The sequence below is a fragment of the Acinetobacter sp. ANC_7634 genome (assembly GCF_056779875.1).
The window spans coordinates 460,833-518,503 of the sequence record NZ_JBWYIT010000001.1 but is presented as its reverse complement, the minus strand read 5'-3'; the positions used below and the strand labels follow the sequence as shown (position 1 = coordinate 518,503).

General features: G+C 39.4%; 50 protein-coding genes, 1 tRNA gene, 3 pseudogenes and 1 riboswitch (2 of these 55 cut by a window edge). Of the genes and pseudogenes, 9 read left to right on the top strand and 45 right to left on the bottom strand.

Annotation, left to right across the window (positions count from 1 at the left end; all coding sequences use genetic code 11):
- Window positions 1–338: the end of an LLM class flavin-dependent oxidoreductase gene (locus AC1M9A_RS02475; protein WP_092766409.1), read on the top strand. It extends 1,078 nt beyond the left edge of the window; the window shows 338 of its 1,416 coding nt (coding positions 1,079–1,416); its start codon lies beyond the left edge, outside the window; it ends in the stop codon at window positions 336–338.
- A gap of 49 nt (window positions 339–387) precedes the next feature.
- Here the strand turns inward: AC1M9A_RS02475 and AC1M9A_RS02470 are convergent, their stop codons facing one another.
- From AC1M9A_RS02470 to AC1M9A_RS02450, 5 genes are all read right to left on the bottom strand, one after another.
- A complete protein-coding gene (locus AC1M9A_RS02470; RefSeq protein WP_481609552.1) occupies window positions 388–1,293 on the bottom strand; it encodes a cation diffusion facilitator family transporter in 906 nt (301 codons plus the stop codon).
- Window positions 1,294–1,369: 76 nt separating this feature from the next.
- Entirely contained in the window at window positions 1,370–4,513 is a 3,144-nt protein-coding gene (locus tag AC1M9A_RS02465) for an efflux RND transporter permease subunit (RefSeq protein ID WP_481609551.1), read from the bottom strand.
- Window positions 4,503–5,720 (bottom strand): efflux RND transporter periplasmic adaptor subunit, encoded by a 1,218-nt coding sequence (locus AC1M9A_RS02460; protein WP_481609550.1) that lies wholly within the window; start codon window positions 5,718–5,720, stop codon window positions 4,503–4,505. The genes AC1M9A_RS02465 and AC1M9A_RS02460 overlap by 11 nt, the downstream gene beginning before the upstream one ends.
- Before the next feature lies 1 nt (window position 5,721).
- Window positions 5,722–7,041 carry a TolC family protein gene (locus AC1M9A_RS02455; protein WP_481609549.1) on the bottom strand — a complete coding sequence of 440 codons (1,320 nt, stop codon included), beginning with the start codon at window positions 7,039–7,041 and terminating at the stop codon, window positions 5,722–5,724.
- 46 nt (window positions 7,042–7,087) lie between these two features.
- Window positions 7,088–7,525 (bottom strand): cation efflux protein, CzcI-like, encoded by a 438-nt coding sequence (locus AC1M9A_RS02450; protein ID WP_481609548.1) that lies wholly within the window; start codon window positions 7,523–7,525, stop codon window positions 7,088–7,090.
- 240 nt (window positions 7,526–7,765) lie between these two features.
- Here AC1M9A_RS02450 and AC1M9A_RS02445 point away from each other — a divergent pair, with 240 nt between their 5' ends.
- Together AC1M9A_RS02445 and AC1M9A_RS02440 are read left to right on the top strand one after the other, a co-directional pair.
- The gene (locus AC1M9A_RS02445) at window positions 7,766–8,710 is read left to right on the top strand and encodes an ABC transporter permease (protein ID WP_481595390.1); all 945 of its coding nucleotides are present in this window, start codon (window positions 7,766–7,768) and stop codon (window positions 8,708–8,710) included.
- Complete coding sequence (locus AC1M9A_RS02440; protein WP_035263830.1) at window positions 8,710–9,603, top strand: ABC transporter ATP-binding protein; 894 nt, start codon at window positions 8,710–8,712, stop codon at window positions 9,601–9,603. The genes AC1M9A_RS02445 and AC1M9A_RS02440 overlap by 1 nt, the downstream gene beginning before the upstream one ends.
- A gap of 91 nt (window positions 9,604–9,694) precedes the next feature.
- Here AC1M9A_RS02440 and AC1M9A_RS02435 read toward each other — a convergent pair whose 3' ends face one another.
- The 10 genes from AC1M9A_RS02435 to AC1M9A_RS02390 form a co-directional block, all read right to left on the bottom strand.
- A complete protein-coding gene (locus AC1M9A_RS02435) occupies window positions 9,695–10,399 on the bottom strand; it encodes an ABC transporter ATP-binding protein (RefSeq protein WP_481595391.1) in 705 nt (234 codons plus the stop codon).
- Window positions 10,392–11,603 (bottom strand): ABC transporter permease, encoded by a 1,212-nt coding sequence (locus AC1M9A_RS02430; RefSeq protein ID WP_481609547.1) that lies wholly within the window; start codon window positions 11,601–11,603, stop codon window positions 10,392–10,394. Before AC1M9A_RS02430 ends, AC1M9A_RS02435 begins: the two co-directional genes overlap by 8 nt.
- 2 nt (window positions 11,604–11,605) lie before the next feature.
- Entirely contained in the window at window positions 11,606–12,775 is a 1,170-nt protein-coding gene (locus tag AC1M9A_RS02425) for an efflux RND transporter periplasmic adaptor subunit (RefSeq protein ID WP_481609546.1), read from the bottom strand.
- 20 nt (window positions 12,776–12,795) lie between these two features.
- Complete coding sequence (locus tag AC1M9A_RS02420) at window positions 12,796–13,044, bottom strand: TIGR03643 family protein (protein WP_035263835.1); 249 nt, start codon at window positions 13,042–13,044, stop codon at window positions 12,796–12,798.
- 271 nt (window positions 13,045–13,315) lie between these two features.
- The gene (locus AC1M9A_RS02415; RefSeq protein WP_481609545.1) at window positions 13,316–14,332 is read right to left on the bottom strand and encodes an ABC transporter substrate-binding protein; all 1,017 of its coding nucleotides are present in this window, start codon (window positions 14,330–14,332) and stop codon (window positions 13,316–13,318) included.
- On the bottom strand, window positions 14,329–16,137 hold the full coding sequence (gene atzF / locus AC1M9A_RS02410) for an allophanate hydrolase (protein ID WP_481609544.1): 1,809 nt from the start codon (window positions 16,135–16,137) through the stop codon (window positions 14,329–14,331). The genes AC1M9A_RS02415 and atzF overlap by 4 nt, the downstream gene beginning before the upstream one ends.
- An 11-nt stretch (window positions 16,138–16,148) precedes the next feature.
- Window positions 16,149–16,592, bottom strand: coding sequence for a CopG family ribbon-helix-helix protein (locus AC1M9A_RS02405; RefSeq protein WP_035263841.1), 444 nt, complete (start codon window positions 16,590–16,592; stop codon window positions 16,149–16,151).
- The gene (locus AC1M9A_RS02400; RefSeq protein WP_257219874.1) at window positions 16,585–16,710 is read right to left on the bottom strand and encodes a hypothetical protein; all 126 of its coding nucleotides are present in this window, start codon (window positions 16,708–16,710) and stop codon (window positions 16,585–16,587) included. The genes AC1M9A_RS02405 and AC1M9A_RS02400 overlap by 8 nt, the downstream gene beginning before the upstream one ends.
- A 254-nt stretch (window positions 16,711–16,964) precedes the next feature.
- A complete protein-coding gene (locus AC1M9A_RS02395; RefSeq protein WP_035263843.1) occupies window positions 16,965–17,597 on the bottom strand; it encodes an NAD(P)H-dependent oxidoreductase in 633 nt (210 codons plus the stop codon).
- Between the two features lie 41 nt (window positions 17,598–17,638).
- Entirely contained in the window at window positions 17,639–18,496 is an 858-nt protein-coding gene (locus tag AC1M9A_RS02390) for an SDR family oxidoreductase (RefSeq protein WP_481609543.1), read from the bottom strand.
- Window positions 18,497–18,624: 128 nt separating this feature from the next.
- Between AC1M9A_RS02390 and AC1M9A_RS02385 the strand changes: the two genes are divergently transcribed.
- Window positions 18,625–19,002 (top strand): winged helix-turn-helix transcriptional regulator, encoded by a 378-nt coding sequence (locus tag AC1M9A_RS02385; protein ID WP_481609542.1) that lies wholly within the window; start codon window positions 18,625–18,627, stop codon window positions 19,000–19,002.
- Here AC1M9A_RS02385 and AC1M9A_RS02380 read toward each other — a convergent pair.
- From AC1M9A_RS02380 to AC1M9A_RS02330, 11 genes and pseudogenes are all read right to left on the bottom strand, one after another.
- Window positions 19,003–19,149, bottom strand: a pseudogene (locus AC1M9A_RS02380) (type II toxin-antitoxin system RelE family toxin); the annotation flags it as partial.
- A 102-nt stretch (window positions 19,150–19,251) separates the two neighbouring features.
- Window positions 19,252–20,712: a hypothetical protein gene (locus AC1M9A_RS02375; RefSeq protein WP_481609541.1), complete on the bottom strand. Its 1,461-nt coding sequence runs from the start codon at window positions 20,710–20,712 to the stop codon at window positions 19,252–19,254.
- 117 nt (window positions 20,713–20,829) lie between these two features.
- Window positions 20,830–24,450, bottom strand: coding sequence for an urea carboxylase (uca, locus tag AC1M9A_RS02370; RefSeq protein ID WP_481609540.1), 3,621 nt, complete (start codon window positions 24,448–24,450; stop codon window positions 20,830–20,832).
- Window positions 24,451–24,452: 2 nt separating this feature from the next.
- The gene (locus tag AC1M9A_RS02365) at window positions 24,453–25,106 is read right to left on the bottom strand and encodes an urea amidolyase associated protein UAAP2 (RefSeq protein ID WP_481609539.1); all 654 of its coding nucleotides are present in this window, start codon (window positions 25,104–25,106) and stop codon (window positions 24,453–24,455) included.
- A 15-nt stretch (window positions 25,107–25,121) separates the two neighbouring features.
- Window positions 25,122–25,859 carry an urea amidolyase associated protein UAAP1 gene (locus AC1M9A_RS02360; RefSeq protein ID WP_481609538.1) on the bottom strand — a complete coding sequence of 246 codons (738 nt, stop codon included), beginning with the start codon at window positions 25,857–25,859 and terminating at the stop codon, window positions 25,122–25,124.
- A gap of 28 nt (window positions 25,860–25,887) precedes the next feature.
- Window positions 25,888–25,999: riboswitch (guanidine-I (ykkC/yxkD leader) on the bottom strand.
- A 232-nt stretch (window positions 26,000–26,231) separates the two neighbouring features.
- On the bottom strand, window positions 26,232–26,894 hold the full coding sequence (locus AC1M9A_RS02355; RefSeq protein WP_481609537.1) for a hypothetical protein: 663 nt from the start codon (window positions 26,892–26,894) through the stop codon (window positions 26,232–26,234).
- Window positions 26,895–27,196: 302 nt separating this feature from the next.
- Window positions 27,197–28,114, bottom strand: a complete 918-nt coding sequence (locus AC1M9A_RS02350; protein ID WP_092766426.1) for a LysR family transcriptional regulator — start codon at window positions 28,112–28,114, stop codon at window positions 27,197–27,199.
- 103 nt (window positions 28,115–28,217) lie between these two features.
- Complete coding sequence (locus AC1M9A_RS02345) at window positions 28,218–29,018, bottom strand: sulfite exporter TauE/SafE family protein (protein WP_481609536.1); 801 nt, start codon at window positions 29,016–29,018, stop codon at window positions 28,218–28,220.
- 43 nt (window positions 29,019–29,061) lie between these two features.
- On the bottom strand, window positions 29,062–29,556 hold the full coding sequence (locus tag AC1M9A_RS02340) for a flavin reductase (RefSeq protein ID WP_481608635.1): 495 nt from the start codon (window positions 29,554–29,556) through the stop codon (window positions 29,062–29,064).
- Window positions 29,557–29,652: 96 nt separating this feature from the next.
- Window positions 29,653–30,696 (bottom strand): methionine synthase, encoded by a 1,044-nt coding sequence (locus AC1M9A_RS02335; protein ID WP_481608431.1) that lies wholly within the window; start codon window positions 30,694–30,696, stop codon window positions 29,653–29,655.
- Window positions 30,697–30,746: 50 nt separating this feature from the next.
- Window positions 30,747–31,730 (bottom strand): putative oxygenase MesX, encoded by a 984-nt coding sequence (locus AC1M9A_RS02330; RefSeq protein WP_481609535.1) that lies wholly within the window; start codon window positions 31,728–31,730, stop codon window positions 30,747–30,749.
- Window positions 31,731–32,066: 336 nt separating this feature from the next.
- Between AC1M9A_RS02330 and AC1M9A_RS02325 the strand changes: the two genes are divergently transcribed.
- Window positions 32,067–32,735, top strand: coding sequence for an epoxyqueuosine reductase QueH (locus AC1M9A_RS02325; RefSeq protein ID WP_092766431.1), 669 nt, complete (start codon window positions 32,067–32,069; stop codon window positions 32,733–32,735).
- Between the two features lie 54 nt (window positions 32,736–32,789).
- Here AC1M9A_RS02325 and AC1M9A_RS02320 read toward each other — a convergent pair whose 3' ends face one another.
- The 7 genes and pseudogenes from AC1M9A_RS02320 to AC1M9A_RS02290 all read right to left on the bottom strand — a co-directional run.
- Window positions 32,790–33,293, bottom strand: coding sequence for a GNAT family N-acetyltransferase (locus tag AC1M9A_RS02320; RefSeq protein ID WP_481589882.1), 504 nt, complete (start codon window positions 33,291–33,293; stop codon window positions 32,790–32,792).
- A 1-nt stretch (window position 33,294) separates the two neighbouring features.
- Entirely contained in the window at window positions 33,295–34,059 is a 765-nt protein-coding gene (locus tag AC1M9A_RS02315; protein WP_481595409.1) for an ABC transporter ATP-binding protein, read from the bottom strand.
- Complete coding sequence (locus tag AC1M9A_RS02310) at window positions 34,056–35,072, bottom strand: FecCD family ABC transporter permease (protein ID WP_481609534.1); 1,017 nt, start codon at window positions 35,070–35,072, stop codon at window positions 34,056–34,058. The genes AC1M9A_RS02315 and AC1M9A_RS02310 overlap by 4 nt, the downstream gene beginning before the upstream one ends.
- Window positions 35,069–36,085, bottom strand: a complete 1,017-nt coding sequence (locus AC1M9A_RS02305; RefSeq protein ID WP_481587079.1) for an ABC transporter substrate-binding protein — start codon at window positions 36,083–36,085, stop codon at window positions 35,069–35,071. Before AC1M9A_RS02305 ends, AC1M9A_RS02310 begins: the two co-directional genes overlap by 4 nt.
- Entirely contained in the window at window positions 36,085–38,178 is a 2,094-nt protein-coding gene (locus AC1M9A_RS02300) for a TonB-dependent receptor (protein WP_481609533.1), read from the bottom strand. The genes AC1M9A_RS02305 and AC1M9A_RS02300 overlap by 1 nt, the downstream gene beginning before the upstream one ends.
- Before the next feature lie 214 nt (window positions 38,179–38,392).
- Window positions 38,393–39,073 (bottom strand): GntR family transcriptional regulator, encoded by a 681-nt coding sequence (locus AC1M9A_RS02295; RefSeq protein WP_481609532.1) that lies wholly within the window; start codon window positions 39,071–39,073, stop codon window positions 38,393–38,395.
- A 207-nt stretch (window positions 39,074–39,280) separates the two neighbouring features.
- A pseudogene (locus tag AC1M9A_RS02290) lies at window positions 39,281–39,910 on the bottom strand (methylenetetrahydrofolate reductase C-terminal domain-containing protein); the annotation flags it as partial.
- Between AC1M9A_RS02290 and AC1M9A_RS02285 the strand changes: the two are divergent.
- The gene (locus tag AC1M9A_RS02285) at window positions 39,900–40,148 is read left to right on the top strand and encodes a transposase family protein (protein WP_481609531.1); all 249 of its coding nucleotides are present in this window, start codon (window positions 39,900–39,902) and stop codon (window positions 40,146–40,148) included. The pseudogene AC1M9A_RS02290 and the gene AC1M9A_RS02285 overlap by 11 nt on opposite strands.
- A 1-nt stretch (window position 40,149) precedes the next feature.
- Here AC1M9A_RS02285 and AC1M9A_RS02280 read toward each other — a convergent pair whose 3' ends face one another.
- The 11 genes from AC1M9A_RS02280 to AC1M9A_RS02230 all read right to left on the bottom strand — a co-directional run bounded on the left by AC1M9A_RS02280 (window position 40,150) and on the right by AC1M9A_RS02230 (window position 54,555).
- Entirely contained in the window at window positions 40,150–40,482 is a 333-nt protein-coding gene (locus AC1M9A_RS02280; protein ID WP_481595413.1) for an Imm42 family immunity protein, read from the bottom strand.
- A 214-nt stretch (window positions 40,483–40,696) separates the two neighbouring features.
- A complete protein-coding gene (locus AC1M9A_RS02275; protein WP_481609530.1) occupies window positions 40,697–40,948 on the bottom strand; it encodes a hypothetical protein in 252 nt (83 codons plus the stop codon).
- 66 nt (window positions 40,949–41,014) lie between these two features.
- Window positions 41,015–41,260, bottom strand: coding sequence for a hypothetical protein (locus AC1M9A_RS02270; RefSeq protein ID WP_481609529.1), 246 nt, complete (start codon window positions 41,258–41,260; stop codon window positions 41,015–41,017).
- A gap of 204 nt (window positions 41,261–41,464) precedes the next feature.
- A complete protein-coding gene (locus AC1M9A_RS02265; RefSeq protein ID WP_481609528.1) occupies window positions 41,465–41,785 on the bottom strand; it encodes a VENN motif pre-toxin domain-containing protein in 321 nt (106 codons plus the stop codon).
- 21 nt (window positions 41,786–41,806) lie between these two features.
- A complete protein-coding gene (locus AC1M9A_RS02260) occupies window positions 41,807–41,953 on the bottom strand; it encodes a hypothetical protein (RefSeq protein WP_481609527.1) in 147 nt (48 codons plus the stop codon).
- A gap of 295 nt (window positions 41,954–42,248) precedes the next feature.
- The gene (locus tag AC1M9A_RS02255; protein ID WP_481609526.1) at window positions 42,249–42,521 is read right to left on the bottom strand and encodes a DUF6966 domain-containing protein; all 273 of its coding nucleotides are present in this window, start codon (window positions 42,519–42,521) and stop codon (window positions 42,249–42,251) included.
- 125 nt (window positions 42,522–42,646) lie between these two features.
- Window positions 42,647–43,843 (bottom strand): VENN motif pre-toxin domain-containing protein, encoded by a 1,197-nt coding sequence (locus tag AC1M9A_RS02250; protein WP_481609525.1) that lies wholly within the window; start codon window positions 43,841–43,843, stop codon window positions 42,647–42,649.
- Between the two features lie 137 nt (window positions 43,844–43,980).
- Entirely contained in the window at window positions 43,981–44,367 is a 387-nt protein-coding gene (locus AC1M9A_RS02245) for a hypothetical protein (RefSeq protein WP_481609524.1), read from the bottom strand.
- Complete coding sequence (locus AC1M9A_RS02240) at window positions 44,364–52,235, bottom strand: two-partner secretion domain-containing protein (RefSeq protein WP_481609523.1); 7,872 nt, start codon at window positions 52,233–52,235, stop codon at window positions 44,364–44,366. Before AC1M9A_RS02240 ends, AC1M9A_RS02245 begins: the two co-directional genes overlap by 4 nt.
- A gap of 35 nt (window positions 52,236–52,270) precedes the next feature.
- A complete protein-coding gene (locus tag AC1M9A_RS02235) occupies window positions 52,271–52,786 on the bottom strand; it encodes a toxin-activating lysine-acyltransferase (RefSeq protein WP_481596953.1) in 516 nt (171 codons plus the stop codon).
- Between the two features lie 11 nt (window positions 52,787–52,797).
- Complete coding sequence (locus AC1M9A_RS02230; RefSeq protein WP_481609522.1) at window positions 52,798–54,555, bottom strand: ShlB/FhaC/HecB family hemolysin secretion/activation protein; 1,758 nt, start codon at window positions 54,553–54,555, stop codon at window positions 52,798–52,800.
- 230 nt (window positions 54,556–54,785) lie between these two features.
- Between AC1M9A_RS02230 and AC1M9A_RS02225 the strand changes: the two are divergent.
- Window positions 54,786–55,717: pseudogene (locus tag AC1M9A_RS02225) on the top strand (IS5 family transposase).
- Window positions 55,718–55,906: 189 nt separating this feature from the next.
- Here AC1M9A_RS02225 and AC1M9A_RS02220 read toward each other — a convergent pair.
- Window positions 55,907–55,983 (bottom strand) — tRNA-Ile (locus AC1M9A_RS02220).
- A 328-nt stretch (window positions 55,984–56,311) separates the two neighbouring features.
- Between AC1M9A_RS02220 and AC1M9A_RS02215 the strand changes: the two genes are divergently transcribed.
- Complete coding sequence (locus tag AC1M9A_RS02215; RefSeq protein ID WP_171076734.1) at window positions 56,312–56,878, top strand: 1-acyl-sn-glycerol-3-phosphate acyltransferase; 567 nt, start codon at window positions 56,312–56,314, stop codon at window positions 56,876–56,878.
- Window positions 56,879–56,985: 107 nt separating this feature from the next.
- A protein-coding gene (locus tag AC1M9A_RS02210) for a YebC/PmpR family DNA-binding transcriptional regulator (protein ID WP_035264495.1) crosses the window boundary here: on the top strand, window positions 56,986–57,671 show its 5' portion. The gene runs 64 nt beyond the window's last position; the window shows 686 of its 750 coding nt (coding positions 1–686); the start codon lies at window positions 56,986–56,988; its stop codon lies off the right edge, out of view.

Here is a 57,671-nt window from a genome sequence, read left to right as displayed (position 1 = left end):
AATGGACCAGTGTAGGTGGAAACGGCCCCGTGATTGTCGGCTCACCAAGCACAGTAGCCGATCGTCTTCAAGAATGGGTGGATGAAACTGGCATTGATGGATTCAATTTGGCTTATATTTTGGCACATCAATCTTTTGAAGACGTGGTCGAATACGTCGTTCCTGAGTTACAACGTCGCGGTGTTTACCCTACAGAATATACCAAGGGGACACTGAGAGAAAAGTTGTTTGGTCATGGACCATTACTTCCAGATGATCATCGTGGTGCTCAATACCGTAAGTCATCAACGAATGGGCTGCACACTTCAACCCAAACCGCAACACTTGAATCTGTGTAGATCAATTTAAATTCTCTATATGTAAAAAAGCGCTTTTCGGGGGCTTTTTTTAATGCTGATGTTCTAGTTCATGGTGATATGCATCATCTTCTATCTGCAAGGTTATTTCAGTAATATGGTGATCATGACTTAACATTTCAAAAGCTTGTTGATGTAAACGTTTAGGATCGACATTCGGTGCAACCAAATGAACTGTGAGCATGACTTTTTTGGATGTGATCGCCCAAACTTTGAGTTGGTGAATGTCCTTAACTCCTTCAAGCGATAATAAATCTGTACGGAGCTTTTCAATATCAATCTCATCAGGTACACCTTCAAGTAGGATATTTACACTTTGCTTGGCGAGAATCCAAGCACGTGGTAAGACCCAAAATCCGATCAGGACTGCGATAATCGTGTCAATAAGTACCCAGCCTGTAAAATAAATAATCACAGCACCGATGATCACACCTACAGAACCAAGTGCATCACTTAATACTTCTAGATATGCACCTTTGACATTGAGGCTATCTTTACTACTCGAAAAAAGAATCTTCATCGAAATTAAATTAATGATTAAGCCAATGACGGCGACTATCATCATTCCAACACTCTGAATTTCAGGAGGATTACTTAATCGATGAATCGCTTCTATCAAAATATAAATTGCAACGATAAATAACATCACCGCATTAAATAGAGCTGCCAAAATTTCAAATCGCTGGTAACCAAAAGTTCGCTTATTGTCTGCAGGCTTTTGACCAATCTTAATTGCAACCAACGCGATGGCTAGAGCAGCAGCATCAGTAAACATATGTGCAGCATCTGACAGCAAAGCTAAACTTTGAGTAATAAATGCAGCAACAACTTCAATAATTAAAAATGTCGTGGTTAAGGCTAAAGCAAAAGTTAGTTTCTTTGCATTGTCTTTACTGACTTCCACATGACTGTGATCATGATTATGCGAACTACCCATTTTATACTCCTCATCAGAAGCCTCACTTAAAATAAAGTGAGGCTTCTGATTCATATACATAATGTTATTGTTTAATTTATTGTTCTGCTTTTGCTTGATTCATCCACCTATACAATACAGGTAAAAGTAGTAGCGTCAGTATGGTGGATGAAATAATTCCACCGATAACCACTGTCGCAAGCGGTCGCTGTACTTCAGCACCCGTACCCGTAGCAAGCGCCATTGGAACAAATCCTAAAGACGCCACAAAAGCAGTCATCAGCACAGGACGTAATCGCAACATTGCACCTTGCCAAATGGCATCTTTTAAACTGTATTCACTTCTTAGCTCCTTAATAAAGGTCAACATAACCAGTCCATTCAGAACAGCGACACCTGATAAAGCGATAAAACCAATACCCGCAGACATTGAGATGGGAATATCACGTAACCATAAAAATAAGACTCCCCCCGTGAGAGCAAAGGGTACGCCCGTGAATACCAATAAACTTTCTCTTATATTTTTGAATACAGCCATCAGCAGGATAAAAATCGTAATCAAAGCCAATGGAATCACGATAGTCATTCTAGCTTTGGCAGATGCCAAATTCTCAAACTGTCCACCATACTCAATCCAATAGCCACTCGGTAATGCATATGTCGTGAGGCTAGATTGCAACTCTTGGACAAATGAACCCAGATCTCGCCCTTCAACATTTGCCGTCACAATAATCCTACGCTTGCCATTTTCACGACTCACCTGATTCATACCATCAATATTTGAAACTGTAGCCACATCTGCCAGTCTTACTGTCCCACCATTGGGGAGTTGTATGGGTAATTGTGCAATCCCCATGACTGTCCGATCTTGATCAGTAAGTCGAATAACAAAATCAAAACGGCGGTCGCCTTGTAGAATTTCACCGACTTGTTGACCACCGATACTTGAAGCGACTAAATTTTGTATCTCACGAACCGAAAGACCATATTGCGCTGCTAAAGAACGATTTACGTCTATATTTAATAAGGGTAAACCTGAAGTCTGTTCTACTTTGACTGCTGTACTGCCACTGATTTTTTGCACAATCTTGGCAATTTTGGCAGCTTCATCGTTTAACACCTGCATATCATCGCCAAAAATTTTTATACCTATGTCACTGCGGACTCCAGAAATGAGCTCATTAAAACGCAATTCAATGGGTTGAGAAAATTCACTATTGTTGCCAGGCAAAGTCTCCAAAAAAGTTTCAATACGTGACCTTAAATCATCTAAGCTTTCTTTGGGATTCGGCCACTCTTGACGAGGTTTCAACATAATGAATCCATCTGAGATATTGGGTGGCATCACATCTGTCGCCACTTCAGCAGTACCCGTTCGTGCGAAAACATTTTTAATTTCTGGAAAATTTTGAAGCAAAAGTTTCTCAGTCATTTCCTGCATTCTTAATGATTCTTCTAAGCTGGTACTGGGTGAACGCATTTGTTGAATAGCAAAATCACCTTCGCTTAATTGCGGTGCGAATTCACTTCCTAGACGTGTCGCCATCAACCCTGTTAAAACCAAAATACTAACTGCGAGCGTTAACATGACCGTTCGATATAAATAAGTCATATCTAATGCTTTTAGATATTTTTTCTTTAACCATAACATCCATCTACTTTCAGTTTCTTTGACTTCACCTGTTACAAATAAAGCCACTGCAGCAGGAACAAAAGTAATGGATAAAATGATCGCAGCAATAAGAGCTAATACTACGGTGAGTGCCATAGGGTGAAACATTTTTGCTTCAACACCACTTAAAGCAAATATGGGCAAGTACACCACTAAAATAATCGTTTGACCAAAAATTAAAGGACGGCGCGCTTGACGAGCGGCAAGGAATACTTCTTTAAATCTCTCTGAACGTGTTAAAGGTCGTCTTAACTGTTCTTGGGCATGAGCTAATCGGCGAATACAGTTTTCGACAATTACCACTGCCCCATCTACAATAATTCCGAAATCTAGCGCACCTAAACTCATAAGGTTGGCACTAATCTTTTGCTGTGCCATACCTGATAATGTAAATAACATCGAAAGTGGAATCACGCATGCTGTAATTAAAGCTGCTCGAATATTTCCCAAGAAAATGAATAAAATCACAATCACCAAAATCGCCCCTTCGACTAAGTTCTTTTGAACTGTCTTAATGGCTTTCTCGACTAAGGTGGTACGATCGTAAACAGTTTCAATTTTTACGCCTTCGGGCAGTGTGGTTTGAATTTCTTGAATTTTTTGATCAACAGCTTGTGCAACACTACGGCTGTTTTCACCCATCATCATCATGGCGATGCCGAGTACGGTTTCTTCTCCGTTATAGGTCGCTCCGCCTGTTCTAAGATCATGTCCAATCGACACTGAAGCAATATCTGAAACACGGACAGGATTTCCATTTAAGGTAACCACCGTTGTATTTTCAATATCCTGTATCGTATTCAGTGTTCCAGGAACTCGTACTGTCAGTTGTTGACCTCCATCTTCAATAAATCCTGCTCCACGATTTTCATTGTTCTCAGTAAGAACTTGTTGAAGTTGCGTCAAACTGACTTGTAGTTGTTGCATACGATTCAAGTCTGGCGAAACAACATATGTTTTATTGAATCCTCCAATACTATTCACCTCAGCAACGCCTTTTACGCGTTGCAATTGTGGACGCACGATCCAATCTTGAATTTCGCGTAAATCCATTGCTGTGTATGAAGAACCATCAGGTTTTTTAGCCTTTGGCTCAGCTTTTAGTACCCATTGATAAATTTCACCCAGCCCCGTAGATACTGGAGACATGGTAGGTGCGATATCATCAGGTAATTCGGATTGAACCTCTTGCACACGCTGATTGATTTGTTGACGTGCCCAGTAAATATCTGTGCCATCTTTGAAGATAATGGTGACCTGAGATAAACCATACCTAGAGATCGAACGTGTTAATTCAAGATCTGGTATCCCCGCCATGGCATTTTCAATTGGATAAGTAATGCGTTGCTCAACTTCGAGCGCAGTAAATCCATTGGCTTGGGTATTAATTTGAACCTGTGTATTGGTAATGTCTGGAACTGCATCAATTGGCAATTTTTGATAACTATAAACTCCAACAGCAATCCAAGCACAGGCAAACAGCATGATCCAAATCGCATGTTGAATTGAAAACTGAATAATTCGCTCAAATAGCCCTTCAGCCTTCGGCATGTCATGATTAGTGCCCATGGTCAGCTTCTCCTTTTTCTAACTCCGATTTCAGTAAGAAGCTGCCTTGATTGACATATTTTTGCCCCGTTTGAAGACCAGACTTAATTTCTGCCCATTGACCATCTGAAGACATTTCACCTACTTCAATGGGTTGTGCTTTAAAGTGGAGTTTTCCATTTTTTTGTTCTGTAACAATAAATATTGCTGATTTACCTTCGATTTGTTGCACTGCATTTTTTGCAACGCGTAATACATTGGATGCATCGGGACTTTGAAGTTCAACATTTACCATCAAATTTGGTCTTAACTCACTTGCCTTTCCTTGAACTTTAGCGCGAACAATCAAACGACCAGTCTGCGCATCTGCTTGCGACGTTAACGATTGCACAACTGCTGTATACGTCTGACCTGATTGTAAAGATTTGAATTGAATATTTTGTTGTGCACGAATTTGATTACTCGCATCTGCAGGTAGCACAAATTCGAGCCATAAATCTTTTAATTGTTCGATGATGAAAATCTGATCTGCAAGTTGCACATTTTCACCCACTACAATGTCTTTTTGGCTGATCACGCCCGAGATTGGCGAACGAATGGTAAAACGACCATTCGAACCTGCTGAGGCACCCAAAGCTTGTAAACGTGCATTGGCACTTTGCACTGTGATTTGTGCTTGACGATATGTATTTTCAGCACGTTGCAAATCCTGTTTTGCAGAGATCCCCTGCGACCACATCCGTTGTTCACGTTGCAAATCTTGGCGTGCCAAATCTAAATTGGATTGTTCCATTCTTAAATTTGCTTGTTGGTCAATGAGCTCTGGGACACTTAATACTGCAAGTATTTGACCTTTACCTACTTCTTGTCCCAGTGCTACATTCACTTGTTCAACATGACCAGCAAAATTAGGGGAAATATGCGCTTGTTGATCTGTATTTACCATCAATTTTGCAGGCAAGTTTGTGTATCGCGGAATTGCACCTAATTGAGCTGATTCTATTTTTATACTATGTTCGACTAGCTGTTTAGATGTCAGTTCAATCTCACCTTCTTCTGCATGATCAGCTTCTGCGCCATTCGACGTTTCAGCTTGCTCTTCACTCTCAACAATTGCTGTTTTCTTATTATCTTTGAAAAAAATCCAAATCCCGATAACTACCGTCACCCCAATAATCAGGGCGATGAGGAATGCTTGGTTTATTTTTCCTTGTTGTATAGATCTCATTTTATTCTGCCCCTATATTGATGAAATTTTCTGACTGTGACACAGCCTCTTTGAGTAATTGGGTATAGGCATCCGAACGACTAATTTGTTCATAACTGGTACCAATACTTAATGCCTCAGCAGCAAGTGCGGTTTGCCATGCCTCTCTTAAGAGCTGAATTTGACTGAGCCGAATATTTTGTAATTGTGTCGTTGCTTGTTGCACCTCAGTGATTGAAAGTTTTCCATTTTTAAAACCGAGCAAAGAGCGCGTCTGTACTTTTTCAGACAAGCCTTTTTGTCTCAGTACAGCGTCATACTGTAGTTTTAAGCCACGCACCTGATGAAATGAGTTTGCAATCTCTAAAATTTGTTGTTTGAGTTCTCTTTGTTGTTGACGCTCAAGTAGAGATTGCTGACGTTGGGCAAGCGGAATTTGGTATTGCTGACGATTAAAAATATTGAACGGAATATCGACACCCACAGATAAACTAGTATCGTTTGTCTCATTGGGCGCTTTTGTTCGCGTCATCCCTACATTCAAATTTGGATTTGGTTTTGCTTTTACTTTAAGTTGCTCAATTCGTTGATTAGCCTGAACAACATTGAGTGCATAAAGCTTTTCTAAATAACCTGCAGAAATATAATTTTGAACATTCTGTTCAACTTGGTCAGGCCAATAAATCCGATTTGAATCAACCTTCACCTCTGCTTCAGTTTCTCCCCAGAGATTAGAAAGATTACGTTTTGCAATTTCCTTATTTAAAATGGCTTGCTGATAATTGCGTTCATTTTCTGCCGCTTCAATCTGCGCTCGTTCATACTCAACTAAGGCTATGCTTCCTGCCTGATATCGTTTTTTAGCGCTGTCTAAAGTTTCACGACTGACTTGCAGTTGAGACTTTTGAATTTGCGCTTCAGATTGCGAAATTAAAAACTGTGACCAAGCATACTTCACGATTAATTGGCTTTGTGCTTCCCACAACTTTTCTCGCAATTCATTTTGTTGCCCAACCAAACGCGCTATATTTTTTTGAATCCGTCTTTGACCAAAAATGTCGATCGGCTGACTAATACCTAGACTTAACTCTTGATCTTGATTCGAGCCAAAGCCATCTCGAGAGAGATTGATAGTCGGGTTTTGCCAAAGTCCACTTTGCTTGACTGCAAGTTCTGACATTTCTTGTCGTTGCTGCCAAATCTGTTCTGATTGTTGATATTGAGACACTTGAACCAGTGCTTGTTCAAGCGAATTGACTGTCATTGCTTGAGCATTTGCACCCAAACTAAGCGAACCTAAAACCAGCCATAATCGAATGGAATGTTTTAATTTAAAAGACATGTGAATTTCCCACTAATTTAAAAATAAGTGGTGGGAAATTTTTAGGCTACCCCACCAATAGCGGGGTTAATTCAGGAGGCGGAGGGATTTTACCTAAATGAGGCGATTGATAGGCATTAATCCAAAGAAAGTGATTTTGGTAAATCTTTTCGATGAGTTGTGACGAAGGCAAATTCTCGTTTACAGCAAGAATAAACTGAGACATTGACGGCAGATGATCTTGATGATCCAAAACATCGATTTGCGCTTTTTCTTCTAGCGTCACGCTTTGATCATCACCAAGCACGAAGCCTTTTTCAATTTGGGACTTCGGACTTTTATTTGAAAGATCGGCTTGGCAAAGTACAGGTTGATGATGACCAAAGTGAAAACTTTGTGTCGATGTTGAGTCGCTTTCATGAACACAAAAAGCCGCCGCCACATTCCAAAGGCTTTGGAACATGAACATACATGCTAAGAATGTCACAAATTTAGCCGATCTCATTTAAGCAGGCTCTCATCTTTTCTATCTGCATTTAAAACGTGATAGTGATCACCATCAAGTGAAGAGTTGTAATTCTCCATCATATTTTGATGATCGAAACCTTGATATTGAAAGAATGTACATAAGAAAAATGAATGAAAACTTAAAAATTTAGCGCTTTTAAAGCACGCTTCGAAAATGGCATCGATTTTGCAACCTAATCATACGAATTTTATTTTTTGTATTACTGAGGTGGCAACGATGAGCTATGTTGCACGAGAATTGAGTCAAAAGCATAAATTTTTGCTTGGTTTTGGATCGTTTTTAATTCCAATTTTAATCTGGTGTGCAGTGAGTTATTTGCCTTTTATTTGGCATCCCCAAGTTCAAATCACAGATTCTGGTAGCACAACATTTTTACAATTCGATAGCCGTGTCAGTAGAGAAGTTTATTATGCTGAAGCGCAATTGGCAGTCGATCAAGGACTGCCACCACCTCGGGGAATTTTGGTCAATCCCATTTACCTACCCGCACCAGATGAAGTCGCTACAGCCTTAGTGACCGCATTTACAACGCCACCCGCTCAAGCAAATGCACCATGGTTTCATGAAAGTTTATGGCACAGCATTAAACTGGTGTTTACCGCATTTTTTATTTCTTCTTTGATCGGGATTCCTTTGGGTATTCTTTGCGGTTTTTCTCATAAAATTTCTCAGTTAACTGAACCTTTTGTAGAGTTCTTTCGCTATCTGCCTGCACCAGCCTTTGGCGCTCTTGCTGTTGCGATTTTGGGCATTAATGATGCACCTAAAATTGCGATTATTGTGATTGGTACCTTGTTCCAACAAATTCTGATTATTGCCAATACCACCCGTCTGGTCGACCGCAGTCTTATTGAAGCTGGATTCACCTTAGGAACTAATAAAATCAAAAGTTTATTTTATGTGGTCATCCCTGCTGCACTCCCAGAAATTTATCGAAACCTTCGTGTACTTTTAGGTTGGGCTTGGACCTATTTAATCGTTGCAGAACTCATAGGAAGTACATCCGGTATCACGTGGTTCATCACTCAACAAGCTCGCTATCAAAACTTTGACAATGTTTTCGCCGCAATTTTGATTATCGGGATGATTGGTCTGATTTGCGACGTGATTTTAATGAAACTTGGACAGCACTTATTTAAATGGAAAACGGGAGCTCGCTAATGTCTTCACTAATTCAACCCTCAGATTTTGATGCCCGCGCTTACTTTGACAAAATTTACGCTCGTCCCGTCATTTTAGAAGCGAAAAATCTCACCCAGAAATTTAGCCACGGAAAAACTGAGCGCACCATTTTAAATGCTTTAGATTTAAAAATTCATAAACGTGAATTTATCTGTGTTATTGGTCCTTCAGGATGCGGTAAGTCTACCTTTAGCCGTATTGTGGCAGGTCTTGATCCATATACCAGTGGTGAATTACTGGTAGACGGTGAAACCATCACAGGACCGAGTCCAGAGCGTGGCATGGTTTTCCAAGGCTACACACTGTTTCCATGGAAAACGGTAAAAGAAAATGTCATGTTTGGTCCACTCATGCGAGGTGCCAGCAATGCTACAGCTGAGGCGCAAGCCCGCGAATGGATCAACATTATCGGACTTGAAAAATTTGAGCAGCAATACCCTCATGAACTTTCTGGAGGGATGAAACAACGCGTTGCCATCGCTCGCGCGCTCGTGAATCAGCCAAAAATTCTCTTAATGGATGAACCCTTTGGGGCTTTAGATCCTCATACGCGTCAAAAAATGCAAAAGCATCTGATCGATCTTTGGGCCAATATTGATATCACGATTATTTTTGTGACACACGATATGGACGAGGCGATTTTACTGGCCGATCGGATTGTGGCATTGAAGGCCAATCCTGGCGAAATTAAGGAAATCATTGAGGTTGATCTACCAAGACCACGTCAGCATGAATTGATGCTCACTGAAAAGTTTAAATCTTTAAGACAACGTGTAGATGCTTTGGTACATGCTGAAGAAGATGAACTTGATCCAGCTCTCGCAGACTTACCTAAAATTCCAAGAATGACCAAGGTCAGTCATTCTAAATAAGGCGCTATATCCTGATCACACAAACGGTCAGGATAAAGCATGCAACATCAATCCTTTTGACCACACCATTTTAAATGCAGCCTTGGATTAATCACGACTTCATTTCATCACGCTCAATTCGCCCATCTACCAATTGAATGGTTCGATCACATGTAGCGGATAATCGTGGATCATGGGTCACTAACAATACCGCACAATTTTGTTGCTCATTTACTTCACGAAACAGCTCAAAGACTTCGCTCGCTGTTTGACTGTCCAAATTACCTGTAGGTTCATCAGCGAGGAGTAAAGCAGGCTGAGTGATTAAAGCTCTGGCGATTGCGACACGTTGTTGTTGCCCACCAGAAAGTTGACTGGCTTTTCGTTGTGCAAATTGACTCAATCCTACCGCTTTTAACAAATCATGTGCCCGATCCAAAGCTTGCTGATTGGGTTTGCCATGCGCCAACATTAGAGGCATCAAAACATTCTCAATAACGGTGAACGCTTGAATCAAATGATGAAACTGAAACACAAATCCAATGCTCTTTCCACGCAATTCCGTTCTTTGTTGATCTTCCATTTGACTGGTTGGTTGACCAAGTAAATAAATTTCACCACTGGTGGGTTGATCAAGTAAACCTAAAATATTTAATAACGTACTTTTACCTGAACCTGAGGGTCCAATTAACGCAGCAAAATCTTGACGATGTATCGCAAAATCAATCCCATGCAGCACTTCAATTTCATTGGGTTGTCCAATGTTATAAGACTTTTTCAAAGCCTCTAAACGTAGTACTTCATCATGATTAGACATGACGGATTGCCTCCACAGGATCTAAACGCGCTGCACGACGGGCAGGAATCGCCGCTGCAATTAAACCGCTCAATGTTGCAAGTAATAAAGCGGATCCAATCAAATAAGGTGAAATTGGAATGTAGAATAACCCTGGGCCAAATTCATTAAATGACCAAACCAATGCATAACTGGTCAGGATTCCAACAATAGAACCAAGTAAGCCGAAAATCGCACCTTGAATGAGAAAGATCATCAAAATTTGTTCTCGGCTCGCACCTGTCGCACGCAAGATTCCGATCTCACTTGTACGCTGTACCACTGTAATGGAGAGTACGCTGGCGATCGCAAATGCAACAGATATTCCAACAAATATAATAATCATATTGGTTGAAAGACTTTGCGCTGAAATCGCATTCATCAATTGCGCATTACTTTCAATCCAACTTTCAGCTTTTAATCCAGTGAGACGATGAATTTGAGTCGCGACCTGATCTGCAGAGAAAATATCAGAAACACGAAGATCAATAATGGTAACCCCACCCGGCAAACCCAATAAAGACTGTGCCCGCTTTAGATCGATATACATATAGCGTGAGTCTAGTTCTTTGACCCCGAGTTCAAAAATACCCGTTACATTCATGACGGCGTTAATATCTTGACCGTTATCAACGCGAATTTTACTGCCTACGCGCACACCAAGGTCTTTGGCCAACTCACTTCCGATGAGTACATCATCTGCTTTTAAACGAAGCTGACCAGTTTTTAGATACTCTTGCAAAGGTACAATACGTTGATAACGTGGTAAATCAATCCCCATAATCGCAACTGACTGAATCGCTTCCCCCCGTTTTACCAGTGCAGGTCCTGAAACCATGGGAGAAACGGCATTGAGCGTCTTGATATTGTCTAGATTTTCAAGAACTTCTTGCCAGTTATTGATCGACTTGAGTCTTTGAGCCCTTTGATCTTCATGGATGATGTGTGCTACGCCCTCCGGCACTTTAACGACGCGATTGACCTCATCTGGTGCATGTAAACTAATATGTGCCTGAGTGCCCAACGTACGCTCAATCAAATTGGACTGAAGCCCCTGAATTAATGCACTAATAAAGACAATAACGGCAACACCAATAGCAACACCACCAATAATCATCAGTGTTTGACTGCGACCCTCGCGTAAAAACCCAATAGCGATGAGCCAATTGGTCCATAAACGCTTCATCTTCAAAGTGCTTGTACCTGCTTAGTTCTGACACGCTGATCCGCTTTTACTTGATCAGGCTTTATAACGACCTGATCATTGTGATCCAACCCTGATAAAACTTCAGTCATGGTGGTTCCACGCAACCCTAATTTTACAGATTGACGTTGAACCTTACCCTCTCTTATCACCATAACTTCAGCTTGCGTGGTTGAAGGGTCAATAAGCGCATCATTGGCTATTACTTTGGTTTTATTTCGACGTGCTGTTTCGACATTCACTGAGACTGTCATATCTTGCTTCAAAAAATTGGGTACAGAGTTCACCGCCAATTTGACTTCAACCGTACCACGTTGAGGATCAATATTAGGTGCAATAAAGTTAACTTCAGCTGGAAATGCTTGCTCTGGATAAGCATCTGCAATCACTTCCGCTTTTTGACCCAATTTCAGATAAGGTAAATTTTGCTCATCCACCGCCACTTTAATTTGCGTTGGACTATCAACTGCGACTGTAAAGAGCACCTTTCCAGGTTGAATCGCATCCCCTTTTTCGACTTCACGCGTCAAGATCGTACCCGATACTTGTGCCCGAATTTCACTTTTTGCCAATTGGGCACGTAGTGCATTTAATCTTTCACTTAAGGTTTTTTCTTCCACTTGACCTGGAGCAAGGCTTTGCACCTTCAGTTTTGCCGCAGATAATTGATTTCTCGCTAAGCGTTCAGCTTCTAAGGCTTGTTCTTTTTCCTCTACAGAAAGCACTCCCGGTTCCGTTTGCTGACGACGTCTTGCTTCGCGACTGGCTTGTTGTAATTGGAATTCTGCCGTTTTCAATTCAACCTGCGCTTGTGGATAGCGAATTTTCCGCAATTCCTCTAGCGCAACTTCTGCTTCACGGACTTGTGCTTTTAAATCATCAGATTGAATAATTAACAGTACATCTCCTGCTGCTATTCGTTGACCTTCTTGCACGCGTCGCTCAATCACCACACCCGAAATTTCACTTCCAATTTCACTACGTGCTACATTTTCAGCACGACCTGAAGCGACCACTGTTTGAATCAGTGGTTTTTCTTCGATTAGGTAAGTTTCGACTACAGGACCTTGCCACCAACGGAAAATGAAATATATCCCACCCATCGAAATGAGCAGAATGAGAATCCACCATTTTCGTTGTTTTAAAATACGCAAAGCTTTATCTCCCAATAGGCCTACTTCGGTTTATATTGTCGAGTACAGTAAGCTCTTAAAATATCTGGTGAGCGCTTGTGAAGATGCTTGGTATTCCGCCCCGCAACACGTTTACGCCACATTTCAAAACTACTTTTTTTTAATTGTTGTCGCATCAATCGAATGACTGCACTTTCGTTTAATCCGTATTCCAGCAGAATGGCTTCGAAGGGTGTCCGATCTTCCCATGCCATTTCAATGATTCTAGAAATATCAGCTGTTGTATACAACGCACATGATCCTTTTTTATACGCATTAAACCTCGATGTTAATTGTTCATTCGTGAAAAATATGTGATTTTTTGTTGATTTATAGACACTTCATACACGCTAACGCATTCATTGTATAAAACGATTGATTTTATGATTTTAATCCGTTTCCTAGTTTTTCCATTTTTATCTATTCTTAATACATACAAGGTAGGCAACTCTGTTGCTCTACCGACCAATCATTCAGTCCAACTTTGTGCCCAGTGCAAGCCCCTCTGCACTGGGCTTTTTTTTATTTAAATGATTCAACCAATTTTGGATAAATCAGCCCATCAATATCTAGTTTTACCGTATAAACTCCATTTTCAAGATTAAACTTATTGACATGATAAGTTGATCCATAAATAGAATCTAAAGTTGAAGAGCGTTTAAATACCTTTTGATTTGCCTCAAGATCCAACAAATGTGTGCCTTGAATAAATTGTTCATATTGCTCAGGTTCAACACCAACACGCTTAGACATAATCATCAAAGCATCGTTTCTCGTCTCAGGGTCTTGAATAAATTTGACGGTTCGATCCCATACTTGAAGCACTTTTTTCCACTCTGCTTGATGCCTAGATAAATGCGTCATATTTACCGTCAACGTATCATAGATCAATCCTGGTTTATCTTGAGAACTATAGATGATTTTGGACCCAGCTACGCTTTTTAAAGCTTGATTTGCTACAGGTTGCCATACAGCGATGGCATCCACATCAGGGCTGCTAAACACTTGGGGTAATTCGTTGGTTGCTGCATTAATCAGTTTGATTTCATTGGCTGATATATTTTGATCTGAAAGTGCGGTATTCAATAAATTATGATCGACCAGCCCTTTTTCGACTGCAATCGTTTTACCCTTAAGATCTGCCACACTATGAATGCCCTCTTTTGCAAGAATGACATCATTCCCTGATGAATAATCAGTTGCTAAAATCATAATGCCCCGCGTTCCACCTGAGGCAATGACCAAATTATCCCCATGAGAAACAGAAACCGCATCCAATTGGTTTGCTGCAAAAGCATTCATAGAGGCTGAATAATCAAACCATTTAAACTCTACGTTTAATCCAGCTTCTTTAAACCACCCTTTCTCAATAGCAACTTGCCATGCCACCCATCCTGGCCAATCACTGTAACCAATACGAATCGGTTGCATTGATTTTTCGGCTTGAGCATGTTGACTTGGTTCTGGAATTTTTGCGGTTTTATCACAACCCACGAATAACAGTGCAGTTCCAATGACTCCCCAGACCATCGTTTTCATTGCACCACCTCACCAATGCTCGTGCACTTAAATTTAGTATTGGTAAAATTTGAGGCTTGAATATAATCACGCCATCCACCAAAGTGACTGATATCAAGTGCATCTGCTAAAGCATGGTTTTCACATATAAAGCCTTTCACCCATGTTCCATCAATGAGTTGGACATTGCCAATACCAAGTGGTGCTGGGACTTCAGCAACAATGTCACCGAACAATGCTCTTGGTACATCCCACACTTCCACTTCAATAGAATGACCTGATGTATCTCGTTGTAGCCCCGGCTTAGGTGGCTGAGTATTTTTTAAAGCAAATAGTTTGTAATACGGCGCAGTACGCGTTTTTTTAACCAAGGTGGCTTGTCTGCTCGTTAACTGAAAATTCAGCGGCATGCCTGTAAGATGTGCTCCCACCACTGCTAATTTAACGGTGTGCTCAGATCCTATTGATTTATGAATTTGATAGCCTTGCTTTGACGTTGCTAAATTTAATCCTGAAGTCGCTTGCCATTGCTGACCGAAGTGTGCCAAAGCTTGATCCATCCAAGCGCCAGCAACTAAAGTGATACCACTTGGCAAACCATCATCACGGATGACATTTGGGAGTGCCAATGCTGATAAATCAGCAAAATTAACAAAATTGGTATAAGCCCCCATATGCGAATTCTTTTGGATCGGATCTGCTTCAACATCTGCAATGCGATAAATCGTAGGAGCTGTTGGCACCATCAACGCATCATAATTTTCTAATTGAAGATTAATCTGTCTAGCCCATTCTGCACGCTGATACTCATCTTGCATCACGTCTACAGCATTGAATTGATCAGCTTGATCAATAATTTGCTTAATTAACGGATGACATTGCTCACGTCGAACTTTGTGTTCGACGGCATGCGTACGCTCCGCAACCCATGAGCGGTTATACAATGCGGCAGCCAATTGATTAAATACTGTGAAATCAATCTCTTCAACATGAAATCCGAGCGATTTCATTCGAGTAATGGCTGTTTGAAATGCTTGCTCACTTTGAGTATCACCATAAAATTCTAAGTGATCTGGGATTGCAATCTTGCCCTTCGAAAATTGTGTCGGAACTGTTCTCCGATGCTGTCTTGAATAAGCATCGGTCGCATCATAACCTTGCATCAATTGCGCTACCGTCCAAGCATCATCCACTTGAGTTGCAAAAATTGAGATCACATCAATACTTCGACATGCAGGGATTAAACCCGTGGCTGAAAACCAGCCTTTGGTTGGTTTGAGTCCGACAATATTATTGAAACCCGCAGGAACTCTGCCAGAACCTGCTGTATCAGTACCGAGGGCGAATGGTACATATCCATTTGCTACTGCAACCGCTGAGCCAGAGCTTGATCCACCGCTAATATAATCCGGATTGAAACTGTTTTTTACAGCCCCATAGGGTGAACGCACGCCAACCAATCCCGTGGCAAATTGATCTAGATTGGTCTTGCCCACCACGATTGCACCAGCAGATTTAAGCTTAGCCACGACGGTTGCATCTTGCATTGCTAAATAAGCAGCATCTGGACACGCCGCAGTGGTATAGAATCCAGCAACATCAATATTGTCTTTGACAGCAAATGGCACGCCATATAAAGGAAGATCAGCAATATCCTGATGGGCCAATGCATCAATCTGCGCCTGTATTTGCTCAGCACTGGCTATTGAAATCCAAGCGTGATCATCATTGGAGAATTCAGCAACATAACGCTTTAAGTCATTCAGCTGAATAGTTTGATTTGCATAAGCCTGTTGCCAATCTTGTATAGTCCATAATGTTTGCACGGCGGTGCTCCTTATACGTGTTCCGAATTTTGAGGAATAGGTGGCATGACTGCATCCATCAGCTCTAAATGCCCCTTAATTACCCCTTTTAATGCTTTAAATTGCTCACTTATGGCTTTTAGGTCACTGCTGACCCCTTGCATCAACATCACCTGCATGACTTTGTCATCATCTAATTGGATATGTAGTGAACTAATCACCTGAGTCAAAAACTGTTGCTGTAAATCTATAAGCTGTGTTCTTAATGGCTTTAAACTGACGTCATACAATAAGGTTAAAGTACCGACCATGACTTCATTTCGGCTGACGAGGTCATTGATCAAATGGTGGTTAATCATGTCGACAATGGCTTGAGATCGGCTTTCATAATGTTGATCTACAATTTTTTGATCCATAGCCTGCAATGTATTTTCAGGTAAAGTGATGCTGATCCGCGCCAGCTTCTGTTTAGGCACGTTTGAGCTCCTTAGGTTTTTGAGATTGTTGTAGGTGTAAACCCGCACGGACACTCATCAGTTCAATGAAGAATTGAAGGATGGGATGCTTCGATTGTTTGGATTGATTTGTCGTCATCTACATCACCTCTAGGTATTACAAAAAAAAGGATTGGTAATACTTGGTAAATGCAGAAAACGTGCCAAAACTTTTCTTGATATATATAAAAGAGATCTATGAAAAAAGTCGTCGGAAAGATTCAAAAATGTGCATGAATCAAATTTGTGCACTTGATTTGTTCAATGTTCAGAAATGTAAAAAGACCGCCTTTCTGGAGATAGACGGTCAACTCGAATGGTTATTATTTTGTCTTCTTGTTCTAATGAAATACTTTACTGGATATCAGTGACGAACTCCTCACGCGGAATACGGAATTTCTTCAATCCAATTAACCAATCTTTTTCTGGATTACGGCGACCTAGTGCCAATAGCACCACCGACTTTAAGCCTTTTTCTTTTAAACCTAATAATTCATCCAGACCGTCTTTATCAAAACCTTCCATTGGCGTTGCATCTACACCTAACTCAGCTGCTGCCGCAATTGCCATACCAAAACCAATATGAGCTTGTTTTGCAGTATGGTGGTATTGCTGCTCTTCAGTAAACGTCGAGAACAGGTTCTTTAAGTTTTGCACCACATCCATGGTCGTATCTAAAGGTAAATGACGCTCACGATTCATTGCGTTATAGCGTTCATCGATACGCTCGTCTGGAATCGTATCCCAAGCCGTAAATACCAAAAGATGCGATGACTGGGTAATTTGCGGTTGATTCAATGCAACTGGTGAAATTTTCTCTTTAAGTTCTTGGTTGCTGATCGAGATAATATGGAACGGTTGTAAGCCCGCTGAGGTCGGTGCTAAACGCGCTGCTTCAAGAATTTGATCGACTAATTCTTGCGGTAGTTTTTCACCAGTCATTTGTTTGGTTGCATAACGCCACTGTAAAGCTTCTAATAATTTCATGTATTTACCTATAATGTTTAAATGTGAATATTTTTAATTCTTTAAGCGTATAAAATCGCCAACATTGATTTGAGTGATTGGCTTGGACGACCTAAGAGTTGTTCTAAATCTTGGCTTTGAACTTCATACTGCTGATGTTTAATATCTACAACTGTGCCATGTGTGAGATAGATCATAAATTCGGGCAAACCGATTCTTTTTAACAACTGTTGATAGGCTTCTTCAGTGAGATCGTGATATTCCACTGGTATTGTTTTAATTTGACTCAGCTCATCAGCAATATCTTGATAACTATAAGCTTGGCTGCCGACTAACTCATAGACCTTGTTCTCATGATCATTTTGAATTAAGGCATTTGCTATTGCTTCTCCTAACTCTGCCCTTAACACATAAGGCACTTTTCCCGCACCTCCAGAGAGCTGAATGCCTGTATCGATGACCCTTTCCCCAATAATTTGTGGAATCGCTTCTGCATACATGGTGTTGCGTAGGAGTGTATAATTCAGTCCGCTTGCTTTGAGATAATCTTCAGTTTGAAAATGACTGATCATCAAATCCTTCACCGCTGAATTTTCAATATTTTGAATGGATAAACCTGTGTAATACACATGCTGAACACCTGCTTCACGCGCAGCATCGATAACATTCTTATGTTGTTCAAAGCGATTCATTTCCATCGTTGAAATAAGAAGTAGCTTGTCGACACCCTGAAAGGCTTTGATCAAACTTTCAGGTTGATTGAAATCTCCTTCACGCACTTCAATATGTTCGTTGACATAAGGTTTGGCTTTTTCTAAGTTTCTCGCCAATACAGCAAATTCATTGTTTTGTAGCTGTTGCTTTAATTGTTGCACTACACTTCGCCCTAAATGGCCAGTAGCACCGGTAACTAAAATCATTTAATAACCTTGGATTATTTTTGCAATGATGTAATTTATAGGCGAGTTAAAAAACGAGATCACTATACTGTTGTATAGTGAATTTAGGATTTCATTTGATTAAATTTTATGACGAGATGGGAGGATAGATGGCTGATTTTATGAAAGAGAATGCTGAAACATTAAGCGAAGATGACCAATGTAATTTGATGTTTATTGTGGCGCTTAAAAATGCCATGAACGTCATTAATGGCAAATGGAAACTTGCGATTGTTGCAACCATGATTAAACAGCCACGCCGTTTTAATGAGATTGAACGTCTGCTGCAAGGCATTACACCCAGAATGATTTCTAAAGAGCTCAAAGAACTTGAATTGAACAATGTTGTTGAAAAAATTGAGTCTCTTGATGAAACCACGGGTAAAACAACTGCAATGTATGATCTGACGCCATCAGGTCGTGGCCTAGAAAAGTTGATGGTGCAAATGGCGGTTTGGGGACAAGAGCATAAAGAGAGTTTGAAATAATTATAATTTTTTATAGATCGCATCAAGGCTGTCTATATCTAAAATCAATACCACTATTTTTGAATCAATCACTTGATAGACCAAGCGATACCCTGCCGATCTCAATTTCGCTTTGTACAAATCGACCGATCCACTGAGTTTGTTTTCTATTAAAAGTGAATAATAAATATTGAGGATATTTTTAGATAAATCAATACTTAAATTCTAACTATTATATACTTAAAATTTCATAACCTACCAAACAAAGTTTTAATTTACCAAATAATTAAATTTTTTTCTTAGTAATGGATATTGAAATTTTATTTGCCCACCATTATAAGGAGAACTATTTCTATAATCTTCGATAATCTGTATTATTTCTTCATCTGTTAAAGAAATCATATAACCGCGCTTATCGTTTGCAGTATCCTTACAACGTTGATCTAATAATTTTTGATTTTCACAATCTCGAATCAACAAAAACCCAATTTGACCTCTATTTGGTGAAAATCTTCCTGCAAGTTGGTCGATTTCTGGATTCGAAATTTCATTAGTATAATTTTTACATTCTACAAATATGTAACTACAATGATAATGTAGTGTTAACCAATAGAAAAATCCATTTTTTGCTTCGTTAGTATATTGAATATCAACTCTTTTTCGCCCTTCATGAAGGATTGATTGTTTTTTGGGATAATTTAAACTCGGATAGAATAAAGCTGATAAAATTTTTTCTATAACTTTTTCATACTTGTCAGCGTCATTTCTACCCTTAGGAACACTTTTTAATTCTAATATTAATCCATCCCAATCAATAGACGGTTGATTCTGAATTTCAAGAAAATCTTCGTTAGAAATTGGAGGTTTAGGATTTTGATCTTTATCAGATTTATATTGATGCCAAATATCTTCGCGTCCAAATGTAAGTTCAATTGCTGATGTTTTATTATTACCATAAATATTTATGAGGTCTGTTTTATTGACTTTCATCGAGTCTGTTTTTTTTACGTAATATGCTAAAGGCGACCCTTTTTGAATATATTCTTTTTGTAGTGCTGGAAGAATATAGTGTCTGTAATATTGACTTACTTCATAAGATATCTTTCTTCTAACTATATTCTTAGGAATAAGTAAGAATGTTTCTCCATCATCAGTTACTGGTAATGGTACTTGTGCTTCTTCCCATATTTTCGTCTGCGGATTCCAAATTTTTCCCGAGTTTACGCCAGGTGTTAAAGCAATTCCATAAAAATTACACATATCTTGTGTGTATTCAATTAGCATTGGACGAATAATATTGCAAATTGCATCTGAAATCATATCATCTGCAATTCCATTTATCGTTAGACAAGCATCCTCTATATCTCTTAATAACCCTGTTGTAGCCGCTTTACTTTCACATAGTGCATTCCACAATAGTGTAGAGGATTGTGGTCCAAATCCTGAACCTCTTGATTTTCCCTTTGAATGCCCAATATGAAATTCATTTCTTTCATTTAGATTACTCAATAATTCTTTTGCACGATCGTGATTACCTAAATGTATTTCATCCAAGACTGTTTGAAAAAATTGTTGAACTTGACTTGCGCATTTATGTCCCCAAATCGAGTCAAGATTTTTTAATGCTGTTGGATCGACAAATACTTTAAGATCAGTGCTCAAATCTATGTCGACAAAATCCAAATATGCTTGTGTTAATCCTAAATCATATATTTCTGATATTTTTTTCATGATTAGATATATAGGTTGTTAGTTTAAAAATAATACCATAAGAATTTGATCTTAAATATAATACCGCCAATTTAGGGCGGTATTATAGGCTATACATTAAAAATTAATACTCACTTCCTAAGCCACTGGCGCTAACGTAAACAACACCTGTCCCGTTTTCACCGTTTGCCCTTTTTCAATGGTAATCGCATCTACACGCATACGCTCAGGCGCAATAATTGGAATCTCAATCTTCATCGCCTCAATCACAGCCAAAGTTGCACCTTCTTCCACAATATCACCCGACTGACATTCAATCTTCCAAATAGAACCCGGCATATGCGACTCCACCGCACAGCCACCATCTGGAATTTCAACGCCTTCACCATTATCCAGAAGATCTATGCTTTCAGACACATATTCAGCAAGTCCTGCTTCATGCCAACGACGACGTTCTGCATCAAAGTTGGCTTGTTGCACCGACTTAAATGCCGAAATGGATGCTTGGTTTTCAGTTAAAAAGTCGTTGTACTCTTTTAAGTTCAATACACCTTCTTCAATACGAAGTTTTAGGCGCCCAGCTTTAAAGTCCTCACGCATCTGCATGAGTTCTTCTTCAGACACTTCGTAAAACTTAATTTGGTCAAAGAAGCGTAATAACCACGGTTTACCTTGCTCAAAGTCAGCATTTTTACGGTAGCGTGACCACATTTGTGTAGTACGACCGACAAATTGATAGCCCCCCGGACCTTCCATGCCATAGACACACATATAGGCACCACCAATACCGACAGCATTTTCGGGTGTCCAAGTTCGTGCAGGGTTATATTTGGTGGTGACTAAACGCTGACGTGGATCAAGTGGTGTTGCGACAGGTGCACCAAGGTACACATCGCCCAAGCCCATGACCAAATAACTTGCATCATATACCACGTCTTTCACTGCTTGTTTGTCTTTTAAGCCATTAATACGACGGATAAATTCGATATTGTCTGGACACCACGGTGCATCTGGACGAACGGTTTGCATATAGCGTTCGGTGGCAAGTTGCGTTTGTGAATCTTCCCAAGCCAGTGGTAAATATACAGTCCGTGATGGGACTTGCATCTCGGTCACATCAGGCAATTCAGCTTCAGCCACTTGTAATAAACGCAGTAAATCAAGTTGATCGATTTTTAATGAGTCAAAGTGAATTTGTAGTGAACGAATGCCCGGTGTCAGGTCAATGATGCCGGCAATATTTTGCTTTTGTACCCATTGCATCAAAGCATGAATACGGAAACGTAAGTTTAGATCCAGCACCAATTCGCCATATTCCACCAACATGTAGTTGTTGCCGGCAGGACGATACACCACATCAGGCGCACCATTTTCACCTTTTAAGGTATCGAGAACCGCATTTTTTAGAGTTGCGAGTTCAGGATAGAACGACTCATCAAATGCCACCGCTTCTGTATCTGAAGCTTCTAATTGCGCATGATATTTTTCATTTAAAAGTTTGGCTTGGTGATAGCTTACAGGGACAAATTTCACTTTGTCACCGGCTTTAAGCTGACCGAGTTTCCATAGTTCAGAATGAATCACCACTGCAGGACAAACGAAACCACCGAGACTTGGACCATCTGGACCCAAGATAATTGGCATGTCACCGGTAAAGTCGATGGCACCAATGGCATAGGCATTATCATGAATATTGGATGGATGTAGACCCGCTTCACCACCATCTTCACGTGCCCATTCTGGTTTTGGACCAATCAAGCGGATACCGGTACGGCTCGAGTTAAAGTGAATCTCAAAGGTATTGGCAAAGAAGGTATCAATATCATTTTTGGTGAAGAAATCAGGCGCACCATGTGGGCCGTACATCACCGCAATTTCCCATTCATGGCTAAATGAAGGCACTTGTTCAGGTGCAAGAGCTTTAATTTCATCGCTTGTGAATGCTGTAATTGGGAGCATATCGCCAATCAGTAAGTTACGCCCGGCATGACCACCAAACTGACCCAAGGTAAAGGTTGATTGTGAACCTAAATATTCAGGTACATTTAGCCCGCCTTTGATGCCGATATAGGTGCGGCAACCTGTTGTAATTTTGCCACATTTTAAAATCTGACCTTTACGCACATTCACGGTTTGCCACATCGGAACTTGAGCACCATCTAGTGTTGATGGCATATCGCCACCGGCAAGCACAATTTGACTGTCACAATGGAATTTTAACGTTGGACCTTGTAGCGTACATTCTAAGCCTGCAGTGTTATACGCATTGCCAAGCAATTGGTTCGCAACATTGAGTGATAATGGATCAATCGCACCTGATGGTGGCACACCAACATCCCAGTAGCCCAAACGTCCTGTAACATCTTGCACAGCGGTTTGAATGCCGGCTTGCAAGACTTCAATTTTTTGGGTTTTCCATTCAAAGGTATTGAGGAAGCGTGTAGTTTGTGTGCCGGCTTTAAATACATCACAGTCGATAATGTTTTGTAAATATTCAAGATTGGTTTCAATCCCTGCAACTGAAGTTTTCGCCAAAGTATCCGTCATGGCTTGAATCGCAGAAGCACGATCGTCTGCTGTGACAATGATTTTAGCAATCATCGGGTCATAAAATGATGATACATTCGAGCCTGTTTCCACCCATGTTTCATTTCGGGCATTAGCATCAAACTCCACATGTGTCAGTAAACCGGCACTGGGTTGGAAGTTTTTAATTGGATCTTCAGCGTATAAACGTACTTGAATCGAGTGACCTTTGGATTCCAACTTTTCAGTTGGTGCAGTCCAATCACCGCTTGCAAGTGTCACCATCCATTCCACCAAGTCCACACCAAAGACTTGCTCGGTTACGCCATGTTCCACTTGTAGACGAGTGTTGACTTCCAAGAAATAGAATTCTTGGGTGTCGGTATCCATCACAAATTCAACCGTACCGGCAGAACGGTAGTTCACCGATTGCATCAGTTGGATGGCAACATTTTGGATATAGGCACGTTGCTCATCATTGATATGCGGTGCAGGCGTTTCCTCAATTACTTTTTGGTTACGACGCTGTACTGAACAATCACGCTCACCGAGTGCAATCACTTGACCTTGACCATCACCAAAAATTTGCACTTCAATATGACGAGCATTTTGCACGAATTTTTCCAGATACAAACCGGCATCTTTAAAGTTGGCTTGAGCTAAATAGGATACGGTTGCATAGGCATCTTTCAGTTCAGCTTCGTTCCAGACCAAGCGCATGCCGATCCCACCGCCACCGGCCGTACTTTTCAGCATCACAGGATAACCAATACGATTCGCTTCCGTTAAGGCTTCAGCTTCATCTGCAAGTAATTGACTACCCGGTAATAATGGCACATTGGCTTGAATCGCAAGCTCACGCGCCGTGTGTTTCAGACCAAAGGCACGCATCTGCGCAGAATTTGGTCCAATAAAAGCAATACCCTGTGATTCACATAGGTCGCAGAATTCAGCATTTTCAGACAAGAAGCCATAACCCGGATGAATGGCTTGTGCTCCGGTTTGTTTAGCAACCTCTAAGATTTTTTCAACGTTTAAGTAGCTTTGGCTGGCTGGTGCTTCACCGATATACACCGCTTCATCCGCTAAAGTCACATGCAGTGAATCACGATCGGCCTCTGAATAGACTGCAACTGATTGGATACCGAGTTTTTTAAGGGTACGAATGACACGACACGCAATTGCACCACGGTTGGCGATCAAAACTTTATTCAATCCATATTTTTTAGTCATGGTTATGCGTCCTCGCCTTCACGGATGATCAATTGAATTTTGGTTGGGTTATAGGCATTACAAGGATTATTCAGTTGTGGGCAGTTGGAGATCAGCACGATTAAATCCATTTCCGCTTTAATTTCCACATATTTACCCGGTGCAGAAATACCATCATCAAACTTTAGATGCCCCTCAGAGGTCACGGGCACATTCATAAAGAAGTTAATATTTGGACCGATGTGACGCACGTTTAAGCCGTGTTTTTTCGCAATTGGATGCTGAGACAGCGCAATCATGAAATTGTTACGGCAACTGTGCATTGGGTATTTGTCATGAGCATAACGAACCGTGTTACTTTCACATGAACAAGCACCGCCTAAAGTGTCATGGCGACCGCAGTTATCATCATGAATGGTGGCAATTTTGTTGCCAAAGTTGGTGTATAAAGCTGTACCTTTTTCTAAATAGATTTGTTTATTAATCGCTAAGGTATCAGTTGCGCTATAACGCTCTTCAGGGTTTGAAGCCGAGATAAACAGCGTATCCACCGCTTGGTTGCCTTCTAAATCCACAATACGGAAATATTGCCCTTTTTTGACTTCGCACATCCATGCTTCACCGGCAGGACAAACTTCGCTTAAAACTGATTTTTCTAATTTTACGAGTGCAGTCATGTTGTATTCTCCCAATTAAGCACTGAGTGCGTAGTAACGATTGTTGTTTTGAAATGCACGCTGATTTTGCGGACATGAATCACGACATACATCGCTGTCGCTTAAAGGAAGTGCTTTGTATAAAGACAATTGAACATCGGCAGGAGAATATTCAGCGCTGTAATCTAAAGCATGCGGTGCGGATGATAAGAACACCAAGCAATCCATTTCAATGCGGAGTTCAATCACTTGATTCGTATTGTCAGATGCTACATAGCTAAGATTGCCATGGTCGTCCGGTTGAACTTTAGAAAACAGATTTAACGTACTGCTCAGGTCTGTTGCAGATAAGCCAAATTTGGTCATTTCAAGCAGTAAAGAATCTTTGCCGTTACGGTACATGTCGTTTCGTGCATCTTGGAAGGTTTTTGAACCAAATTGTTGTTCAATTTGTTGTGCAGTACTTGGTGCACAAAATGCATCATTCCAACCGTGGTCATCTTTGACAATGGAAATCATCGCGCGACCAAGATCAGATGCAAGGATATGCCCAGTGCTTAAAAATGCCGTATGTTGCCCTTTTAAGCTGTCTGGCATGTTATACCGTTCGAGCTTGTCTTCGCTATTGACGCAGTACAGTGCCACATTGGCATTTTTACCTAAGGCTTTGAGTTGTAATACTGCGCCACGCTGAATGCGTGCTGACCAGTGGTGTCCACCCGGTAAACGTTCTGTCCAAAGGACTTGATCTTCGTGATAATTTATTGTGCTCATATGCATCCATCCCAATCTTTTACGGTTTACCTCCCGGGCTTTTATCCCTCCGTGTAGCTTGAGCTTGCAACTTAAGCCGTGAACTCTCGGTCGCAGACCTACATGAAACTTCATGTATCGGAACCCTAGATCACTTTATGATTGAATAGATAGATGCAAAGGCTGTGCCAAAGTAATACTCTTTTGTGTTTTAGTATTACTGTCGCTTGATATATAACATTTCTCTTAGAGCTGATTGTATTGAACGGAACTTTATTGAAGTAAACCTGTTGAATCAGTCGGAGTAAAGAATACTCGGTAAGCACCGAAATTAACCTGCGTGCAATTTTCTTGTGCAAAGAAAAAAGCTAACACATGATTCTATTTTGTTTTTTATGAGCGGTTATTTTCTGATTGCTTAAGTAGGTTTAGACTCTGGTTGATATCACGCACAGTGATTAACTTAAAAATCATAACTAAGCTTCCAAGTGCTACGAACAAAAGAAATACAAGTAAAATGATTAAAGTCATCCCTGTGTTTAATGTGCTATCTGAGGTATAACGAGCTAAAAACCAAGTAAAATTTGAAAATATAAAAAAAGCTAAAGAACCGGTGACAGTATATAAGGCACCATACGCTAACCCTTTAAAGACTAATTCCCGTTCTGAATAAATACATTGGATTTCTCCATCTTCAACTTTAAAAAATTTCCATGTAGTGCGAAGGGACTTCACTAAGTAAAAATAGTAATCTGCATATTTGCGTATAAGTATATCGGTTAAAAATGAAGGAATCTCGACACCGCCATTGAGTTGATCACTGGCAATTTTCTTCAAAAAAGGATCTATTGTTTTATTCGGGCTTACAGAGATAAATTCTCGAATGTAAAAAGATGCAGCCTCATATAAATTTTTATTTTCATTAAAACTTTTCAGACTCACAAAATACGTTTTTCGACCGTAAAAGACAGCGACGATACCTATAAGCGTCGTACAAATAATCGAAAATAAGCTGAGATAGTCTGAAACTGAAAATGAAGGTATGAGTTGTATCATGGATATAATCTTAAATTTATAATGAATTGAGTTTTATAATTAAAAAAAAAACACTTAGATAAATGACCAAAATGGTGGACAATGGGCTGAGATCAAATCGTTTACTGTCTACAAACAGATGATGAGTCCAATGTATCGATGTCAGACATCACTCTTAGTTAAAAAAGTATAATCTAAAGCAAAAAATTCGTCTTCATACAAATAATAGCGACTATCTAATTTTCATCTTAACTTTGCTCATTATTAATATGAAGATTCATTCGAGGTTCAATCTTCACTTTATTCAGAATGATTAAACTTTCTTACATGTAATAAAGTTTTCTTGATTCTGAAAATTTAGCTAATTTTTTTATAAATGAATCGAAATAATCTTTTTCCTTATCTTCAGTTCGAAAACCTGCATATAAAGTACGCCTTAACCCCTCTGGTGCAACGCAATCTAGGCGACGTGAAGTGACCCACCCTTTGGTTTCATATTCGTTTACCACCCAATCTGGTAAAGCTGCGATTCCACGCCCACTTGCGACTAACTGAATCAGCATCTGGGTCAGATCTGTGGTTCGAATATTTTTTGGAAGAATATTTGCAGGAATGAACAACTTCGACATGATATCTAAACGATGTTTGTCTACTGGAAATGTAATCAGCGTTTCATCAGCTAAATCTTGAACAGTAATGTTTTTTGCACGTACCAAAGGATGTGTTGTAGATAAAACAAGTCGTGATTCATATTCAAATACTGGGAAATATTCAACTCCCTTTAATGCAATTGGGTCTGCAGTAATCAACAAATCAAATTCGCCATTTTGTAGCAATTCATGAGGATTTGCTTCAAACCCTGATGCGAAATCTAAATCAACATCAGGATATTGGTTTCGATACTGATTTAATATCGGCATGAGCCAATCAAAACAACTATGGCATTCTGAAGAAAATGTAATTCTGCCAGTTTGCCCATGGATAATACGCGTGATATCGCTTTGAGCAATCTGAACTTGCGGTAAAATTTCATCCGCTAACTGCAACAGTCTTAAGCCAACATTAGAAAAAGTAATTGGTCTCGTCTTGCGGTTGACGACTTCAACCCCCATCCACTGATCAAGCTCACGTAACTGATGAGATACGGCTGAAGGTGTAATGCAGAGATCACTCGCTGCAGCGACTAAAGAGCCATGCTCTCTCAAAGCCAATAGCATTTTCAAGTGTTTTAGTTCGATCATATGGGAAAAAACTCAAATCATGATCCCTCTAGGGACATATTAAAATCTTCGCTTTAGCCCACATTAAGTGAGCTATCTAGGCTGATAAGACATTTGGGTGAAATTAAATCAATCCTTTTACAAGGAAGATACTTCCAATGATAACCAACAAGACAGCGAAACATTTCTTTAACATTGCTGGCGATAAGGCATGTGCAGTTTTGGCACCAAATTTTGCTGTTATAAAACTCATCACACTAATGCCAATGAAAGCATAAATATGAACATACCCGATGGTATTCGGCACATTGATCTCTGCAGTCATGCCAAAAACTATAAACCCTATAGCACCAGCTAGAGCTATTGGTAATCCACAAGCAGCAGATGTGCCGACAGACTTTTGCATCACCACCCCATAACGATTCAGATATGGAACGGTCAGACTACCACCACCTATTCCAAAGAGTGCCGATGCAATCCCAATGACACTACCTGCTGCAACTTGCTGACTTGATGAAGGAAGAGCCATTGTTGAATTAACTGCTTTGTTCGAGCCTTTAAACATAGTATACGCCACCCAAATCAAAAATAAGCCGACCATGATTTGAAGATGTAATCCCGGTAACAAACCAGCAATTCCAGCACCTGCAAAACAGCCGATGGCCATGGGTGGAGCTAAATTTTTAAATACAGGCCATAGCACAGCACCATTTTTATGGTGTGCCATTAATGAGCTAATCGAAGTGACAACGATTGTTGCTAAAGATGTTCCTAGTGCCAGATGCATAATGACATCATGATCATAACCCATTTGGGTAAAGACAATAAAAAGTAGTGGCACAATAATCGTACCACCGCCTACACCAAACAGCCCAGCCGCAAAACCAGCAAATGCACCGATGATTAAAAATGTTATAAGTTCCACAATAGACTAACTTTTAAAAAGATGAAGGGATTAAGGGGTTGAGTTAAGCGTGTTCCAACTGACCCACTTGATGATAAGCACGGTTAAAGTACACCAAACTTTCTTCTTGATTACTTTGCTTTACTGCAGTCACACGGCATAAAAAAATACTATGTGTACCGACTTGTTGAATATTCTCAATCTCGCAATCAAAACTGACTAAAGCATCTTCTAAAATCGGCGACCCAGTTTTTAAATCAATCCAATCACCTAGTCTGAAGCGATCTTCTGAGCTGAGCTTGCTTGAAGCAAAAGCATTCGAAAGCTGTTCATGCTGAGTACTCAGTACGTTTACAGCTAAGATTTTATTTTCAACAAAATGTGCATGTGAACGAGAGGACTGATTCATACAGACTAATAGTGTTGGCGGAGTATCTGTGACACTACATACCGCAGATGCAGTAAAGCCATGCATCCCTGCTTCGCCTGAGGTTGTAATCACATTTACCGCAGTTGTAAGTAAAGACATTGCATTTCTAAAGTCTGTTGCTTCAATCATCTCTTTCATCTCAAATATACATATGACGTGTCGTACATTAGACAGAACAAATGATCTTGCGACGATTTGCCCTGATTAATGCAAGACTACGTTTGATTAAGCTTCTAGCTCTTTACGGACAATGGCAGCTCCAGCACTTAAAGCCTCAAGCTTGCCACGTGCCACTTGACGAGAGAGCGGCGTCATACCACAGTTCGTTGATGGATAAAGCTTATCCGCGTCCACAAATTGCAAAGCTTTACGCAGGGTATTCGCGACTTCTTCTGCGGTTTCAACTTGATTAGTTGCCACATCAATTGCACCGACCATGACTTTCTTACCACGAATCAATTCAATCAAATCCATTGGCACACGTGAGTTTTGGCATTCAAGCGAAATAATATCGAGCTTAGATTGTTGTAGCTTCGGAAATGACTCTTCGTATTGGCGCCATTCATTACCCAAAGTTTGTTTCCAATCGGTATTGGCTTTAATCCCGTAACCGTAGCAAATATGAACCGCAGTTTCACATTTTAAACCTTCAAGTGCACGCTCTAAGGTTGGTACCCCCCAATCATTTACTTCATCGAAGAATACATTAAACGCCGGTTCATCGAATTGGATAATATCCACGCCTACTGCTTCGAGCTCTAAAGCTTCTTGGTTTAAAATTTTGGCAAATTCCCAAGCCAATTTTTCACGGCTCTTGTAGTGACCATCAAATAAAGTATCAATCATGGTCATTGGACCAGGCAACGCCCATTTAATTGGCTGATTGGTTTGGCTACGCAAGAATTTCGCATCTTCAACAAATACCGATTGTTTACGAGAAACTTCGCCCACAACAGAAGGTACACTTGCATCATAACGATTACGAATACGCATGGTTTCACGCTTTTCGAAATCCACACCTTCAAGATGCTCAATAAATGTAGTGACGAAGTGCTGACGGGTTTGTTCACCATCACTCACGATATCAATACCAGCAGTGACTTGCTCATGTAATGATAATTTCAATGCATCACGTTTTGCCTCAAGAAGCTCTTCCCCTTCGAGTTTCCATGCAGACCATAGTTTTTCAGGCTCAGCTAACCAAGATGGTTTCGGTAAACTACCCGCAGTTGAAGTTGGGAGTAATAATTTCGGTGGTGTAAGTGCCATGTCTAATCTTCTTTCTCTAAATTCGTGAATCTGTATATCAATTGGATGTTTTAAGCAGCTGTTTCGACTTCGAAATTTTCAGCCCATTTATTTAAAATGTCTTGATAAGGCTTAATGAAATTTTCTTCTGTCCATTTACCTTGTTTGACTGCTAACTCAGCACGTTCTACACGGTCATAAACAATACGAGTTAGTGAGTAGTCGCCATAGCTTAAGCTTGGTTTATACTCCACGCCTGCTGGTGAGTTAGTATTGTAAATTTCAGGACGGTAGATTTTTTGAAAGCTTTCCATAGTTGCAATCGCACTGATCAATTCAAAATCAGTGTAATCACGAAGTAAATCTCCAGCGAAATAGAATGCGAGTGGCGAATTACCACCTTCTGGTTTGAAATAGCGTACACGTAGGCCCATTTTGGCAAAATATTCATCGGTACGTGAATATTCATCATTTTTGTATTCCACACCTAAAATAGGATGTACATTGGATGTACGATAATAGGTTTTAGAGGTTGAAACACTTAAGCAAATTACCGGTTCTTTATTGAATTCTGCTTTAAATACTGCTGAATTCACCAGATGTTTATACAATTTGCCATGTAGATTACCAAAATCTTCAGGTTTTTCACCCACGCCACAACCCAACTGAGGCAATACCACACTGAAGTCATAATCACGCACATAAGATGAGAAGCTATTGCCAATCATACCTTCAATACGTTCACCTGTTTGGTGGTCAATCACCACACTTTTCAGTGTTTCAATAAATGGGAAAGTTTGTCCATTGCCTTCGATATCAATTTCTGCAGAAATGATGTCGATCTCAAGTGAATAGCGATCACCTTTAGGATTATCGACAGTCGCCAAGCTATTAAAACGGTTGTTGATCATCGCAAGTGTACGGCGCAGATTTTCCTGACGACTTTCACCACGAGCCAAATTAGCAAAGTTTGTAGTCAAACGTGTACTTTCTGCTGGCGTATAGTTTTCATCAAAACGGATACGTTTAATTGAACACTCAAATGCTGTACTCATGGAGATTGCCACCTAAAATTTTATAAAAAACTAAATTTCTGAATGGCTGTATTTAAACGTGAATAATAAAGTGAGTAAAACGATATAAATTCAGCTTAAGATGAGAATCCCTCATGTTAAAGCATATTCGCTATTTCAAAGCGATTTAGAATAGATGAGCTAACTTATCCATGCAGTTAATGAGTAGATCACTGGTATACGGATGCGATTCCGTTCACTCAAATGGTGCTCAAGTGAATTTATCTCAACCTAACCTTAGAAAATATCAGCTTATTAGAGGTTTAATTATCAACTCAATCTTTAAAATATAGGGTTTAAATTTAAACCTATATAACCATGTCAAACAAACTTGAACGTCAAAAACTGTCTCTCCCAGCAGGTCACGACAAACTTCTACTTCATTCCTGCTGTGCACCATGCTCGGGTGAAGTGATGGAAACCCTGATTGAATCAGGCATCAACTTTTCGATCTTTTTTTATAACCCCAATATTCACCCTGTCAAAGAATATGAAATTCGTAAAGAAGAAAATATTCGCTTTGCCGAAAAACATAACATTCCTTTTATCGACTGTGATTACGATACAGACAATTGGTTTGCACGCGCCAAAGGTATGGAAAATGAACCTGAAAAAGGCATTCGTTGTACTATGTGTTTTGACATGCGTTTTGAACGTACAGCTTTATATGCAGCTGAAAATGGCTTCAGTCTAATAAGTAGTTCGCTTGGTATTTCCCGTTGGAAAGATATGAAGCAAATCAACGACTGTGGTCATCGTTCAGCTTCACATTATGAAGGGATAACTTATTGGGATTACAACTGGCGTAAGAATGGTGGTGCTGTGCGTATGCTCGAAATCAGCAAAAAAGAGGAGTTTTACCAACAGGAATATTGTGGTTGCGTCTATTCCTTACGTGATACTAATCGTTGGCGTATGAGCCAAGGGCGTGATCGCATCAAAATAGGTGTGAAATTCTATTCAAATGCTCTGGATGATCTAGACTGATTACTTCAGTATTTAGCTATAATCTATATAAATAATTAAGCTTATGGCTAAATTTCAAAATCGATGATCAGATTTTATAGTTCTTAACATATGAATGGTATTGTAAGTTTTTAACCACTCACGTTTAATCACGTCGAAACCTTGTAAACGCCAAAATTGCTCCGCTGCAGGTAAAAAGGGATGTGTATGCAAATACAAGGTTTCTATGCCGTGTTGCTCGGCATGTGTAAATAATAACTGACACAGTTGCGTGGCAATGCCTTGTCGACGATATTCAGGTAGTACAAAAAGTTTGACCACCTCAACAGCACCTTCAGCAATATCCAAATCAAAACGTCCGTCATAGGCACGGTAAGCAATCGTTGCGATAATTTTGGCTTGATTTTTGACCACGATAAAACAGCCTAAAGGACTGTCCACATAGTACTGCTCAAACTGGGCAATATCTTTTGGAATACAAGCACCATACAGTTCTGGAAATAAAAGCTGCCGTGAATATAAAGCAAATTGAATGACAGATTGATCTGCGGATTGCAGTGTTTCATAGGTTAAATTCATTTTACAACCAAGAATGATCAGGGATAACAATGGTCTTGTCTTGAATCATGGCTTCATGAAACTCGACATCGTAGACGCTTTTTAAAAATTTCGGATCGGTGAGACGCGCTTTTGAATCAGGACGAATCACTTCATGTTCACGCATAAAGAACAAATGATCGGCAAATAAAAATGCCAAATTCGGATCATGCATAATGGCGATCACAGTAAAATTCTGCCGTGACAATTGTCGCAGTTTTTTCATCAAATAAGATTGATAATAAACATCCAAATGATTGGTCGGCTCATCTAATAAAATCACTTTCGGTGCTTGCACCAAAATACGGGCAATCATCACCAATTGACGCTCTCCGCCTGACAGCTCGGTATAAGGGCGTTCTTTTAAATGTTCTATATCGAGATCAACTAAAGCCTGATCGACCATGTCCCAATCTTGTTTAGATGGACGAAATCGACTAAATGCAGCCCGACCTGTAATCACCACATCTTTAACTAAAAATGGGAAAACCGTTTTATGGAACTGCGGTAAAAATCCAAGTAGCGCGGCTCTTTCTTTGCCTTTTATCTGTTCTAACGCCCGCCCCGCATAAAGTACTCGCCCATCTATGGTCTGTTCTAAACCTGCCATCAGTTTAAATAATGTGGATTTGCCACAACCATTGCGACCTAAAATCACCGAGAACTGATGCGCTGGAAATTCAAGCTGAATATTTTTTAACACTTGTTTATGCCCATAGGCATAGTTCAACTGTTCAATTCGAATCATGCCCAAGCCGTCCTTTGTGTTTTGATCAGTAATAAGAAAAATGGCGCACCGAGGAGCATGGTGAAAATGCCAATTGGAATTTCAAAGCTGAGTAAAACTCGTGAAAAATTATCAATGAGTAGCAAAAAACTGCCGCCTAAAACCATGTTGGCAGGAATACTGTAACGATGGTCAGGGCCAACCAACATACGCACAATATGCGGCATAAATAGTCCGTATAGACTAATGATGCCTGCGGCAGCCACTGAAGTTGAGGTGCATAGCGTGACCAATACAATCAGTATGAGCTGCTCCCACTTCGGATTTACCCCCACGGCTTGTGCTTCATCAGCTCCCAATGCCATCAGATTCAAGCGCCAACGCATGGCGTATAAGCCCATTAAAGCCACCGTAATCGGCACAACCGCATATTGGACTTTCTGCCACGATGCCTGATGTAAATTCCCCATGGTCCACTGCACGATCGCTTGTAATTTAAAAGGATCACTTAAATATTGAATAATGGTCAGTCCTGCTAAAAACAGACCTGAAACAATCATGCCGGATAAAATCACCATCACCAATGAAGTTTGGATTTCATGCTTTTGCTGGGCAAACACATAGGTTAATGCCACTGCACATACGCCAAAAATAAACGCCGATAAATTGGGCGACAACCAACTCAAAGATAGTGCTAATGCTGCACCAAAGGCGGCACCTGAAGAAATCCCCAGCACATAGGAATCCACTAAGGGATTGCGGAACAAAGCTTGCAAGCCATTGCCGGCTGTTGCCAAAGCAGCCCCGACCATAAAGGTCAATAAGATGCGTGGTAGGCGAATATTGAAGACAATATTTTGCATCAAGCTAAATTGTTGCGCATCAAAATACGCTGTACCCAACATCCACTGGATAAACCACAGTGCATAATCCCCTGCGCTTAATGTTTGACTCGGTCCTAGCAACAGCGACATAAAAATCAGTAGAATCGGCAATGGATAAAACCAGGTGTATTTCAATTTTGCCTTATTCATGACATCAACTCCTTGGCAATTTTCTGACCATAGAGTTTCTCTAAAATTTTGAGTTGCAAGGCTTCAACTGCTAAGTCTGAGGTGTCAGGGTAAATGTGATGATGCAGATAAATCGCAGTCACAAGAATTTTGATGGTATGTGGGTTATAGATAAATGCAGGGCTGAGATTAAACACTTTCTGTTGTTGTACTGCTTTTAGACCTTGCAATTCTTTACGCTGATAAATCAGGTTTGGGTCGGTATTCCACAGTACAATATTGTCAGGATTCCACTCAATCAACGTTTCTGGATTGACATTCGGTTGATTGGTCTCCGTTTTAACCACGTTGTAAGCCCCTGCCAATTCAATAAAATCATTGGTAATCGATTTGCGTCCTGAGGTTGAATAAATTCGTCCACCTGACCATGCGTAATATATTGATTGCTTATATTTTTGCTTTGAGGTTTTGAGTGCCACTTCAGCCAGAAGCACATCTGAAAAATCCAGAATTTCTTTAGCCCGTTGCTCAGCACCTGTAAGCTGTGCAATTTCATACAGCTCTTCTTTCACCTGATCGTAAGTGCCTGATTCCATCACATAGACTGCAATACCAAATTGTCGAAGCAATTGAATGGTTTGTGTTTGCCCACTACCTAAAATCACCAAATCTGGCTTTAATAGCATTAAGCTTTCAATGTTGGTGGCATTTGAGCCTTGTGAAGGTGTAGCGAGTTGCTTATTGGCAATACGTGGATCCATTTTGGAATAAGCATTAAATAACAAGGTCTGTAAATAGACCTCAGCAGGAATCCCCACGACCTTTGCACCCTGCCCCAACATATATAGCCCGTCTAAACCTGATTCAAACAAGGACACAATACGCTGTGCTGGCTGAGCTAGGCAGACTTCGGTCTCTGAGCTATCAACCACACAGTGCGATGTTGGGCTTTGTATTTTTGCTGATATCGGTTGCTCTGTTGCCGTACAACCCAACAGTACACAGCTCAGTAAAAGGACAATAAATCTTTGCATTAGTATTGCCACTGTACCGATAACGCTGCTTTGATCGGCTCACCGGGTTGAATCCATACATGGCTATAACTGGATAGATAATATTCCTCGTTTAACAGATTATGAATATTCAGTTGATAGCGTAAATTTGGATTTGCTTGGTAATAAGCCCCAAGGTTCAATACGGTATAGGCAGGTAAGCTGAAACCATTAGCCGTATTGGTTGGGCTGTCTCCACTCCGTTGCCCGACATAATTGAGGTTGAAATTTAGACCTGCTGCATGTTGCGTATTTTGCCAAAGGTCATAACTTGCCATGACATGTGCACTATGTTTGGGTACGTTGCTCAGTGCTGAGCCTACAGGTAACACGTCATCTTTGCTGACTTTGGCATCCATATAGGCGTAGCCTGCTGACAACATCATCTGGTCATTGATACGATGGTTGAAGTCAATTTCGAGCCCTTTGCTTTTCACTTCACCAACCGCAGCTTCATAGTTTGGATCAATGGCATCCGTCATCAAGACATTTTTTTTGCTCATATCAAACAAGGCGATGCTAAGCATACTGTGATCTTGCCATTGGTATTTCGCGCCGATTTCATAGCTTTTCGCTGTTTCAGGTGCAAACGTCTCCCCTGTACGACCCATGCCATTATTCATGGAAAATGCTTCACCATAATTGCTATATACAGACAGTGCTGGTATAGGACGGTAATTAAGGCCTATGCGTGGGCTAAACTTTTGTGCTGTACTCTGATCCTTGAACTGCGTGCGATGGTTGATGAAGCGCTGTTCGACACGATCGAATCGACCTCCGAATAACACATTCCATTGGTCATTAAAAAAGACCTGATCTTGTACATTCACAGCCATGTACTGCTGACGTTCATCGGAATCGGTATGTAAAGGTAGTTCAGAGCTAAATTGCCCATAAGTGGGATTGTAAATGTTGATCCAATTTGGCTGAGCAGCCGAGTGATTAAGACGCAATTGACGTTGCATAAAGTCCAAACGCCCTGTTTCTGCACCGAGTACCCATTCATGCTGAACATGACCGAGTTGCAGTTGACCAAGTAATTCACTTTGGAGCAGCATATCCTCGGTCTGATAATCACGATGACGACGCTGACGCTCTAATGTTTCAAGGTCGGCCTGTAATTTGCGTGGTTCTGTTGAATAGCCGACCATTTGCGCATCTTTATAACTGATCGCAGCATTCATCTGCCATGCGTCATTGAGCTGATGCTTTAATCGTACTTGATAGAGATTGTCTTTGACGCGCATATCACCATCAGAAGGCTCACCCGTAAAGGTCTTTGGATCCATCAATAACTGGTTGTTGACAGCCGTGATACCACGGTCAAATGTGCCTAAATGCTGGGTAAATTCAGTGTCTAAATCCACTTGGGTATTTTCAGATAATTTCCACGAGAATTGCGGTGCGACAAATAAACGTTGGCTACTGACATGATCACGGAACGACTGATTATCCTCAATGGCAAAGGCCATTCGATACGCCAACGCATCGCTGATTGGCGCGGTCTGCTCTAGACTTAAACGATATTCATCTTGTGTTGTTCCACGCAGGTTAAGCGCTGTTTCAGGCGTCCATTGTGGCTTTTTCGTGGTGACATTTAATGCGCCACCCACCTCGCCACGCCCATACAGTGCGGCACTCGGCCCTTTTAAGAAATCCAGTGATTCAATATTGACCATATCTTTAGGTGCAGAAATGCCACGATTGACACTCAGCCCATTACGAATGGCATCCACCCCCATATTGGGATTGCCTTGGAATCCTCGGAATGAATAGTTATCCCAAAAGCCCCCACCATAATTATTTTGATGCAATACCCCACTCACGATGCTGAGGGCTTGATCCATGCGCTGAATATCTTGCTGCTGGATAACGTCTTGCGACAAATGGCTTTTATTAAACGGGATATCCAATAGATCATGCTGAAATTTGGTAAGCGCTTGAGCGTGCTGTGTAGATTCTGAGGCTAAAGCTGTGCTGAGATAAATCGTATCTAGGGTTTTGACCTGATCTGTTGCAAACACCCCTTGATTGATGCCAGTTAAACCTATTAATAAAGCTACACGAGATCTCAAAAAAACTATCCTCATTTATACGCACAATATTGATGCGTTTACAAATATTGAATTCAAATTGGTGCACTATTCATTAAATCTATGCACTAAAACTAAGCAAATGTTGTTCTGGCATCGCTAGATTAGTTTTGTGTACATTCTTGTATACAAGATATGAATTAGAGGCAAAAAAAATGCCAATTTTTTAAAATTGGCATTTTTTTAATAATTTATCCTAAACAGTCGAAAATATTTTAAGAGTAATTTTCTTCACGTCCTCAATACTATGTAAGACATGATGTTCTGCTAAATGGATCGCCCCATCAGCATCACGAGCTAAAATACATCTAAGTATTACAGCATGATCTTGATAAGCATGCTGGATATCGAATTCACGCATGGCGCCTAGACTGAGCACAATTCGGATTTTTTCACTGATTTCATGATGAATCTTGGCGATTTGACGATTTCCTGCAGCTCTAACCAAGGCACAATGAAAATCTTCACTTTGCAGCACCAATGCTTTGGTGTTCTGGTTATAGTCCTGTTCGTCTACAAGCCATAATCGCTTTAAATTCTGTAATTCTTCAGATTGCTCATGATCCATTACGCATAAACGTTTAACAGCCTCTTTTTCCAAGATCATACGTAAATCAAAGAGCTCCTGATAAAAGGTAAAATCTAAAGGCTTAATTTCCCAACCACTGCGGAAATGCACATTCACATAGCCTTCCTGTTCAAGACGATACAGTGCTTGCCGTGTTGGGGTACGGCTGACCTCATACTTTTCAGAAAGGTCCGTTTCAGTAAAACGTTGTCCAGGTTTGAGCTTAAAGCTAAAAATATCATCCTTTATTTGTTGATAAATCACATTAGCTAAATTGCCAGTGCCTGACTTAATGGGCGTTATGCTCATCCTTAATTCTCGTTTTACATCTATGTAATAAATAAATTATAGAGTCATCATGAGAATTTAAGAATCAGTAAATATTGATATATAGGAAAATAGATTAAATTTTGGCTTTTAGATTTATAGGATAATTTAATTTAAGCCCCTATATAACGCTAATTAATAATTGCATTTCAATACTATAAATCAACCCATACAAGAAATTGAAAAGACTTAAACTTTTCCCAAAAACCAATTTTTCCAAGAACTGGTTCCACGAACTTCAACGGGTACGGTTGCAATCAGGGTATCTTTTAAAACGTCAGTATGTCCTACGGCTTTGGCTAATCGGGCTTTATCAGAGTGAATGCATTCACGATCTCCAAACTCACATCGATCTAATGTGGTGCCACCGCAAGGACCATTTGCAAGTCCTTTAGGACATGTTTCAGGGCAAATATATAAAGTATCAGCCAATCTACATTGACCACAATTTTCGCAGCCCACAACCATATGTTTTGACTTAAATTCGGTTTTTAACAAAGTTTTTGATGCCAACTCATTATCCCAAAAGGACGCTTTAAAAATAAACCTACCTACACCTTTAGAGATTTTGGACTCAAAAAGGGCTTTATGCATGACATGCAAATGATGATATTTAATCAGCTGACCTAATGTCGGTTGACGCGCATCATAAGTTAATTCTGGAACAAACTCATTTCCAGTCTTAATCTGCCAAAGAGATTTCCAGCGTGCTTCTAGTTCCTCTAAATCATCATGTTGATATTGCTCAATATAATTTTGAAGAATCTTCTGTTCTTCTGAATTTTCACATGCTGAAAGATGAACACCATTGAAACCTAAAAGCCAAAAAGCCAAAAAGCCAAAAAGCCAAAAAGCCAAAAAGCACTGTAAACTAGATCCTGAGCTAAAAGTTTACAATCAAGAAATCAATAAAAGAAGAATTGGGATTGAGCATGTATTTGGGACTTTGAAGACCTTCAAAATCCTTGCCGAGCGATATCGTAATCGAGGCAAAAGATTAGGCTTAAGATTCAATTTAATTGCTGGGATCTATACCATGGAACTGAATAAAAAATGACTTATGATAGAACTCTATTATTAAAACCAAGCCCTAAACCAAAACCAAATTGAAATAACTCCCCTGTATCAATCCAAACAAAATTATCACCATCCAAAGATGAAAAATCAATTTCATTAATAGGCTTTTCTCCAAAATCTTTTTTTAGATTATTAATCACTTCAATGTTACTGACCAAAGTATAAAAAATAGAGTTCAAAGTGATATTAATTCCTTTCCCTGGATAACATTTATCCTGAATCCAAAAACTAAATATTCCTAAATTTAATCCATCATTTAATGCAAAAATTACATCCCATTGAACAAAAAAATCATCATTAAACTTTAAAATCATTTTAGTGCCTCTGACTTCCATCCATTTTTACGCAAAATGGCTTTGGTTTTATTATCTAACTTTAAAGAATTTCTGGCACCATCTGAACTGCCAGCCCAATGGTAAGTATTTGAGCCAGTTCCTTCATATGTGAACTGATGAATATTTCCTTTGGAAAGTCAGTCAAACGCCCTTTATTAAAAAACAGCAATCTAAACGAAATTAGTATAGTTTTTTAAGTTAAATCTATTTCCATTTCTTTATGTAGCCCTTTGTCGCACTCTAAAATAAATGGATAAATTTTTTCGGGTTCAGAGTAAATATATTCTAAATAGCTTGCTGGTAACCAATAATATATTTCATAATCACTTTGCCTATTATGAGTCGGAACTAGAAAAGATACATAATATTTTTTCATTCCTTCTTCAATCCCAACACTAAATTTTAATTCTTTTGATACATATATATATCTAAAATTAAATTTCATTTTAATTTCCTATTTTTCTGACCTTTAACATGTCTTTCCTGACCTTTGTTGCATCAATAACAGCCTCTAAACTACCATTAGTAATTTACCCTCAGGAATCCACTGACTATTTGCACCAGCCTCATTACCAGATGGTAGTCTTAAACCTGCAGATCTTGGATTAGATATATCAATCCTTACTAAACTGCCATTTTTAAGTTGACTTTGTGGTATGCCTATTGAAGCGATTGCAAGTTGTCTTTCATTCTCTGTAATTTCCTGACCTGTTAGGAAATGATTCTTCAAACCAACTGCAGCCCAAATTTGTTTCAAAGTAAGCTCATTAGCCAAAGCAAGAGTTCGCTTACCTAAAGTTTTTTCAGGTGTGGGCCCAATACAATTTGTAGTAGCACCACTGACGGAACCTACATCCTGACCTGAACGGACGGCTTCTATATCTTTTATTGCTTGACTTGTGTAACCAATGGTTTCATTTAATAAGCCTGTTACCTGTCCTGATATTTTTAATCGTTAAAATTATTTCACCATTTCTTTCATTTCTGGTGAAGCATCACTTGCCAAAATATTTTTTAGATGTTGTTCTACACAAGCAGAATTACCCGTTTGCACACAATCATTGAAGGCTTTATCAAGCATTTTATCGGTCTTTCTTAATATTGAAATTCCTTGCTCATTACATGCTCTATCATTCGAACTACATTTTTGAAGGTGTTTATTTACAGCTTTAAGAGTAGCTTTGGTTTGATAATTATTCTCCACCGCATTTTGAGCACTTTGACCACTCTGTACAGTCGAAGCCACATCACCAGTACTTGCACCCACGCCAGATGCAACCAAACCAGTAATCGCACTTACCGTTCATTTTTCATCCACTGTTAAATCTTTTGATTCTTGACCATATAGGTATTTAGCTAGTAGAGGTGCTGATGCTTCTGCTCCACCTGCTGCTGCAACTGCCGTTAAAGCATCATTGCCACCTGCTGCTGCAACCGCCGCGCCCAACACAGTGTGCGCTAAAATATGCGCTGCACTTCCTTCACTATCATTTGATTTGAAATATTGTCCAATCTCATAGCTGAGTTTAGAACTTGCTGTTGCGGCTGCTATTCCTAAGCCACTGTTAGTCGGAGCTGATAATTCTGCTGAAATGCTATCGACTAATATGCCTAATGTTTGAAGTTGTTGTTGTTTCTTGTCGAACTCAGCTTGACTCAGTGTTCCTGCTTCCTTAGCTTTTTTTGCTTCATCTAACTTTTTATTAATTTAGCTCTAACTGCCAATAGATTTACGCTCAATTGAGTCATACTAAGCACAAATCATAAAGATCATTCCGTAATTTGGAAAATTTGTCATTTTCATAAAGTGGATATTCTCCATTTTTTTCTAAAACGATGTCATTAAATGAGCCCATTCCAGCATAATTCCTTAAAATATCGTGCTTAACTTGAGAAAAATTTGAATCAATTTCCGTCAAAAAACGTTTAAATGCTGTTGACCAATATGTTAAGTCAAATTCTTCAAGCAAATTACTTATTTCACTTATGATTAATTTTATAGATTGAACTTCATTCATTTTAGAGACTTCTCACTGATTACTTTTACTCCAGGAATTTTCCAAGGTTCAACTACAACTATCTGCTGAGTTCCACCAAGATAAAAACCATTTTGTGTACATACTTCCCCTGAATAAACTTTCGTTCATTTGAGAATTAATATACCGTATGTTGTATCTAATGGTGATTTAGCACCTCCCGGCCAAACAGGTAAAACAGCTTTATCAATACGAGTTTGAATTACACTTTCAGGTATTTCTCTAGTGAAAAATTGACCTAAACTGGTACCCTTAACACCGGCTCTATACAGAATAGTGTTGTGCTGCAACTCAAATTCAGTGTACTTACCACCTGCGAATATTCCAGCTAAATTGTTGGATAACGGACCCGTATTTACTGCATTATAGGTACCTAAATTTTTCCCTAAGGGACTTTTTATTTCAACGGAATTGTAAGCAGGTTTATTAACTTTCGTTGAAAGTCTCCCTCCAACCTTAGCTAATAACACAGATTCTGCGACTGATACTGCCCAGTCTAAAGCATCTTGAGTTAATGGACTTAGTTGATCTTTACGATTCGGACTAAATGAGTTAAGTACATTTTGCCCTACTTTAGATTGATATGATCCAAATAAAGCATCCTTACCCTCACTTGCAGTGCTAACTCCACCGTATGTACTTAATCCAGCTAAAGGTGCGCCGATAGCACAACCAACACCTGTTGTACACAAACCCACTCCTGCTGCTCCACCACCAATTGCAGTTAAGCCTCCTCCTACTATTTTTCCAGCTCCACCCGCTCTTGTGACAATCTCATCATTTCTTGTTCTAAGATCATTTGCTTTATCCCAGTTAGTGTAGGTATATAACCCTGTCGCTTCAAGTGCTTCGATTTCTTTTTCATTCTTCGCTCCTAAATCTTGTAATTTTAATAATGTAGAATAATTTGGATCATCTTCTGGCACACCTTCTGCACACTTTACAAGATAACAAGCAGCCTGATAAAGTTTATTCTTTTCAGTTTGAGTCTTGTTTTTAATTAATGCTTGTAGAACTTGTGCTTCGCGTACATTAATCATTCGATTATTTTCCACGGCATTGTGCGCAACCTGCCCACTTTGCACAGTCGAAGCCACCTCACCAGTGCTTGCACCTACACCAGATGCAACCAAACCAGTGATTGCACTAATCGTTCCTTTCTCATCAGCTGTTAAATCTTTGGCTTCTTTGCCATACAAATATTTTGAAAGTAACGGTGCTGAAGCTTCTGCTCCACCTGCTGCTGCAACTGCCGCACCTAAAATTGTATGTACTGAGAATATGGCCTGAATAGCCTTCCTCATCTCTACATTTTAAATATTGACCAATTTCATAACTAACTTTTGAACTTGAAGTAGCTCTCGCAGTAGCTCAACCTAATTGCGTTGGGACACATATCAGCTAAGAGGCATCGACGATTAAACTTTTTCATATAAACTGTTTAAAATGTACCCGACCTAGGAATACATCCAACCGATGTGCTTTCTCGTGCTGGGTGAGCCACAATGCTCCATAAATAAAAATTTGCTGCATCATATGGAGAAGTAAACAAAGATAATCTTGACTTTCGGTAACGTTCGCTATGATAAACCAACCAATATTCACCATCTCTATTAATACACAAGCCTCCATCTAAATAATTTGCATGTTCTGCACCAATATTTACTGTTAAATCTTTATAGCCGAATTTTATCAATTCATCAGTTAACTGTTGATAAGCAATTTTTTCTGCTTTGTTTAATCGCTCAACTCTTTCCTCTTCACTTTTGTAAAAAGAATTACGATTAACATTGATACCATCAAAATCACTATTGAGATTAATGATCATTTTTTGTCTCCTAAATAACCGAATTTTTTCAGCTGCTCAACTGTAGCATATTGTTCAAGCTCTGGTATTTTCACACGAATTTGCGTTCCTCCACCTGGTTGCCCAAATGCTGGTGCAATTTTTTCTTCGGTAATCTTAAAGGGCTTAAGCACTTCATATTGATGATATGATTGAGGTCGGTTTGTCCCAGGGGGTAATGCTCTTTGCTCCAATGAATCTATTGGGCTTGCTAAATACCTCCCATTTTCAGGACCATAACGATCTAAAATTTGACCAACCTGTACATTTTTCTCAATACTACTACCTGGCACTGCCCCCCCATTTGGAGCCACTTTATCCCAATTCCAGTTTCCTCCTATTTCTGCTTCTCCAGTTCTCCAATTTTTTGCATTATCCAATCTATAATGATCATATTGTTGAAAATCTTCAACATTATGATTATTATTAATTTTTTGTCGCTGAATTAAATCATCTGCTACTTTTGCCTCCTTATTGGCTAGACTGACTCCTTTAGCTGTTCCACCACCTACTGCCATTAAAGCTAGATCTGTTGCACTTTCAGGGAAAAATATTTCTGTCGCAACATAACCAAAACCAGCAATATAGTAACTTGCTCCTGTTCTTGGTTTTTCCCCTACCATATAATCTAAAACAGCTGATTTTGCTGGAATCAATATTTTTTCTGCTGCGCTTTGCTTTAAACCATTATATTTTGTACTGCAAGCACCATACGTCATGTTTTGGCAACTTCTTTGTGCATATCTCAAGAAATCTAATTGCTTCGTTGCTTGTATTGAAAATCCACTAGTTTCATTGAGAAGCCCTTTTGCTTCAATTGAAACTTTTAGTCTTCTTAGCTGTTGTTCAATCTCTTTCATTTCCGGTGAAACATCACTTGCCAAAATATTTTTTAAATGTTGTTCTACACAAGCAGCATCAGCTGTTTGCACACACTTATTGAAAGCTTTATCAAGCATTTGGTCGGTCTTTCTTAATATTGAAATTCCTTGCTCAATACAAGCTCTATCATTCGAACTACATTTTTGCAGATGTTTATTCACAGCTTTAAGAGTAGCTCTGGTTTGGTAATTATTATCCACTGCATTTTGCGCCACTTGCCCACTTTGCACAGTCGAAGCCACCTCACCAGTGCTTGCACCTACACCAGATGCAACCAAACCAGTGATTGCACTAATCGTTCCTTTCTCATCAGCTGTTAAATCTTTGGCTTCTTTGCCATACAAATATTTTGAAAGTAACGGTGCTGAAGCTTCTGCTCCACCTTCAGAAATACCCGCAGCCAGTGCATTATTGCCTCCTGCTGCTGCAACTGCCGCACCCAATACAGTATGCGCTAAAATATGCGCTGCACTTCCTTCACTATTGTTGGATTTGAAATATTGCCCAATCTCATAGCTAAGCTTAGGACTCACTGTTGCGGCTGCTATACCTAAGCCACTGCTCGTTGGGGCTGACAAGCCTGCTGAAATGCTATCGACTAATATTCCTAAGGTTTGAAGTTGTTGCTGTTTCTTGTCGAACTCAGCTTGACTCAGTGTTCCTGCTTCCTTGGCTTTTTTAGCTTCATCTAAATTTTTATTAATTTCAGTACGTACTTCTTGGCGGTTCGCATCAAACTTCTTCGTCACATCCATTTGTAAATTAATTTCGCTTTTAACTTGATCTCGATCAAAGTTATTTTGCAATGCGCCACTGTTTTCACGTGCTGTATCTGTTGTGACATGTGTGAGGATTTCTGACTTGATCTGCTCAGCAGAGTTTCCTGTCAGCTCTTCTTGACGAACTGTTTCTCTAATCGTGATATTAGACGTATTAATACCACTTTGCGTCACACTACTGTCTTTATCACTGTCCAAACCAAAACCAATCGACTTGCTTACACCTTGGATTGTGGAAGCATGTTGATCAATTTTTTCAGGCGCTGATATGACAGTACCAGGTTTACCCTGATCAGATTTAGTCGCATTTAATCCAGCACTCAGTGAAATCCCTTTAGCATCATATTCACTGTTATTTTGAATGTTTGAATAAGTCAAAGTCCCTGTATTTAGACTATTATTTTTTAAGTTTTCAGCTTTTTGCGTCGATGTGATCAAAGCACCTTTTAAATCAGTATTAGTCTTCACATTGATTTGGTAACCATCATCTCCAGCAAAGATCCCTGATTGCTCATTGACTGAGGCGTAATTGGCATCAACATTCGACTTACTAAAGCTACCCGATGCATTACCGCCATTGGTACCAACACTGATTTGACCTGAAATATCTTGTTGTTTGCTCTTATATGTTGCAGTATCTTGCAAACTTTCAATATTCAGTTCATTGGCATCTATCTGGATGCCCTTACCTTGAACTTGTCCACCAATAATATTGGTTGTATTACCGCTGCTAATTGTCGTTAAACTGTCTTTTGAACCGACATGACTATTGACATAGCTTGTATCAGTGCCATCGCCTTTGCCTTTTCCAAGATTCCCACCTGCCGTAACACCCAAACCTGTTTGGTTGCTGATGGTTACACCTGCATTCCAGCCTGAACTCTTGTTATTTGATTGTTCAATACTACTTTGTTCAGCGGCTTTGATGTTGACATCGTTATCTGCTACCAAGTGGGTACCTTTCAATCCAACAACATCAGAACCAAGGATATTAATGTTGGAATCTCCCCCTGCACCACTTGCTACAATGTTTGTTGTGCCTCCAGCGCTCACTTTACTTTGAGCAGCTGTATTACTTTGTGTATGGCTTGTTTCTACACTCTTTTGTTCGCCATAGGTTAAACTCACCCCAACTTCTACCGATTGGTTCAAAGTAGCAGAGCCAGTAAGAACATCATTTAATTTGCCTATGGACTGTCCTGCTTTGTAGGTATCGAAGCCTGCATTGGCTGCTGCCATTGCATTAACACGATCATTTTTACTTTGACCCACTTGTTTTGATGAATCTAAAACAGATTCAACTTGTTGCACGATTGGCACATTTACAGCAAGTGTTAAGCCTTTTTGTTCCATTTCACGCTTATAATCATTGATATTTTGCTCGTTGGCTGCTTCTATATTGACACGTTGTGCCAAGATATTTACATCACCTTCTTGTGCTAATACTGTGCTCCCCGTTTGTTGATAGGTGTTACTAGCGATAATGTTTGTATGACCAGCTAAACTTCCAACTGATGAAGCATTGCTTGTGAATTGTTGATTGTTGTTATCTGTACTTTCTTTTATCTGACCTACAGTAACACCTATACCACCACTGCTAAATAGTCCTGATTTTTTCTTACTATAAAAACTCTCTTCAGTAGACTGAGTAAGTGCCGACTCCACTTTTATGTTATTTTTTGCGCTTAAATTGGTATCTTGATCTGCAATAACATGACTACCTTTTACAGAGATATCTTTTTCAGCATTTAAGTAAATATTCTCACCACCAATGACACTAGCTACAGCTTGTGTTTGTTCAGAGCTGTCCTTGAATATTCGAGTCGTTGTACTCGCAAAGCCTTTACTCTTCGTTTTTAAAGCATCATCAGCAACTTTTGTATATTCACCAGATTCAATATTGATATTTTGTGCTTGAGCAACAACATTCCCTGTTGCACTATTGACTTCAGATGCACGTAAATTAATATCATTTCCTGCATTAAGCTGAATATCGTTATTTGCCTGAATCTGACTACCAATTTCTCCAGACTCACTACGTTTAATATAATTATTTGAATCTTTAATATTTTGTTGTTTCTGACTGACTTGTGTCGTTCCCAAGTTAATATTATTTTTGGCATTAAGTTGTGTAATACCCTCTTCACTGGCATTTGAAATAACACCAGCATTGAGTTGTATATCTTTTCCTGCATTTAATGCAAGTATGCCTTGTCCACCTTTAGCTGTTACATAAACACCAGCTTGACGGTTTAAATGCGTGTTTGAACCCTGATCACTTTCTGTTGTATTGGTTTCAGTGACAATATTGATATTTTCACCAGCATCTAAGAATAACTTTTGCTTAGCATCAATGGTCCCACTTAAATTATTAATATCTTTCTTAGCTTTAGCCGAAAGCTGATCTGCTGTTAATCGTCCACCGAGGTTTTGGATACGATCTGCTTGAATCACTAATGCATTTCGACCTGCTATTGTACCGCTGTTAACAAGACTATTTTCAACATTCAGGGCGGTATTACTGCCTGCTAGTAATGCGCCATTGCCATTAATATCTCCATTCTGCAACCTTACATAGACCTGTGGAGCTAGTACAGTTTCAATACTTCCATCACTCAAAGTGATCTGCTTTTCCACCAACCAAATAATATCACTGGTTAATTTAGCAATTTGTTCTACACTTAAAGCTATCCCGACTTTAAGTTGCATTTCTTGTGCAGTTGTTACGCCATTCAGCATCAATTGCTGAAATTGTTCTTCACTGCTATTGAAACCATCTAAAAAGCGTCGACCAGTTAACTGACTCACTTGTTCAGTCGTGATTTTTTGTTCATAGTAACCATCGCCTAAACGTTTATGCAGATTTTGAGGTTCTAAACTCAATAATTTGAGCATATAATCACTGCCTAGCCATTTTTTATAATTTGTGAAAGCTGGATCAGTTTCTATTAAATATTCAGGATTAGCTGGATTAGTATTAAATAAACTACTACTTGGTAAAGACGTATTTACATCAATTGTGCGAACCGTAATATCATTTTCAAGTGTTGAATTTGTATTAAGTTGGGTATTAGGATTCGTCGTTGATAATCCCTGAACATGTTCTTGATAACTCAATACACCTAAATTTAACTCTGTAATCATTGGTGCAGGTCTATATGCAGAAGTATTTGACCCTGTTACATCCGTGCCTTTTTTATGATCTCTCCAAAAATTTGTTAAAGTTCCCTCATCACGTATAATTGTTTGACCTAATGTTTCATGATTGTCTAAATCACCAACCTTAACATCTAGTAATCCCCCAACCAGTATTTGACTGTCCGAATTCAATAATACGTCACCCGTAATTTTAATATTTCCTCCAGCGAGGATTTGACCAGGGGCAGAATTTACAACTTGTGTTTGGTCTTTAATTTTTTCGTAATTATAGCGATGCCAATTTTCATGCCATTGACCATCTGGTGTCACAAGATGATCCGACTCATCATTGCCAATCTTCCAACCTAGTTCAGCTTGGCTACCTTCTAGATAGCGTTGATTCTGCCCCTGTGCTTCATATTCAACTATATATTGACGATCAACTTCTTTTATTTGAGTTTGCAAATGCTCATTGGTATTTCTCAACAATCGACTTGAAATCGTTAAGTCGGCACCTGCTTCAATTTTAGCACTGTTATTATTGATACTTTGTGCTTGTCCAACCGCATGTTTGTTTTCATCTAAAGTGCCAGCAATCACCATATTGCCTTCACTTGAGATCAATGCTTTTTCTTTATTGACAATATCTTGCGCTGCTAAATCTAATCGATCTCGTGCTGCAATCACAGCAGCTATTGTTTCATCAACAGTTTCTTCTTGGTTGAGCACTTTATTTGCAGCTACTGCAACATGGTCACCATAAATACGACCTGTGCCAATATTATTTAAAGTACTCGTCAGCTCAACTAATGTTTGACCATTACTGTTAATTTCACCACGGTTGGTTAAGTTTTCACTTTGAATAAGGGTACCGTTATTGGCAATGATTCTACCTGTATCTTTATTATCAATATCACTGGCTTTAAGTTCTAATTTTGATCCTGCTTGTAATTCTGTTGTATTTACCAAATTACCCACAGTCTCAATTTTTAAATTGTTTCCTGCTTCAATTTTATTTTTCGTCGTGAAGCTCTCTTTTAACTTCAGCTTTAAATCATTGCCTGCACTGAGTTGCCCATCAGCTGTAATTGATGTTGCATCAATCGCTACATTTTGATTCGCTAAAATTTTACCTGCTGTATTCTGAACATCATTCGCTTGAATCTCTAAGTCTTGTGATGAAAGAAGCTCACCTTCGTAATTATTTAAGTCACCTGTACGAATACTTAATGTTTTACCCGTAAGGATTTGTCCTTGTGTATTTTTAAGTTGTTCACTCTCAATACTCAGGTGCTGAACAACTTTAATTTTACCTGTAGTGTTATCAACATCTTTTGTTTTAGCTCTGGCATCTTGTGCTGTAATCACACCGTGATTATTCTTAAAATGCTGTCCCTGGACATTCAAAGTATTTAAGTTTAATGTCGCATCACTGTTATCCAAACCTTGATTGAGCGTTAAACTTACCCCACCATTTGCCGTGATTTTCCCTGCATCATTTTCAATGCTGTCTGCCTTAATTTTACCTTGGGCAAAACTCGCTGTAATAGACGTATTGGCTGAACTGGTACTACCACCGCCTGTCGCAGTGCTTGGGGCTTCTGTTTCTGCACCTGAGCCACCTGTATTTCCACCACCTGTGCCTGTACTAGGGTTTGTTCCTGTGTCTTGATCAATTTCGGTATAACCAATTAAGCCTTTGTTTTTATTATTAAGTGTTTTCGCATCAATCGCTAAGTCCTGTAAGCCTGTTTGAACAACTTTACCTGAACTGTTCTTCAGATCTTTTGTTTCTAGATCAACACGACCTGCATTGAGTTCGCCTTGGTTTTGAATGGTTTCTTTATTTCGAATATTCAATTCAGCAGAAGTTGCTATCAAACCAGTGTTATTCAGGTTTGTCGTTTGTATGCTTTGCTTACCCAAACTCGAAATACTGCCACTGTTATTTAACTCTGTAGCTTGAATATCTAATGTTGCTTGTTGAGGATCTTCTTTATGTTGTGCAACAACTGAACCACTGTTTTGTAGTTGTCCATCTGCACTAATTTTAATACTGCCAGCAGAAGCAAACACTTGCCCTGCATTATTAATACCCACACCTTTGTCTGTACTAATCAGGCTAATCTTCCCTGCGTACATTCCCCCTAAGCTACCTGTATCTATGGCAAATTTTGGTGTGTTGTTCGTTGTACCGCTGCTTGCATTACCTATACTTTTAATATTACTTTGTGCATCAATGTCATTTTGACCTGTGACTATTTGCAAGTCTTTTGCCCATACACCTGCATTAATTTGTGCTGCATGACTAAGTAAACGCGTGTAGTCTGCTGTACTGCTATCTAATCCTTGTCCTGTAATATTGATTAAACCATCGCGAACTTGAAAGCCTGTAACCGCACCATTATTTAGTAACGGATTACCCGTACTTAACGTAACTGCACCAGCATTGATGAATCCACCACCATCAACATTAATTCCAGATGGGTTGGCAATAATTACATCGGCTTTACGTCCACCCACTTCAATATAGCCATTAAGGTGACTGGCATTGGTTGAGTTAACTTGATTCACAATGACTTTAGCTTCACCGACTGCAAGCCAAGGGTTACCTTGGATATAACCACCCAATTGCGTTTGAGCATTTTGACGGCTGTTATTGAGGATCACCCCATTTTTATTCACATCAAATTGTTCGTAGTGGTTCATTGAAACACCAGCTTGGCTTGGCGTTTGAATATTCACCTGGGTTGTACCATTAGCGCTGTTAATAATCGTTGGTCTTTGATTCCCTGCTGCATTTGGGTCTGCAATCACATTGGCTTCTGCTAAATCTGTGGTCATACCAATGCTTGCAACGCCCGTCAAAAGCATGATGGAAAATGATAGAACTTTTAAGCCTAAACTTTTTTCAGCTGTAGATTCTGTGTCTAGCTCTAAATGTGTGATGTTTGAATTACTTGTTTGTCCTTCTGCAGACACATTTTCTGCAACAACGACCATTTCACCACGTGTTTTACTGAAAATCGTTTTATAAAAGTTCTTATTCATTTTTCAATTACCTATTCTTTAATCTTTTAAATAAATTATTCAGCAAGTGCGTATTTGTTTTGCCAATCGTTAAAATCTTGCTCACTCATTAAATCGCCTTTGAATGTCATAACTCTTAAACCTGTCTCTCTACCTCTGTGATAAAGCGATCTCATACCATTTTTAGGAAACAGTTGTTGTGCGACTAGATTCTTCATTGTTTTACTACGGCCAAATGGACTAAACCAATCTATAATCCATAAACGATCACCACTGTTACTTTCATTGATTGACAACGGTAGCCCTTGGCTTTGTATATATTTTTTTTCAGTTTCATTATTTAAAAATGCCCAACTGACATAGCCAATGACTCGACCATTTTCAACACACACAACAAATTGCTTATTCTGTATATAAGGCACAACTCTCGTCATTAAGTAACTTAAGGGTGCATCCTTTAAGCTGGGCACGTATTGCCATAACCACATCAATGAACCCAATACTTCAGCTTCACTCCAATGCTCATGAGGGTAATGTGATGGTGCAATTAAACTAATATTTCCAATTTTCATAATGGCCTCAACTAGAATGAGTAATTCACACTAAAACCATAGTTCATGTCATAATTTTGAAAGTACTCAGGCTTCTTAATCGGCTTACCTGCAAATACGTCATAATAGAAATTCCCACCGACTTTGAACTGTCCTCTGAAACCCATTGCACCACCAATTAAGGTTTTACCCAGTAGCAATTCTGCTGACTGTCCATCGACATGCCCTGCATCTAATGCAATATAAAATTGGTGTGCTGGGAAAATTGACATCGCTAAATCATTACGCCAGTAATAACCACGGTCAGCAGCTAAAGTCATGTTCCCGTCAAAACCACGTACTGTATAACGCCCACCAATTGACATACGATCTTGCATGGTTAATGGTGTATCGTTGTACTGTGCTCTGATTGAACTTGAGTAGTTATAGTTTTGTTTTTCAAATTGAAATGGGACATTTAGATTGGCATCTAATGTCCAAATTTTCATGCGTGAAGAACCTTCATCAAAGGCTTCTTCCGGGGCACGTAAAGCACTAAAAGCACCTGTCCCGCGTTTATACCCAAGACTCAAATCAAGTACCGATGATTTTATATATTCTCGATGATCTATATTGAATTGCCAGCCTGAAACATCACGTCTTTGAATGCTCACCTCTGCATCATCAATGAAGCTTTTTGATTCTCGATGCCAACCTTTAAAGCTTACTGAAGTTTTTCTTTTCGCATCGCGATATAACAATCGTGTTACACCTAGATCTTGTGTTTTACTTTCACCATTGTAGTTATAGACGTTATTCGCTCCGGCAACGGCTTGGTCGTAGTTGTATTGGCTTGCATTAGCACTAATGAGCCAGTTTTTATACGGTACTGAGTAATGCAGTGAATAGTTATTAGTACCACTTTCTACAGTCGTACCATGCTGATCTGTGATTTTTTGTTGATCCGCTAAGTTGCGACCAACTGTGATATAAAATAAATCACTTCGGAATAAAGGGTTATCTAACGAGACTGTTATATTACCTTGATATTTACCTGTTTGGCGACTTCCTGCATCATCCGCACTTAGAGTCACACGGATTGGAATTTTTCTTTGTTTCCATTTGACGATGACATCACTCTGATTCGGTGCATCAGCAGGGACAATTTGAATATCAGCCTCTGTAGTAGGCACACGTTTTAAATTTTCTAAGCCTTGTTCTAAATCTCGTAGATTCAGCACATCACCATTTTTAATTGGGAATATGTTTTTCGCATATTGAATTCGGCCGGCGCGGGTATTATCTTCATCACTTAAATCGAGTTTGATTTCTCGAACCAAACCAGGAATAACAGTCAGTTCTAACCTACTCGTACTTAGGTTTTGTGGGGCTACCAAAATACGTGTTGTGGTATAGCCACGACCAATAATGATGTTTTGTGTTTTAGTCATGAGCAAATTAACAGCTTGCTCACCTATACACATGCCAGACTTAAATTCGAGTTCTTTTAAAGCTTGTGTTAAGTATTTACTAAACTTATTACTCATTTCACCATTGAGTTTTACTTCATTAATATCAAAACATTTTTCTTCTTTTATTTCGTGAAGTTTCAAGCTTTCTTTTTGGCGTACAGCATCTAAATTTACATCTGCTGAAGGTTGTATGATTTTTTCTAATTCTGCTTGGCGTTCTTGATTTCGTATAAGTCCATCAATCGCAGGGTCAAAATTTTGTGCATGTGCAGATGAAATAAATATCCCTCCACCAATACTTAGAAGTATCCCCTTGAACAATAATTTTTCTGTAAACATGTTGTCACTTTGTATTAAATTTGCGATAAATCTAACAATTAAAAGTTTATTTTACAACATCTGTAAACCCTTTGTTTAATAGATATTTATAATCAAATGATTCTTATAATAATTTTAAATCTTTAATTGATTTTTATTCGTAATAGCATCATTTTAAAATATTCTTAGCTTAGAGGGGCTTTGTTGCAGAAAGCTATTCTTAAGGGCTTCTTCAGCCATATAATTTTCAAATTAAGAAGCCTACACACAAAATCTACCGCACAACCAATTGGCCCGCATATAACCGAGCACTCATTAATCGCGGAAATATTGCCATTTGGTTTGATCCTACTACGCAATGGTATGCTCTATCAAAAGGCAAACAAGGACGAAATCAAACCTACTCCGACGCAGCCATCCAATTCAGCTTAATGATTAAATCCTTATTCCATCTGTCTTTACGTATGGTCACTGGCTTTGTGCAAAGTCTGATTAAACTTTGCGGATTAAATTGGACAGCGCCAGATTACAGTACGCTTTGTAGAAGACAAAAGTATATTGATATTGCAATCAGCTACCAAAAAAGTAGCTATGGGCTGCATCTACTCATGGACTCTACAGGCTTGAAGTTTCTAGGTGAGGGTGAATGGAAACGCAAAAAACATGGACCTGAATATCGTCGCCAATGGCGTAAGCTACATATTGCTATAGATGCTGAAACTCTTCAAATACGAGCTATTCAGCTCACAACCAATAATATCAGTGATTCACAGGTACTTGGTGATTTACAGATCAGATTCCACAAGATGAGCAGATTGACTCTGTTTATACCGATAAAACTTATGACACCAAGCAATGCCGTCAGGCCATTGCAGATCGGCAAGCGCATGCGGTGATTCCACCTAGAAAAAATGCGAAACCATGGAAAGATACAAAGAGCAGCTCGCTAGAGCGAAATGAATTACTTCAAACAGTTAATCGTTTAGGTAGGACTCTATGGAAAAAATGGTCAGGCTATCATCGCAGAAGTTTGGTTGAGACTAAAATGCAATGCATCAAATTATTAGGAGATAAACTAAGTGCAAGGAGCTTTGATAGCCAAGTCAATGAGGTTCATGCACGTGTAGCGGTCCTCAACAGATTTACGGAATTAGGTCGACCACTTACCCAAGTTACGCCTTAAATTTGGCTCAATTAGGGGCTCTTTGCCTTTCAAATCTTTGTGCAACAAAGCCATTTAGGATACAAACAAGGATACACAGAGCGTGTTCCCATATGAAGTTATATGACGTTAAACAAAGCAATAAAAAACCCTTAACTCTTTTAGAATTAAGGGTTCGGATCTTATATAAAGCTATATAAGTATAAAATTTGGTGGGCCCAGACAGACTTGAACTGTCGACCAACGGATTATGAGTCCGCTGCTCTAACCAACTGAGCTATAGGCCCTATAAATACTGATTTCTCAAGTATTTTCGAATCAGAATACTAGCCAATATCAAATTCAAAAACAAGGTTTTTCATTTTTTTATCTTCAGCTTGACCAAAATTTATTCATCGCAGTTTACAAATCACGTACGATCTTGATCATGTATAGAATTTCAGTCACAAATATGTGAAAAATTATGAATTTTTGGTAAGCGTCGAGGATGTAAAGTTTGCAGATAAAATCTAAATTTAGTAGTCAATTTTTCTATAATTTATTACTAAAGGGATTGAATTTTTTAAAATGAAGTAAGAAACTCTGCCATATAAAATTCAAATATCTCTGTGAATCATGAAAAAACACATTGCCGAAATGGCATTTAAACTTGCTGGTGTCAAATATCATGTTGAACCGAATGTTCTTGGTGATAAACAAGTCATTATCGGTTTTGAACATACCACGATGATGGATGCTGTACTCTCAATCGCACTGTTTCAAATCCATGATATCCCGATTCACACACTAATTAAAAAAGAACTATTCAAAGGACCTTTTAAGCCAATTCTAGAAGGGGTTGGTGGTATTCCAGTTGACCGTCACTCAAATAAAGATATCGTGGCGCAAATGGTTGAACTCTTCAACTCCAATGACAAATTTAATCTCGTGATTGCGCCTGAAGCGACTCGTGCGAAAAATGGTGAACAACGTAAACCGATCCGCACCGGTTTTTGGCATATCGCAAAAGCCGCAAACGTCCCTATCGTTTTCTTGTTTGTAAACCAAAAAACCAAACAAGGCGGAATTTTTGGCAAAATCATGCCATCAGAGTTGGATCATGATTTGAAATTGATTCAGGAACTTTATAAGGAACATACAGGTTTAGACATTATTATTCCTGAACCGAAGAATAAAGCCTGATCTTGATCAATTGCTAAAATAAGGGTCTTTATTAAAAAAAAGCCCTTATGGTAGAATTTCGCAGATTTGATTAGGCATAAGGCCAATCTACAAGGAGCATATTTCGCATGGCGGGTCATTCCAAGTGGGCCAATATTAAGCATCGTAAAGCTAAACAAGATGCTAGTCGTGGTAAAGTTTTCACAAAATATATTCGTGAAATTGTTACAGCTGCAAAACTCGGTGGTCCAGATGCAGCAAGCAACCCACGTCTTCGTGCAGTTGTTGAAAAAGCATTGTCCGTTAACATGACTCGTGATGTCATCAACCGTGCCATTCAGCGTGGTGCTGGTGGTGAAGACAATGATGATTTAAAAGAAGTCACATACGAAGGTTATGGTGTTGGTGGTGTAGCCGTTATTGTTGAGACAATGACTGATAACTTAAACCGTACCGTACCAGATGTTCGTCACTGCTTCTCTAAAACAGATGGTAACTTAGGTACTAACGGCTCTGTTGCTTTCCTTTTCACTAAACGTGGTGAAATTACTTTTGAAGATGTTTCTTTAGAAGACCAAATTATGGACGTTGCGTTGGAAGCTGGTGCAGAAGACATTGAAGTGACAGAAGATGAAATTCTTGTGATCACCACACCAGAGTCTTTTGGTACAGTGCAAGATGCTTTAGCGGCTGCAGGTTTAAAATCTGACAATGCAGAAGTGGTGATGAACCCTTCAACTAAAGCAGAAATCACAGATATCGATCAAGCGAAAAAAATCATGAAAATGATTGATATGCTTGAAGATTTAGATGA

Coding starts and splice junctions, on each gene's coding strand:
- AC1M9A_RS02435 (WP_481595391.1), bottom strand. CDS start 10,399: ATGTCTAATCATGATGAAGTACTACGTTTAGAGGCTTTGAAAAAGTCT.
- AC1M9A_RS02470 (WP_481609552.1), bottom strand. CDS start 1,293: ATGGGTAGTTCGCATAATCATGATCACAGTCATGTGGAAGTCAGTAAA.
- AC1M9A_RS02340 (WP_481608635.1), bottom strand. CDS start 29,556: ATGATTGAAGCAACAGACTTTAGAAATGCAATGTCTTTACTTACAACT.
- AC1M9A_RS02280 (WP_481595413.1), bottom strand. CDS start 40,482: ATGATTTTAAAGTTTAATGATGATTTTTTTGTTCAATGGGATGTAATT.
- AC1M9A_RS02400 (WP_257219874.1), bottom strand. CDS start 16,710: ATGACGACAAATCAATCCAAACAATCGAAGCATCCCATCCTTCAATTC.
- AC1M9A_RS02350 (WP_092766426.1), bottom strand. CDS start 28,114: ATGATCGAACTAAAACACTTGAAAATGCTATTGGCTTTGAGAGAGCAT.
- AC1M9A_RS02430 (WP_481609547.1), bottom strand. CDS start 11,603: ATGAAGCGTTTATGGACCAATTGGCTCATCGCTATTGGGTTTTTACGC.
- AC1M9A_RS02245 (WP_481609524.1), bottom strand. CDS start 44,367: ATGATCATTAATCTCAATAGTGATTTTGATGGTATCAATGTTAATCGT.
- AC1M9A_RS02440 (WP_035263830.1), top strand. CDS start 8,710: ATGTCTTCACTAATTCAACCCTCAGATTTTGATGCCCGCGCTTACTTT.
- uca (WP_481609540.1), bottom strand. CDS start 24,450: ATGACTAAAAAATATGGATTGAATAAAGTTTTGATCGCCAACCGTGGT.
- AC1M9A_RS02375 (WP_481609541.1), bottom strand. CDS start 20,712: ATGAAAAAAATATCAGAAATATATGATTTAGGATTAACACAAGCATAT.
- AC1M9A_RS02330 (WP_481609535.1), bottom strand. CDS start 31,730: ATGAGTACAGCATTTGAGTGTTCAATTAAACGTATCCGTTTTGATGAA.
- AC1M9A_RS02395 (WP_035263843.1), bottom strand. CDS start 17,597: ATGAAATTATTAGAAGCTTTACAGTGGCGTTATGCAACCAAACAAATG.
- AC1M9A_RS02450 (WP_481609548.1), bottom strand. CDS start 7,525: ATGAGATCGGCTAAATTTGTGACATTCTTAGCATGTATGTTCATGTTC.
- AC1M9A_RS02355 (WP_481609537.1), bottom strand. CDS start 26,894: ATGATACAACTCATACCTTCATTTTCAGTTTCAGACTATCTCAGCTTA.
- AC1M9A_RS02445 (WP_481595390.1), top strand. CDS start 7,766: ATGAGCTATGTTGCACGAGAATTGAGTCAAAAGCATAAATTTTTGCTT.
- AC1M9A_RS02385 (WP_481609542.1), top strand. CDS start 18,625: ATGGCTGATTTTATGAAAGAGAATGCTGAAACATTAAGCGAAGATGAC.
- AC1M9A_RS02360 (WP_481609538.1), bottom strand. CDS start 25,859: ATGAGCACAATAAATTATCACGAAGATCAAGTCCTTTGGACAGAACGT.
- AC1M9A_RS02415 (WP_481609545.1), bottom strand. CDS start 14,332: ATGAAAACGATGGTCTGGGGAGTCATTGGAACTGCACTGTTATTCGTG.
- AC1M9A_RS02230 (WP_481609522.1), bottom strand. CDS start 54,555: ATGTTTACAGAAAAATTATTGTTCAAGGGGATACTTCTAAGTATTGGT.
- AC1M9A_RS02310 (WP_481609534.1), bottom strand. CDS start 35,072: ATGAATAAGGCAAAATTGAAATACACCTGGTTTTATCCATTGCCGATT.
- AC1M9A_RS02320 (WP_481589882.1), bottom strand. CDS start 33,293: ATGAATTTAACCTATGAAACACTGCAATCCGCAGATCAATCTGTCATT.
- AC1M9A_RS02465 (WP_481609551.1), bottom strand. CDS start 4,513: ATGGGCACTAATCATGACATGCCGAAGGCTGAAGGGCTATTTGAGCGA.
- AC1M9A_RS02315 (WP_481595409.1), bottom strand. CDS start 34,059: ATGATTCGAATTGAACAGTTGAACTATGCCTATGGGCATAAACAAGTG.
- AC1M9A_RS02215 (WP_171076734.1), top strand. CDS start 56,312: ATGAAAAAACACATTGCCGAAATGGCATTTAAACTTGCTGGTGTCAAA.
- AC1M9A_RS02460 (WP_481609550.1), bottom strand. CDS start 5,720: ATGAGATCTATACAACAAGGAAAAATAAACCAAGCATTCCTCATCGCC.
- AC1M9A_RS02255 (WP_481609526.1), bottom strand. CDS start 42,521: ATGAATGAAGTTCAATCTATAAAATTAATCATAAGTGAAATAAGTAAT.
- AC1M9A_RS02365 (WP_481609539.1), bottom strand. CDS start 25,106: ATGACTGCACTCGTAAAATTAGAAAAATCAGTTTTAAGCGAAGTTTGT.
- AC1M9A_RS02240 (WP_481609523.1), bottom strand. CDS start 52,235: ATGAATAAGAACTTTTATAAAACGATTTTCAGTAAAACACGTGGTGAA.
- AC1M9A_RS02390 (WP_481609543.1), bottom strand. CDS start 18,496: ATGATTTTAGTTACCGGTGCTACTGGCCATTTAGGGCGAAGTGTAGTG.
- AC1M9A_RS02305 (WP_481587079.1), bottom strand. CDS start 36,085: ATGCAAAGATTTATTGTCCTTTTACTGAGCTGTGTACTGTTGGGTTGT.
- AC1M9A_RS02335 (WP_481608431.1), bottom strand. CDS start 30,696: ATGGCACTTACACCACCGAAATTATTACTCCCAACTTCAACTGCGGGT.
- AC1M9A_RS02325 (WP_092766431.1), top strand. CDS start 32,067: ATGTCAAACAAACTTGAACGTCAAAAACTGTCTCTCCCAGCAGGTCAC.
- AC1M9A_RS02295 (WP_481609532.1), bottom strand. CDS start 39,073: ATGAGCATAACGCCCATTAAGTCAGGCACTGGCAATTTAGCTAATGTG.
- AC1M9A_RS02250 (WP_481609525.1), bottom strand. CDS start 43,843: ATGAGGAAGGCTATTCAGGCCATATTCTCAGTACATACAATTTTAGGT.
- AC1M9A_RS02455 (WP_481609549.1), bottom strand. CDS start 7,041: ATGTCTTTTAAATTAAAACATTCCATTCGATTATGGCTGGTTTTAGGT.
- AC1M9A_RS02275 (WP_481609530.1), bottom strand. CDS start 40,948: ATGAAATTTAATTTTAGATATATATATGTATCAAAAGAATTAAAATTT.
- AC1M9A_RS02235 (WP_481596953.1), bottom strand. CDS start 52,786: ATGAAAATTGGAAATATTAGTTTAATTGCACCATCACATTACCCTCAT.